The following is a 51,239-nucleotide window of genomic DNA, read 5'->3' as shown; positions in this document are numbered from 1 at the left end:
CACACACACACTTCAAATTCAAACAAACACAAAAAGCACCAGATTGACGCGGGGTGGAGCAGCCCGGTAGCTCGTCAGGCTCATAACCTGAAGGTCGTAGGTTCAAATCCTACCCCCGCAACCAAGATTTAACCCGTTAAGTCAACGACTTAACGGGTTTTTTGTTATCTAACGTTTGGTGGTAGTTGCGGCGATGGAAGCAATATAGAAGCAGGTATTGTAGCGCGCAATTTTGTAATGGAAAATGCGCAAGTTCGTAATGGAAAACAATGCGCCGCGCATTTCAAGGTATTTGCGGCTGATAAGCTAAGCCAGCTAAACCGCAGGTTTAAATTTTTCAAGAGCGTCATTCACATTTATCAATCCAATGATGCAGCGTTGTTGATCAACCTTCCATTCTGCATTAGCGCTAAAGGGCACGCGCCGAGGCTTTAGGAGTGACTTCATTAACACCGGGCGCATCACGCCGAGAATATACGCACCACCTCGCTCACGAGCGCCTATCAGACTTTTATGGATTAGTAGGTCCAGCGCCCTCCCACGCTCTATAGCAGTCAAGCTTCGTGCTGTGCAAATTCTGCTGGCCTCAATAATCCGGCTGCGGTTTGGAGGTAACTTTGAGGATTTCTCAAGCCATAGATCATAGAGCATTGTAGGTGACGCGCAGCTGATTAGTCGGCAGCAGGCGATAGCTTCGCCCTCTTTCAACACAACCACATAATCTGCCTCTGGTGTGTCGTATTGATCAAATTCCCAGCCATTGCAAATACGCACTTGCCCTTTGGATTTTTGATCATAGGCCAGCCTATTAATGAACCCCTCAGACCGAAGTTTATGCTGGGCCGCCCACGCTTGGCAGCCCGTTGCCGCCAGCCTCCAATTTGTAACAGATACGCGCATATTCCCTCCCTAATCGCAGGGAATACAGCAAGCAAAAACATCTATTGGTAGGGTGACATCAGGCGATCCCCAGACGCGTGGCCGCCGCTATAGCTGCAGCGGCATTACCCTTGGATAGCTTGGAGTATATTTTTCTGAGGTGAAAGTTCACACCATCACGCGTTATCCCAAGAGCATCGGCGATCTCATCGCCGCTTGCGCCCTGCGCCAAGTGGTGCAAAATTCTTTGTTGCTTACGAGTAATTTCTTGTAACGGGTGCGCGAATAATTCGTCATCAAATGACGCCAGCGCTTTTGCGTGAAACATGGCCGCCAAACCAATAACCTGACAAAGCCGTTACCCGGCCCGTTTTACTTTATCAACTGGGGTTCGCAAAAACACAGTTTCCTGCCCGAAGAGAGCAAAGGGGTAAGAGCAACCGCGCGAAATAAAGAAACAGGATTTCACAGATGGCGGGCGGCGATTGAGCCCAAGCATGGCGACATCGCAGTTTCGGCTGATGCTCTACAAGGCGCGGATCTGTGGATCGAACCTTTATTACGCTCCAAGATTTTTATGAGCGGACAGCTGCATGATGCCATTGTGGCGGCCTATCCAAAAATTGATTTTTGCTTTTCCAAAGCCCGTATTCTTTAATTCATTGAGTATTTTCTCGGCGCAACCTTAAGGGAAAACTGTAATTATGGCATGGTACTTACATCAAGTCCTACAAGCTTGGTCCACTCCGGACTTCACCTTTGATAATAAGCCGGCTTCATTTATTAAGGCCGTTGTTCCAGTTTACGGCTTTGGTTTCTGGTGGGACCCGGAAAACGTGCCCCGCACTGCACGGCGCACCAAAAAAAAGCGGATCCCTGATGTCTTTCAAACAGCAGGCCGCTGTGTCGCCAGCCAGCGCTTTAAAGACTTGCTGGAAGAATTCGAGCCCGGCGTGCACCAGTTCTTCCCGCTAACCCTGATTGACCATGATGGCAGCAAGGTACAGCCCGACTATTACATATTCAATTGTACCGTTGCTGTTGACAGTATTTTGCTAAAAGAAAGTGGGCTGGATTGAGGAGCAGATTGAGAACAGGTCGCTAATCTATCTTGCTTTTTGCGGGGATTAGCGGTAGAGGAGCCTTATCGCCTGCCAGCTTGCGACGCACGTCGTGAGTACTAAGGCGGCCCTTTTGGTTTCAAGTATCGCTAAAATGAAGAGGCGCATACTCGCAAAGAAACCTGGCTCGAGCGGGATAAAGCACGGGCGTGAACCGTGGTCCCATGCGTTTATTGAGGTTTCGCCTCACTCTCGTTTACGGACTTCATATTTGTAAGTGCAGCGGCGACACAACGTGTTTGTGCGCAGCCAGCGCTTTCTTTTTGCAGCCGCGTATCAACGATTGCCCCTCGCGCCGCTAGAATGCGCGCAGCAGGCCGCGCGGCGATTACATATGAGAGAAACTCTTTGAAAACTTTTGCTGAAGCCGGGCTCGCCGAGCCTATTTTGCGTGCTGTCAACGAACAGGGCTACTCTGCCCCGACGCCGATCCAGAGTGAAGTTATTCCTGTGATGCGGGCAGGGCGGGATGTGCTTGGCATTGCGCAGACCGGCACGGGCAAGACGGCGGCGTTTGTGTTGCCTTTGCTGAGTGCGTTGGCGCAGGATCGAAAAAAGCCCGAGCCACACACTTGCCGGGCGCTTATTCTGGCGCCGACGCGCGAACTTGCCTCGCAGATTGCCGAGAGTGTACGCAACTACGGAGAATTTATCGGGCCATCACTGGCGGTGATTTTCGGGGGGGTGAAGCATGGGCCGCAGCTGCGGGCGCTGGCCAAAGGTCTGGATATTGTCATTGCAACGCCGGGGCGTCTGGAAGACCATTTGGGTACGGGCGGTTTGCGGCTGGATGCGACGACAACTGTGGTGCTGGATGAAGCGGACCAGATGCTCGATCTGGGGTTTGCGCCCGCGATCCGCCGAATTATGGGAAAGGTGCCGAAGCCACGGCAGGTTGTACTGCTGTCGGCGACTATGCCGGTGCAAATCCGCAAGCTGGCAAAAGAGTTTTTGCAGGATCCTGCGGAAATCTCTGTGGCCCCAGTCTCGCGGCCGATTGAAAAAATTGACCAGTCGGTGCGCTATTTAAATTCCAGTGCCAAACGGGCAGCGCTGGAAGAGGTGTTCACAGAAAGTGCTGTGGAGCGCGCTATTGTGTTTACCCGCACCAAGCGCGGAGCGGACCGGGTGAGTGGCTATTTGGAGAAAGCTGGACTGGCCTCTGCGGCGATCCATGGCAACAAGAGCCAGCGGCAGCGGGAGCGGGCGCTCGATGCGTTTAAAAGCGGGTCGATTACCATTCTGGTGGCAACGGACATTGCTGCACGCGGTATTGATATTGACGGGGTCAGCCACGTGGTGAACTACGAGCTGCCCAATGTGCCGGAAGCTTATGTGCACCGCATTGGCCGGACAGCTCGGGCGGGTAAGAGCGGCGTTGCGGTCTCGCTATGCGATTCCACGGAACTGCCGTACCTGCGGGATATCGAAAGACTGATCGGGCGGCGCATTCCCTCTGGCGATGGAGATTTTGGCGAGGATGCTCTGTCGTTTGACCCGCTGGAGAAGCCCGCGCAACTTACTCGGCACAAGCGACCACAAAAAGGGCGGCGCCGACCATCTGCTAGAAAGGATGGTGCCGGTGGGCAAGGCGAGAGCAAAGGGGCAGGTGAGCGGCGCAAGCCGCGGCCTGCCAAAGCCGCGGCGGCAGAGCGTGGACGGGGCGAACAAAAACAACCACAGAACGCAGGTGAACGCGGTGAGCGCAAGACAGCTGGCAACGGCCCAGCAGAGCAGCGACGGGGCGGTAAGCCGAGAAGCGGACAGAAGCCCCGGGGCAACACAGGGTCCAAGGGTGCAGTACGCGGCGCAGCGCGGGGGCGCGGCGGAGCAGATGCAGCACGGAGCCGCCGGCCGAAACCTTAACTGCCAGTAGCTTTGGTAGTTTTTAAAAAAAAGGCCAAGGGGGGACGCACCTCCTTGGCTTTGTTTGTTGGGTTGTTCTTGAAGCTACTGCACCTTTTCGCCGCTTTCGATGACAGTCTTGCGGACGATTTTGGCGAAGCCCTGCGCTTCTTCAATGATCTTGGATTCATCGACGGTGAGGATTTTTCGATCCTGCATCAGCTGACGTCCGGCAACGAAGCTATGCTTGACGTTGCTGGAATAGGCGGAATAGACCAGCGCGGAGTAGGGGTTGTAGATCGGCACCATGTTTGGCGCTTTGGTGTCGATGATGATGATATCGGCCTGTTTGCCAACCTCTAGAGAACCGATCTGCTCTTCCATATGCAAGGCACGAGCGGCGCCAATTGTGGCCATTTCTACCACCTTGATGGGGGGCATGGCGGCGCGGTCTTTGTTGGCGAGTTTGTGCACTTTGGCGACCTGATTGAACTCATCCAGCGTGCTCAGAGTGTTGCCGGACATGGGGCCATCTGTGCCAAGGCCGATGCGCAGCCCTTCGTCAAACATTTTTAGAGCAGGTGATACGCCTTTGGCCGATTTAATGTTGGCGCTCATGTTGTGGGCAATGCCAACGTCGTTCGCTTTAAGCAAGGCGATGTCGGCATCATCTGCATTAATAACGTGCGCGGCAATGAGCTTGTCGTTGAGGGCGCCGATTTCATTCATGTAGGCAACTGGTGAAAGCCCGCCGGAACGCTCAGCAATTTTTTCGCTCTCGCGGTGGGATTCTGCGAGGTGAATCATTACCGGGACATCCAGCTCCTGCGAAAGCTTGGAAAGCTGCTTTAGGGTTTCAGTGGTGTTTGTGTAAGGTGCGTGCGGGGCAAAGGCGGGCGTTATGCGCGGGTGATCTTTGTATTGCTCAATGAAATTGAGGGCGTAGTTGATACCTTCCTGTGCGTTTTTCGCATCGGCCACCGGAAACTTGATCACGGTTTCACCGAGGACGGCGCGCATGCCGATAGTGTCGACGGTTTTGGCGACTTCATCTTCGAAATAGTACATGTCGGCGTAGGTGGTGACGCCGCCTTTTAGCATCTCCACATTGCCCAGATTTGCGCCTATGCGCACCATGTCGCGGGAAACCAGCTTGCCCTCTAGCGGGAAGATATAGCGATGCAGGCGGTCTGGAACATCATCGGCAAGTGAGCGAAACACGCTCATGGAGACGTGGGTGTGCGTGTTAATGAGGCCGGGCATGACGATGTCTCCCTTGGCATCAAGGGTGCGCTTTGCTGTGTAGCTTGCAACATCCGAGCCATCGGTGACCGCGATGATCCTATCGTCTTTAATGGCGACCAAGCCGTGAGGGAACTCCGCCTTTTGTGCATCCATGGTGAGGATGTGGCCGTTGGTTATAAGCGTGTCGACGGGTGTTTGCACCGCCGCATGGGAGGCAAGAGCGATTATACTGGCTGCGGTGCACAAAGGTATCGTGAGTTTCATCTTATGTTGCCTACATTTATTGCGGGTGCATTTTGTTATAGCGCAGGTCGCGTTTCGCGTGTCCTCATAGTGCATAGTGGCAAATACAGATGTGATTTAAGCCACTTATGGACCGGTGCGGTAATGGCGGGCGGGCATGCGACACAATAGCCGATGAAAACTAAAGAAATTGGGGTGTTTGCGCCGTAGGTATAGCGTGTGAATCGCTTGATGTAAGCGTTTACATGCGCTATAGCTGGAGTTGTTAGGTGATTAAGTTGCCATAGGTCTGGGAGGTCTTGATGGTTTGGCTGGCGTGTACCGTTCTGGGAGGTGCGGTTCGATGCCTGCGTTTTCGAACGTTGGCAAATCCTCCATGAAGAAATTGATTTGAATGCTGACACGCCGCTCTTTGATGAGAGCGACTGGGGAAACGCATTCTTTTATCCGCCCAACCTGAAGTGCCGTCCCGACGTGTGGGCTTGGCGCCGCGGGGTGGTATGTGCCACGGCTGTGCTGACGTGGCGAGATAGCTTATTAAGGTAAATTGCGAAAGCGCATAGATGCGCGGATGCGAGGTTTTCATGTCTTCTGCAAAACAATTAGCGGCCCGTTTTCCAAAGGGCTTTATGTTTGGTGTAGCCACCGCTGCCTATCAGATTGAAGGGGCGGCAAATGAAGGGGGGCGGAAGCCTTCCATCTGGGATGCGTTTTCCAAAATGCCCGGACGGGTGTTTGAAGGGCACACTGGCGAGGTGGCTTGTGATCACTACCACCTTTGGGAAAGTGATCTTGATTTGATTAAGGAATTGGGTGTTGAGGCCTACCGTTTGTCGATTGCTTGGCCGCGGGTCATTCCGGACGGGCGCGGCGCTGTCAATGAAGAAGGGCTGGACTTTTATGACCGGCTAATTGACGGGCTGGTGGCGCGCAATATCAAGGTGTTCCCGACTCTTTATCACTGGGATTTGCCTTTGGCGCTGGCCGGATTTGGTGGCTGGACCTGCCGCGATACGGCGGATGCGTTTGGTGAATACACCAGCGCCGTTGTCAAGCGTTTGGGGGACCGGATTGACGGGTTGGCCACGCTGAATGAGCCATGGTGCGCCTCCTATCTTTCGCATTTGATCGGCGCGCATGCACCTGGTGAAAAATCTATGGAGGCTGCAATTGCTTCTGTGCACACCTTTAATCTGGCGCATGGGACAGCGGTGCTCGCTGCGCGGGCGGAGCGTGCCGATATCCAGATGGGTGTGGTTTTGAACTCGTTCTCCACCTATGCAGCCAGTGATAGCGCGGAGGACAAGGCAGCGGTGGAGCGCTTCTACCAGTTTAACAACGGGGCTTTCCTCTCGCCCATGTTCGCGGGTAAGTATGATGAAGGGTTCCTTGCTGCACATGGTGACAAGATGGACCTGCGCGAGGGCGATCTGGAGCGCATTCACCAGCCGCTGGATTGGTGGGGTTACAACTTCTACAACCCTGAAACCGTTAAGCATGATCCGGCGCCGGATGCTGTCTATCCTGCAACAATTGGCGTGCCGTCCACCGATAGTGACGTGCGTACGGATATCGGCTGGGAAATTCGCGCAGAAGGCCTGACCGATTTCCTCGTGGATGTTTACAAGCGCTATGACATGCCGCCGGTTTACATCACCGAAAACGGAGCCGCATACAATATGGGCCCAGTTGACGGGGTAGTTGATGACCAGCCACGGCTGGAATACTACGAGAAGCATATTGGTGCGGTTGCCGATGCGCTGGACAAGGGCGTGCCACTTAAGGGGTATTTTGCCTGGAGCTTGATGGACAATTACGAGTGGGCCTTTGGGTATTCTATGCGCTTCGGTATTGTGCATGTGGACTATGAAACACAGCAGCGCACTATCAAGAAAAGTGGCTATTGGTATCAGGATCTGGTGGCAACGCACCGGGCACTGGCCGAGGTTGAGCCTGCGTAATTGGCTTGCATTTATGCCTAAATGAATATGGGGCCTGGCTGAGTAGCCGGGCCTTTTGCTTGGCCAGCTTTGGCAGCGGCTGTTGGCGCGACGTATTTACAAATTATGATCTGCGAAACTAATGGATTTGACCATAGCAAACACGGGCATGCCGGGTGAGAGCTGTAGCTCTTTGCAGGAGGCGCGGGTCAGGCGTGATTTTAGCTGTAGGGGGCCGTTTTCCAGTTTGACCTGCGCAAACGGGGTGCCTGTCAGCTCTTGAATATCGCTGATATGCATGGAGATGATATTGCGCAGGCTCACCCCTTGCGGGCGGGTGAGGGCTAAGGAGACATCGCTTGCGTGAATGATCAGGCGGCGATTGGTGCCAATGGGGCCGATCTTGCCGGGGACCTCGAAGCAGTGGCTACCTACGGCCAGTTTGGTTATTTGTGTATCTTCATCGAATGCCAGCACTGTGCCTTGTAGCAGGGAGCGGCTTTGGCTGGCGCTCATGCCGGGAAGCGGGGTGAGGCTTTGCAGTTGCTGGGCGAGAGGGCCTTGAGAAAGCACCTTGCCGCGCCGCAAGCAAACGAGCGTATCAGCCAGCCGGGTGACCTCGCCAATATCGTGGCTAACATAGACTATGGGCAGGGCAAGGCGGCGATGGAGGCTTTCCAGAAACGGCAGGATTTCTTGTTTGCTTTGGGTATCGAGGGCGCTTAGCGGTTCATCCATTAACAGGATTTGCGGCGCACTTAAAAGGGCGCGACCAATGGCAACGCGTTGGCGCTCGCCGCCTGAAAGGGCGTGGGGTGTGCGGGCGAGCAGCGGGGCGAGGCCGAGCAGCTCAATCACCTGCTGTTCCGGCAAAGCGGTGTTGGTGAGGTGCTTTGTGTAGCGGGCAGAAAAGCTAAGGTTTTGCGCGACCGAGAGATGGGGAAACAGGCTTGCCTCTTGAAATACATAGCCCACACGGCGCTGATGGGGGGCGCAAAAACTGCCGTTCTTGTTGTTTTGCCAGCATTGGCCAAAGGCGGTGATCTGGCCATTGAGCCGGTTTAGCCCGGCAAGGGCGCGCAGGATGGTGGTTTTACCGCAGCCAGAGGGTCCGAAGAGTGCGGTGATGCCTTGTTCTGGAATGCTGAGTTCTACATCTAGCGCTAGATCACCGATTTGGCCGTTTAGGCGGGCGTGAAGGGCAGGAGCGTTTTGAGCTGTGGTCATATGAAGGCGTCCGCAGTGCTAGCTGGCGTGTTTGCGCTGCGCGCGCGCATCGATTATCCGGGTGGCGAGGATAACAAGGAAGGCGAAAAGCAGCAGGCCGATGGACAGCATATGCGCTTTGCCCCATTGCAAGGTCTCGACATAATCATAAATGGCAACGGAGATAACGCGGGTTTCGCCCGGAATGTTGCCGCCAATCATGAGCACAACGCCGAATTCGCCGATTGTATGGGCAAATGCCAGCACAGCGCCGGAGACAAGGCCCGGGCGGGCAAGGGGCAGGCCAACGCGCCAGAAGCTTTGCCAAGGGCTGGCGCGCAGGGTTGCGGCGACTTCAAAGGGGCGTGGGCCGATGGCCTCAAACGCGGAGCGGATGGGCTGAACGGCAAAGGGGAGTGAGTAGATCACCGAGGCGATAACCAGCCCGGTAAAGGAAAAGGCAAGGGAGCGCAGGCCGGTGAGGCTACTGGTCCAGCCAACGGGGCCGGAGGGGCCAAGGGCGATGAGTAGATAAAAGCCAAGCACGGTGGGGGGCAGCACCAGCGGCAGGGCAACCAATGCGGCAACGACTTCTTTTAACCTGCTGGGGGAGCGGGCAAGCCACCAGGCAAGCGGGGTACCAAGCAGCAGCAGAATAAAGGTGGTGAGGCTTGCCAGTTGTAAGCTTAGCAGCACCGGTTGCCATAGTTCGCCAAGTTCTGCCATTTGGCCTCCTTTGGGCGGTGTAAGACTGTCCGTTGTTTATGGGCGCTGCGGTATCATATAGTTTTGGCTGGCGATTGTCTTGGCAGCGTCCCGGCTACAGAGGAATTCCACAAAGGCTTTTGCCGCTTCTTGCTGCTGCGAGGTGCTGATGACAACCGCCCCTTGCAAGATGGGGTCATATAGCGCGGGGGGGAGCAGCCAGTGATTTTTCGCGTTCGTTGGCAGCTGGGAAGCAGCGACAAGGCCAAGCTCCGCATTGCCTGTGGCGACGAATTGATAGGCCTGTGCGATGTTGTTGCCGCGCACCAGATGAGGTTGCCATAGTTGCCAGAGTTGCAGCGCTTGCAAGGCCTGCTTGGCGGCGCGCCCATATGGCGCGGTTTGCGGATTGGCGATGGCAAGGCGGCCACTTGGCGCATTTCGCAGGGTTTGTGCTGTGACTTTTGTTTCTGGATCGCTGGAGACGAGAGCGAGCGTTCCTTGCGCGTAGGTGCAGCTGGGGCTGCTCAGTGCGAGGCCTTGCTCAATCGCTTTTTGGGGGCGCTGGGTGTCGGCGGCAAGAAAGACATCATAGGGCGCCCCTTGGGCGATCTGGGTATAAAGTGTGCCGGTGGAGGCAAAGCTGAAGCGGATGGTGTTGCCCGTTTGAACGGTGTATTGCGCAGTTAGCCGTTTTGCCGTGCTTTGGAAATTTGAGGCAACAGCCACGCGCAGGCTTGCTGCATAGCCCTTTTGAGCGCTCAGCCCCCCTGAGATCAGAATGGCGGCGGCGAGTATGATGCGGGCAGAGGCTTGGGTCAGGATCACGGTGTATCTCTTGGCGTTTTTCAAGCTTACAGCTTCAACAGAAATCAAAAGGTATTGCAAGAGCGGGTGATTGCGCTGCGACCCTCGGGCAAAGCCGAAATCGCATCGCTTTGGATGGCCTGAATTGGCATTTGCAGGCGGCTGACTGTGCAAAAAGCAAAGTATATCAGGTGTAAACTGCATTTCTGTAGAATTTGAATTTCCCTTGGGGTGCGGTGATTAGATTCTGGTTCTGAAAGTGCGGAATAAACAGTAATGGAATCTCTTTGTCTCACGTAACTTGGCATGGTTTTGCGAATATTCTTCAAGTTTCGCAGGTATCTAGAAAAATTTTTCTATAGAGACTATCTGCAGGTCAACGCAACGAAAACACAGGACTAATGATTATGCGTAGTTTGATTGCTGCAGGTGCCCTATTGCTCGCACTGCCTGTTCAGGCCGAGACCATTCGTGTTGGTATGTCTGGTGGCTACTTTCCCTTCACCTTTGTGAAGCAGGATCAGCTGCAGGGCTTTGACGTTGATGTCATGAAAGCTGTTGGCGAAGAAACCGGTGATGATGTGGAATTCGTGACCATGAGTTTCTCCGGCCTCGTTGGTTCTTTGGAAGCGGGCCGTATTGACACCATTGCCAACCAGATCACCGTAACGCCAGCGCGTCAGGAGAAATTCACTTTCTCCCAGCCATATGTATATGACGGGGCGCAGGTTGTTGTTAAAAAGGGTAATGAAGAGACCATTAATGGCGTTGAAGCGCTGAAGGGTCGCAGCGTTGCTGTCAACCTTGGCTCTAACTTCGAGCAGTTGCTGCGCGATCTGCCTTATGCCGATGAAATTACCATTAAGACTTACGATAGTAACATTGAGCAGGAAACTGCGCTTGGCCGCGTTGATGCCTATGTGATGGATCGTATTTCTGCGGCACAGACAATTAAAGAAACCCCGCTGCCATTGGCGCTGGCTGGTAAGCCGTTCTCCCAGATCCACAATGCCTTGCCGTTCCGCAAGGATGAAGAGGGCAACAAACTGGCGGCAAAGGTTGATGCAGCTCTGACCAAGCTGAAAGAAAGCGGCAAGCTCGCCGAGATCTCCCTGAAGTGGTTTGGTGCTGATATCACCAGCGCACAATAATCGTGAGTTGAAAGCAGGCAGAGGCAATGCGCGCACTTGATTTTGACTATATGCTCGGGCTTGTTCCCGTTCTTTTGAAATACGTGCCTTTGACACTTGGGATGGCCAGTGTGTCCATGCTGCTGGCATTGGTGTTGTCCTGCCTGCTTGCTATTGTGCGTGTTTTGAAGGTGCCGGTGGTAGACCCGTTTACCGGGCTCTTCATCAGCTTCTTTCGCGGTACGCCGCTGTTGGTTCAGCTTTTCCTGTTTTACTACGGCTTGCCGCAATTGTTCCCAAGCCTGACAGCGCTTGATGGTATTTCTGCCGCTGTCATTGGCCTAACCTTGCATTTTTCCGCCTATATGGCAGAGAGCATTCGTGCAGCTATTTTGGGAGTTGATCGCAGCCAATGGGAAGCGGCGCGCTCCATCGGTATGCGCGAGGGGCAGATGATGCGGCGGATTGTGTTGCCGCAAGCGGCACGCATAGCCGCGCCAACACTGGTTAACTACTTCATTGACTTGATCAAGAGTACCTCATTGGCCTTTACGCTGGGCGTGACCGAGTTGATGGGGGCGACGCAAAAGGAAGCGGCTGGCAGCTTCCTTTATTTTGAAAGCTTTATTGTTGTGGCAGTGTTCTACTGGGTCATGGTGGAGGCATTGTCCTTGGTGCAAGGCCAGTTGGAACAGAGGCTTGGAAAGGCGGTGCAGCGATGATCCGGGTACGTGGACTTACAAAGAGTTACAACGGCCACAAGGTGCTTGATGGCATTGATCTGGATATCGAAAAAGGCGAACGTATTGTTATTATCGGTCCATCGGGAACCGGTAAGTCGACTTTGCTGCGCACCCTGAACTTTCTTGAGCAACCTGATGCGGGCACAATTGGTTTTGATGATCTGAATATTGATGTGGCCAAAGCCAAGGTGAAGGAAATCCAGCAACTGCGTTTGCATACGGCTTTTGTCTTCCAAAATTATGCTTTGTTTGCCAATAAGACGGCGCGTGAGAACATTGCCGAAGGGTTACATGTGGTGCGCGGCGTTAGCAAAAGCGAGGCGCTGGCGCGGGCTGACGCAATTCTTGGTGAAATCGGCCTTGCTGATCGCGCTGACGCCTATCCCTCGGCGTTATCGGGTGGGCAACAACAACGGGTTGGTATTGGCCGGGCCATGGCCTCACATGTGGACTTGATGTTGGTTGATGAGCCCACGTCCGCGCTTGATCCTGAATGGGTTGAGGAGGTGTTGCAGCTGATGGGCAAGGTGGCGGCGGCGCATCAAACCATGCTGATCGTGACGCATGAAATGCGGTTTGCCCGCGATATTGCCGATCGGGTGTTGTTCATGGAAGGTGGGCGGATTGTGGAGCAGGGGCCGCCTGAGAAGATTTTCACCGCGCCGGCGGATCCAAGATTGCAGCAGTTCCTGCGCAAGGTTCTGCCTGACTAAGTGTTTAAGCTGCCTTTGAAAAGCACTGTGCCTAGTGCCGAATTATTTCTCCTTTTTTGGTGGCTAGTGCTCTGCGATTCCATGGTTTTTTACAGTTTACGCTTCCAACATGGGGAAAGATTGAAAAAAAGAAAAAATGCGCTTGATCTGCCAGCGGTTAATGGCTACTAACGCGCTCAAGGACACGTGGCCGAGTGGTCGAAGGCGCTCCCCTGCTAAGGGAGTAGGCCCGGAAGGGTCTCGAGGGTTCGAATCCCTCCGTGTCCGCCATCAATTTCCAAAGCATTGAATTTAAAAAGAAATTTATCACCAAAACCCCTAACGGGTTAAGTGTTAGGGGTTCTCTCTAGCGTTTTTATTGCTTCCCCAGCCATTTTTTTACGGCTAGCCTTGCGGGTGTAGAGCGTTGGCATTTCGTCAGTGGTCCAGCCAAAAATTGCCTTCAGCTGCGAGTCTGTCGCCCCGTTTTCTGCCGCCAAAGTTGCCGCAGCTTTACGCATGCCGTGGGCGCGCCCTGGCACACCTGCCGCCGCGCAGCACTCGCCAAACCAATTCCCAAAACTTTCTTTCACATACGGCAACCCCTTAGCGGTCGTAATGAATGTCGAGCCGTGCGGGGTCGCGTCTATTGCCTCCTGCAATGCGGGGAGGATGGGGAGGTGCACTTCCACGCCATACTTTTCCGTTTTTATCGACAGGATTTTGTTCTTCACGTGCGCGGGGCCGACCCGGCAAACATCCCCACGGCGCAGACCGGTGAAGGCGAGAACCTCTAGCGCCAAACGTTCGCGCGTGCCGAGCGGCCAGCGAGCACGGTACTGCTCAATCTCCTCCGGGGTCCACGTGTGATGTCCTTCAGATTTGATTTTTAAGCGGGGTACGTCGCGCGTCGGGTTCGTGGTAACTGATGTTATTGCTTCATTTTCGATGGCCCAACGGTACATCGCCGACAGGTGTTTCAGAAAATTGTTTGCAGCCGATGGCGTGTGGGCTCGCTTATCACGCCCCCCGCGAATTGTGGAGGAGTTGATTGCGTCGAGCGGATGGTGTCCGGATTCTTCTGCGATTTTTTTGAGGAAGCTACTTTTTACGGCTCGCGTGCTGCGCTTCATCTCTCCAAATTCTGGGCTAGATACATACTGGTCGATTAACCAGCCCAGTGTCTCTGGCGCTCTTTTGGTCTTTTTCTGCGCTACTGTCGGCAGGCTAATTGCCTCGTCGTACGCCGCCATAAACTCCGGAGACCCGTACCTGCCGGGCAGTCGCACCCGCTTGCCTTTCCCCTTGCGAAAATACCAAAACACCCGCCCCCGCGCGACCTCGCGCAACACATAGGGCAGGCGCTTTCGTTGTTTTGTCATATGGAGGCGACCTTGGGCAATGGCTTGTTGTCATTGCTGTTCTCGGACGCATCGCTGCTTAGACGAATTGTCCCGTCGCTCTTTATTTCAATGGTTTTGACAGCGAGACCGCCTTTTTCTGCGCCTTTTACAGCACGCTCTATGTCTCGTTGCTTGAAAAGTGATTTGCTTGTCATTCATTGCTCCCAGTATCTGCAAAAGCCTCTGCCTGAGCAGCCTCAAACAGAGCTTTTGGGCCTATAAGCAAAGTGGTGTGCTAGGCATTGTGATGCGGGCAAGTAAAGTGCGGGCCTCTTTGCAGATCATAACCCCGCAAGCCGCGCATAAGCTCAAGCCGTCGCATCAGGTTACGCTCTTCCTTTGAGGTGACCTTTTTGCGCAGTGCTGTATCTGCTGTGCGCTCCAGCTCTTCATCCAGAACACCGCATAGGCACTCCATATACTCTGCAATACCATCGCTTTCGGAGCGCGGCTGGGTGCTTAGTGCTGAGGAAACATCAACCAGAACCCCAAGGCAGTCATAAAGGTCAACCAGCTCTTTGAGGGTCAGACTGTTCTTGTGTAAGTGAAACATAAGACACCCCCTTAAGCTGCGTTGTTTTGTTCCAAGATGTACTCAGCCCAAAGGCCCGAAATCCACTTAACGCCCTTTGCTGTAAATCGCGCTTGGTGGTAACGGTGCCCGTGATCTTCTCCTTCTTTTTCGCGAATACGGTGGAGCCTGATGTGCTCTTTATGGTACCGCCATTCCTTGGTTTTGTTGCCGTTCCTGTCTACCTTAAAGTAAATGAGGTCTTTGCTGATAAGCATCTGTTTGAACTGGCGCTCACTGGCATTGAGCATACGGCACACATCGCGAAACCCTTTAAGGCCGGACGTGTCTACATAGCGCTCGACAAAATCAACCGCTGGCTTGCTGGCCTCTATCTGTTGTTGTTGCTTTTCGTTCTGCTCAGCCAGATCAGCGGCTAAACGTAGAGCTTCTTTAAAACTTTTGGGTACTTTAAACCCTTGTGCTGCTTGCTCTTCCAGCTCCTGCCAGCGATCGATGATCGCTTTACGCAGTTTGACGTTGTAACCTGCGATCAGAGTTAGAGTTAGGTCTTTGGGCAAGAGATAGGATTTTTGGTCGCGCCCATAGCTGTCTTTTGAGATGTGCTCAAATTTGAGCCGATCTTCTGACAGGTCATCAAGCATCTTTTCTATGTCGCGAATGACATTCTTATGCTGTTTATTGCAACGCTCAGCAATTTCCTTGCTGCTCATCGTGATTTGGGTGTTGCTATTGGCAGGTACTGCAAATAAATCGGTCATATCAAAAGCCTCCTTGGTAGTGGGCATTTAAGGACCACTCACAAAGGGCTTTCGACGACCCACTGGTGAGCGGGAGGTTCGAAACCTGTACCAAGTCAGGCGGGTTTATTCCCCTTCCGGGTTTTGTATTCACCGCCCTCCCGCTCATAGCGAGATTTCGCGCTGGCAAAATCCAGACGCAAAAAAACCGCAGGTCTAACGGGTGCGGTGTCCGCTTGGCATTAAGAGGTTTCGACGCCTCAATGCGAACACTGCGCCCAGAAAAAACTTTTGTCAATCGCTTTTTGTAAGTCATGCTGCTGACCTCCGTGCTCGTACGTGCAGAATGATTGCCCGCGCTTTTTCCTCATTTGGGAATGCCATTCGGAGCCTGCAGCACAGATCCCATGGGTCTATACCAACGCGCTGCCAATAGGCCTCCTCATTCATTGAGTGTTGCTTTGTGTGCTCTGTATGAAACAGGGGTAGGCACCAGTAATCATCAGGTTTTTGCTGCCCACCACTTTGTGGTTTGGCATAGGCGAGGTTGCCCGCTCTAAGGTGCGCTGCCTGAACCCCGTCACCTTCTCGGCCACTGACAACGCAGGGCAGGGTGTGCAGCCACGAGAGGTAGCTGCGGTCCTTGACAGGGGCAGCGAGAGTATCCGCATATCCAGTCTGATGAGGTCGGAGACGAAAAGCCATCACGCCGCCTCCTTATGAAGCTCGGCGCGACGCTCAACCACGGCAGGCTCTAGCCGCGCCTTAACCATGGCAATCATGTGTTTGTAGGCGGTTGCATGTTCGTTGTCGCCGTGGGTCGCCTCAACGGCACTTTCAAACTCTGCCAGTGTTTTGGGTTCATCGTCCCCAAAACAGCCACGATTACACTCAATGTTGCCTGTTTTAGTCAGATAGGCAGTGAAAACACCATTTTCTGACCCTATCGAGGTGACGCAGATATAATCATCGAGGCGGCTGACCCGTGCATTGCTGCTGACCTGTGCATTGCCGCCGATCCATGCCTCGCCGCCGACCCATGCCTTGTCGCTGACCTGTGCATCGCCGTCGACCCGTGCATTGCCGCTGACCTGTGCATTGCCGATGACCCGTGCATCGCCGCTGACCCGTGCATCGCCGTCGACCCGTGCATTGCCGTCGACCCGTGCATCGCCGCTGACCCGTGCATCGCCGTCGACCCGTGCATTGCCGCTGACCCGTGCATTGCCGCTGACCCATGCATCGCCGTCATGCGACAGGCTGCCTTCCCTCTCGATCCAGCCACCTAAATCGCCTGCCGTGATATCGGCAAAATCTCTCAGCGCGCGAATGCGGTTCAGTGTTTTCCCGACAAATGTTTTTGTTTCGCCGGTGAGTTCATATTTTTTGGTCATCACGCAGCCTCCCTCTGTTTGAAGTCAGCCACGTTGCACTGGTGAACCTTGAATGTGGTGACACTCACCCAAGGGTTGGTATCCCAGCCAAAGCCGCGTTTTTTATTGAGGGTGTCCCATAGGTTGCGGAATTTTTTCACAGAGGTGTCGCATTCAGGGCAAGCTATTTCGGGCAACCCCAATCCCCCAGACAGTGCGCCTCTTACCCCGTTACCATCGCATGTGTGGCAATAGATTTCTTCGCCGTCATTACCTTCCAGCCACTCGGGGACGCCCTCTGCTTTTGCATCTTCCTCGGAAATATCCCGTAACAATTCCGCGCGCACATCTGTCACCTCAAGCGTGAGACGGGAATATTTGCGCGGCATGAAAATTGAGGGCTTCCATTTGCGCCCGTCGTCGTCGCCTACGGTTGCTCTGTATCTGATTTCCCCTAGCTGCGGGCATTGGCACGGGGCCTCTGAGCAGCCGCACTCGACTTCGTCGATCCGTGCCCATGTCTCGCGCACCCATAGCAGATCACCGACTGCGAACTGTGTTAGGCCGTGCATAGGGGCATCTATGACATGCGTTCTGACTAGGCTGCCTTTGAGATGCATGCGGTTATCGCGCTCAACGCCCTTCATAACCCGCCGCGTTTGCGTTTTACGCCCGCCCAGTAGAGCAAGGACCATTGGAGCAGAGAAAAGAATTGGTTTGATGGTCACTGCTTAACCTCTTGCATTTGTTAGTGCAGTTTCGGCAAGATGATGAGCCGCGGCCTTATACTCCCATCCATGACATGGGGGTGAGTAGGGGTAGGCGTTCACCATACTCTCCAATGCTTCAATCAGCGACTTACGCTGTTCGTTCAGCATTTGGATTGTGTCCTCGTTGTCTCTTATTATGCGGTTTGCTAGAGGGTCTGGTTTTTTATGTGGAGCATCACATCCTGTCGCAAAGACGGGTTTAGGCGTTCCGCCTGCTGCTTCAACTGCGTTTTGAATAAGAAGCCAAGCTTCTGAGGGCATACTTTGCCCATCATCATTTTCAAGGTTCTCAAGAGCCTCAAGCATGGCTGGGGCAGCAGCTAGCAAACGGCTATTGTTTTCTAGTTTACTCATCACGCAACCTCCACGTTTGGGAGTGGTATGGCTGGCAATTCACACCAGTATTTTAGGCGCAACGGACCCTCAGGGTGGTCTGGGTCGTCTTTGTAGGTGGTTCTCCAGTTGCCATCAATTTCTATGTCATGGTCACCGTCAATGCATATGTACGTTTTGGGGCAGAACTCCTGATAATCGCGAACTGAAAAAACATTTTCCCCTTGTATGCCCTCTGCAAATATTGCGATCTCAAGCCGATCTTCTTCTAGTGTTTCGTTCGGGATTGGGGACCCATCTGTGTACTCGCCTGTGGTAAACAGCCACCCGCCATACACAACGAGGAATTCCCGCCCATCACGTGGGGCTGTTTCCATCGGCTGCCATTGTGCTGGTTGAGGAGCGATTGGGGTCGATAGTAATATGAATGAGAAGTAATCCATAAGTTGCTGAAAGTTGTCGATCCCAACGTTAAGCATGAATTTTGAAGTGAATTCAGCAGGGTCTAGTAGCTCTTTGTTTGTGTCGCTGGGTAGTGATGCGCATAAACCCTCACCAGCTGCCCAATCACAAAATAAGGCTGCCTGATTTATGAACTTAAGAGTGTGTGGGGCGAGGTCTGGTGATTGTTGCGATGTAGTTGCATCGCTAAGAGTGACTGACCCGTCTTCAGGATTGACCATTACGGCAACAGCGTCAAACTCACAGCCGTGATTGTAAAAATCATAAGCAGCAGATGCGGCGGCTTCAATTGACAGGTAAAGCGCGGCCATTTGAAGATCATCATCACAAACATACTGCTTGTAGGCTGCTGTTTTGAAATATACCTGCTTATTCTTTTCCCGTAAATTTCTAAGCGCATACATTTTCATCACTTACCTCCCTTCAATTGGCCTATACGCACATCAAGAGCTTGCTTGCAGAGCTTGCTATAGGCTGGGTCACCAAAAGCGCGGATAGAACTTTCATGGGTCTTAAACGCGGTTTTTGCAGCGCTCTCGTTGCCCACCTTTGCAAGCCCCTCCATGATGTCCTTCAGGATTGATTTTTCATCCTCTCCCAAAGATTTGCGGTGCTCAGGGTCTAGCTGTTGCCAGATGAATTTAGCGCCTGCTGACAATGCGCTAGCGGCTTCTTGACCCTGTTTTTGAGAGTGGCCTTGAGACGTTTGCGTCTGTTGCTCTGTATGTTGCGCAACTTCATGAGCCGCTTGACTAATTTCTCCCTCTTCAATTTGCTGTTTTGCATTCGCGGTGTACTCCGCTTGGGTTTCATCTTGCGGGATTAACTCGGCTTCAATCACTTCTTGAGCGGCTGTAAAACCTTCATTTGTTGTTTTAATCTGTTGGGTTTTGCGGGCCTCCAAGCGCTGTTGGAAGCTGCTGGTTTGTGGTTCTGGCACCGCTCTGCGGTCATAGTCCTGTGCCTCTTCGGCTATAGCCAAGCCTTTGAGTACGTCCGCAAAACCATCACGCAGCGCCCATGAGCGGGCACGCATTTGCAGCATGCGGGTAGGGTACTGTTGCCATGGCCCTTTTTTACCTAACAGCTGCGCTGCTTTTGCTTCGTCCATTGAGAAAGATCGTGTTACCGGCTCAGCTTCCCCCTTGCGCTTCACTTCGCAATAGGCGGTGAGCTGGTCACCAGTGCCTTCTTTCCATTCGCGGATGCTTTCGCAAAGACCTGAGCCACGAATAAGGCCAAGAGCGCCGTCACCCCAAATGGACGGTGTGCCGTTGATGACTGCTATAGATTGCAGAGCAACCATAGGTGTCATGCCAACCTCAAGCCCCTGCATGATTGCGATTGTCGCTTTTTCAGGCGTGTCGATAGAGTTTGGGGTCATCTTGGCGGCAACAGCGGCAGAAGCGAGGCGGTAAACTTCATCAAAAGTTTCCGGCACTATGGCGGCTACAGAGCCGCCACTTTTCATTGTTGGCAAATTGGACATTAGGCAACCTCTCCTAAATCTGGCAGGTCGTTGGCTGCAACAAGGTTTTCAATTTTGCGCTCATGCCAAAGGGGCGGCGTCCAAGTCACTGGCAACGTGTGCGCGGTTGGCCACTCGTTTTTTTCTAGGCAATTTGCAAAGATATTTACTGCCCGGCGCAGCTCTCGTCGTCCTTCCGCCAGCTGGTCAGCTGACAGGCTGATAATCCGCACGGTGTAGGGCTGTGAGGTTTGCACGAAAATAAAGTCAAAAGCTTCCAGCTCAATCGCCATGACCTGCCGCATACCCTCGGCCACCAACGCAGCTTGCATGTGGTAGCCAAGGTCGGCTATGCCGTTATGTGCCTTGTCAGCGTCGCGAGTGGTTTTGAGATCAACCGCAGAGTTAGAGCCGGCGGGCAGCAGATCGGGCCGCGCTTTCAGCCAAACTCCGGTGGCATGATCCTGCCAGATTAGCGAGCGCTCAACATCGCCATCCAGCGCCCCCTGCATGACCTCTCCGCACTGTTTCAAGCCGCTGTTGGGGCAATTAACCTGCCAAGGAAGCAGACCAGCCATGCCCTGCAACGTGTGCATTTGGTCAGCTGTTAAAACGCGTTTGCCCGCTTCCAGTTGATCAGCTTTCCAGTCCTTGCAGTAGTTGGCATTGCCGTTCCATTTGGCCTCACCGCGCGCGCCGGGGTAGGTAGCAGGCTGGACAACGAAAAGCTCGCGGAAATTATCCTCTCCGAGGAAAAGTGTGTGGGCCGCTTGGCCGAGGCGAAAATGATCTTTATCCTCCTGTGGCTCTGCCAGAGGGTTTAAATAACTGGTTGCCCAATAGCTTGCGGGGCTGCCATTGCCGATTGCACGCAGACCACTTGAGCTGATTGAAGGGCCTAAGCAAATGTCTGAGTGGTATTTTTCGATAGGCAGGCCCGAGTAAAGCCCTGCGCTGGTGACCTTCATTCCATCCCAATTAATAGTTTCCATATTCATTACCCCGAAGCAGCCGCTAACCAATGGTCAGCGTGGTTGAAAAACTGGCAGGCAATGAATGTTATTGCCGCCCATTTGACGGTGGCGTTGATCGCCACCCAAAAGCCTGTGAACTGCATCAAACCTCGCTAGTAATTGATTGAAATGTTTGGGATGCTGCCTGAAGCAATTGCAATAACGATCTTCTTGGCGCGATCTTCGCCAATGGATGCAGCCTCCATTAATGCAGCGCAGGCGGCGTTATTGACGGTCTTGCGGTGCTCGATATCAGCAGCGCGGGCCTCGGCGGCTTGACGCTCTGCGCGTTCTTCAGCTAAGCGCTTTTCTTCCGCTAAACGCTGCTGCTCAATAAGCTCCTGCCTTTCGCGTTCCGCCTTTGCTTCAGCCTCCCGCTTGGCTTGTTGTGCAGCCCGCGCAGCCGCCTCCGCTTTTTCGCGCTCTATCCGTTCCGCCTCAAGCTTGCGTTGTTCTTCTGCAATCCGAGCTTCTTCAGCCTGGCGGTGGGCGAGCTGCTCTGCTTCATGCTTGGCGCGTTCTTGCGCCGCTACGCGCTCTTGTTCTTCCTTTTGGGCTCGGAGTTCAGCGAGTTCCTTGGCCTGTTGCTCGGATTGGATCGCGGCTTGCAGGTGAGCGGCTAGACTTTGCAGAACTGCTGTTTTTTTAATTTCAGCTGTTTCTGAGAACTCTTGCAGTGCAGAACGGCTCACATCAATCGCGCTGATTTGATCGATGCGACTTTGGATTTGCGCAGAGCTTTCGTTAAAGCCGACACGGCCATCTTGGATCATCCCCTCAATGATCGCCTTGTGAGAGGCAATGCGAGAGGCTTCCTGCTCTTCCCAGTCAGTTAACGGCTTGCGGCGCTGGTCGCGCTGCTGATCTAGGTAGTCGCGCAGCTGCTTGCGCTGCGCATCAATCACAGCGGCTTGTTGCTTAATCGCAGCAACCTTTTCCTTGCCTGCTCCATCAAGCGCGGTCTTGAGAGTGGAGCAGCGGCGGGCGTGGCTGGTAATGGCCTTGCGGCCTTTGTCGGTTGAAAGGTCAGCAACAAAGTTCTCGTTGTCAGCCTCGATCGCCTGCTGAAGGGAGGGGAAATTGACCTCAGGATTATCAAAGTACTGCGCGGGGTTGTCGCGCAGAGTACTTAGGTCAAGCACTGAATTTTGCGTCTTGCTGGTCGTTTGCAACATTTTGGATCTGCTCCAATTCCTGTTGGGTTTTCTCGGCCTTTTCGTAGAAGAGGGCTGCGACTTCTTTCGCGCCGGCAATCTCCCTCGAGAAATCGAGGTCTGGGTTTTCAAGTTGTATTTGTTCCAAGGCCAACGCCTTATCGCGCTGCTTGGCTGCAAGCGCATGCCACTGGGATGACGGGAAAAAACTCACTTTCCAAACCTCCTTTTGGTGGGGCTCAGGCGAGCAATAACGCTCGCCCGGTTTGCCCGGTCGTTCACATGGCTGCCTCCATTAATTGGGAGAGGCTGTTATGGTTTAGGGGTGCACAGTGATTAAGGCTCACGCTGCCTGTTGCAGCAGCGTCGCCGGGGTTTTTGAAGTGTTCTGGTTGCCTGTGAGAGCCGTTTGCAGCTCGTAATCCAGCTGGAAGCGCGCTTGCTGGATCAGTGCGTCCGCCGCAAGCGTCCAGCCCTCATTGATCGCGATGTAAACCCGATCCTGGTAGTTTAGAGTAGGGGCGTGCATAGGGTCTGGCTGTCCGGTGATATCAAGAAAAAGCTTGGGCTCGTCCTCTCCACTTGGATCGATGAGCGCTAGCCAAGACACCTCACCAGCGCTGTAAATCTCATGCAGTCCAATTGTGTGAACATGGGTCACCACCTTGAAGGGGCGGGCGATCATGCTGCCAATTTCGCGTCGCATTCGTAAGCCTCCCAAAATTGCTCATGGATGGACACCTCTGCATAGGCGGAGGCGGTTAAGGCATTCCACAGAACAGCGGCGTCTCCTTTGCTTTTCTCGTTCAACACCAAGAACTTCCCGTCCAGATCAGTGAGGCGGATTTGCTGGATAAACAGGCGCCCTGCTGAGCAGGTGCAGTTAACCAGCGCCTCGACGTCTTCGTGGAGCAGAGCCCCGCCAATGGTCAGCGGGAGATAGGCCTCGATGTCGATTTCAAAACGCATTGTGTAGCCGTTGTATTGTTGTCTGTATGGGGATAATACAAAACGGATTGATATTGTCAAATACAATTTGTATTGTAACGCTGTTTTTTCGTGTCATTTGAGAGGTGAGCTATGTCAGGCTGGATAAAACTCCATCGAAAAATTCTGGAATGGGAATGGTTCACGAGCGTCAATACGTGTCATGTTTTCGTTTATCTGCTCACGCAGGTTAACCGTGATGAGACTACGTTTCAGGGGCGCTCTGTCCCGGCGGGGGCAGGGGTATTTTCTGTTGCCAAAATAGCCGCAAATGCAGGGCTAACTCCAAAGGCTGTTCGTATCGCGCTTCAAAATCTGAAGGCGAGCGGAGACGTGGCAATTAAAACGACAAACAAATATTCAATTATTACAATAGCTAACTGGCAGGAATACCAAGGCGAGGGGCAAGCAAAGGGGCAGTCACAGGGGCAGTCACAGGGGCAACAGAACAAGAAGAGAGAAGAAAGAAGTAAGAAGAAAGAAATAGTATCTTCTAGCGAAGATACACATATGCTGTTTTGCGAAAATGAAAATTTAGGTGATCAGGTTGTCGAGGCGTTTAACGATTATTGCGCGGCGGTGAAGGAGCATAATGCCAGCTGCGAGCCCCTGTACCACCTAGCCCTGCCGACAAAACTATCTTTAAAACGCCGCAGGGCCCTCTCAGCAGCGCTTAAGCTCATTCCGAAGGGGAAGACCTTCCAAGACGTGCTAAGCGCTGTAAGTGCCTCTCCGGGGCTTCTGGGGCACAACGACAGGGGCTGGAAGATTACGATTGATAGTCTTTGCGAAAAGGAGCGTGTTCTGAAGCTCCTAGAGGGGCAGTATCGTGGCTGGGACGAGAGGCGGAAGCCAAAAAGCAATTGGGATGGCGGTGTTGATTTCATCGATCAGGCATTGAAGGATTACGGGTGAGGCTATGACGGAACTGCAAATTACACCGCTCAGAGAAAATGATTATGAAAGGTATTGCAGGGGCTTGGCGCTGCTTAGCGAGGTGCATGCGCCGGGCTTTGTGGGTAGGGCAGAGGCGGAGGTGTCCAAGGAGGATCTGGCGCATTTAATGCGGCTCTCGCGCCAGCTGTCTCGCTTAGCGACGCGTGCAGAGGTGAGCGCCGCCCTGCGCAAACTCTACAGCAATTTTGCTAGCAACAACCCCAGACTGGCGGCGGAGAATATCAGATCCTTGCAGGATTTGCTGATTGCGGACGATATTTGGCTGGGCGCGCTCAAGGAAACTGTCATGCAGTCACTGCGGGAGCTGGAGTTTATGCCGCCTGTGGCAAAGGTCTACAAAATCGCTACAAAATGCCAGAGACGATGCGTCGCTGAACGTGATTTGTTACAGGCGATCGCAAGGCAACGCGCGCTTACCACTCACCCGTTGCGATGATCTTATGCATGGCAAAAATGGCCTCAGAGGGGATGAGTTGGCGCTCCGCATTGTAGCGGCTGAAGACGCGATTATTCCCCTCGGCGCCCTCGTATTTGGCAACCATCCACATGGGGATATCGCTTTCCGGCGCCCGGAACTGGACGTTAACATACTCGCCCGGTTTCGGGATTGGCTTGGGGTTGAGAAACAGCGCTTCGCCCTCGTGATAGCGCGGCTCCATCGATAGGCCGGGCATGTAGAGCGCGTAGGCTCCAGCGATTTCAGCGAGGAAGTTCGGGCAGTTAATCTGATCTACAGGCTCATCAGGAGCCTCGATCTGTCCGTTGCGGCCTGCCTCTCCACTAAAAACTGGTACTGAGGCAGGTGTAAGCAGCTTTGCAGCTTTTGCATGATGCGTCTGGTCTGGCGCACGATCAGAGTGGACAGGCTGGGTGCCAAATGCCAGCCATGCTGGCTGCACGCCAAAAAAACGAGCGTAACGGTCTATGCTAGCGGCGCGTGGGCGGCGCGTATTGTTCTCATGGTGAATGTAGGTCGGCTCTTTTATGCCGAGCGCTGCCGCTGCTGCGCTGGCTGTTTCAAAGCCTGCGCGCTCTCGTGCAATTCTTAGTCGTTCTGCTAGCGTGCTCATAGTAGCACTATGCCCTCTCTTTCAATACATTTGGTATTGACAGGCAATAATCCTAAATGTATTAATTCTAGCCAGACAGAGGAAGGGCGACAGCCATGGATTCTAATCAGGTTAAAAATCTCAGGGAGCGCCTCGGATGGTCTCAGTCCGACATGGCGATGTTTTTGGGCGTTAAGCAGCCCACGGTTTTCCGTATGGAGCAGGGCAGCACTATTAGCGGCCCGACACTAAGGCTTTTGTGCCTCTTGCAAGCACAGGTGGAGCTGACCCACGCCGCCAAGGCGGCTTGAAGAGGGGCGGGTGGTTTCCTCCCGCCGCCTGCCTCTCTCGATTTACATATGCACGAGTTCGCAGAAAAATGCGTAAACAGCGCGGTTTTGGAATTTGGAGGCCACCTGGGGCTAATCGCTCATCCTCCCCGCGCTGTTTACATGATGAATTTAATCTTTGAGCGATGCGTTGTCGCGAGGTCACTTTTTAGAGGGTAGGACCATGAATACAGCTAGGACAAAATCTGAGCAGGTGGATCCGCGCTGGCTCTGCATGCAAGTGAAAAAGCTGATCGGAATATTTGGGGCGGAAGGTACAGGGAGCATTTTGGGGCGCTCGGCGCGTGTTGTGCGCAAAATGTACAATGTAGCCGAGGAGCAAAACCTCACCTTGCGCAATATGGTCGCCCTAGAGCGTGAGAGCGTCGAGATTGGGATGAGGCCAGTATTCTCCATAGCTCATCTGGAAGCCATGGGTTTCGACGTTGAACTATCCAAGAGAGACCCGGAAAAACCGCTATTCGGCCCGGCAACCTGTGCCACAGCGATGATCCCAACCATGTGTGACAGCATGAAAGAGATCGTCCGCAGCGCCGAGGACATGGAAATCTCACCGGCTGAGAACGAACGGATTGAGAAGAACCTCCAACAATTTGAGGAGATGGTTGCGGCTTACCGCGCCAGTTACCGCGCGGCGCAGGACATGTAGTTTTTGCGCTTTTTGTTTAACCAGCTGGCACGAGGAGGCCACCTAATGTCTAGCAACATCGTCCATATCGGCAATGGTGTCGATCAAGGGAAACTAAAATCCGCAGTTGATCGAATTCTTGAAGTTCAGGGTCAGATTGACAGCGAAAAAGCAAAGTACATGAAGCTTTGCAAAGACCTGAAAGAAGATATCAAAGATATCAAGCAGCAAGCCAAAGATGCAGGGATCCCGCCAAAGCAACTCAATGGCATTTTGAAACGCCATGAGCTTTACGGCAAATACGACGCGATCCGCACCGATATGGATGAGGACGATGCCGAGTTGCTGGACCAAATGGAACTATCGCTTGGCTGGGCTGTTGAGCCGGTTGCCAATGATAATACAGAAGCGCCCGAGGCCGCCTAGATGTTGTTGGCGCTGGACCTTGGCACCAAGGCAGGCTGGGCACGATGGGAGCCCGGCCTACCTAAGCCGATAGCCGGAACCGAAATCGTTGATGATAAAGATTTCGGGCGCAGGGCGCGGGATTGGCGCGCTTTTTTAATCCGCAAAATTGAACATTTTAGCGTCGAGAAAGTCGCTTGCGAGCAGTTTCTCACCGGCATGTCTGGCAAGAAAAGCAACTACTCTGCCGAGGTCTGGACGCCGGCCATGCACGTAATAACCCGGGAAGTTTGCGTCACCTGCAACGTCGAATTTCACTACATCCCGATGCAGACATGGCGAAAACATTTTTTAGGCCGAGGGCAAGCGCCAAGGGGCACGCGGAACTCAAGGATTTGGTTCAAAGAGCAGGCGAAGCAGCGCTGCAAGCTGCTGGGCTGGAGCGCAAAGGACGACAACGCAGCCGAGGCCCTTGGAATTCTCGATTACTTCAGAGCCGTAAATAGGCCGGCATATGCGGCTCAAACTACGGACCTATTTAGCGCGGGGGCAGAAAAATGAAGCCTTGGAAGCAGATGAACACTGAGGAGAAAATAGAAGCGCTGGTCGGCGCAAAGCGGCAGGGGCTAACTCAATCCCAATATTGCAGAGCCGCCGGTGTCTCAAACGGGGCAGTTTCTGATTACCTCAGACGGCGGGGCACCCACTATTCACGCCTGCTGTTTGATAGGGGGGAGAGCCGGAGATCGCGGCTCAAAGCGCAGCGATTAACCGCAGCGCAACCGCCTGAGCGGCTAGCATGTACCGAGGGCTATGCGTTTAAAGCCTGGTCCCTCATGAGCGCCCCTGAGAAACTCTGCCGCGCGTTAGAGGCGAGGCTAACGGGTCGGCGGATGGTGACGCTCGCGAGCCAGTGCGAAACGAACGTCTACACAGTAAGTTCTTTCCTGAAAGGCTACGGCCTACGCTGGTCAAAGATCAAGGCGAGCGACGCAGAAAGAGAAGCTTTTAACAGCCTTGCACCCGCAGTGCTTGAGGGTGTTGCTGGCCATTGGCTGGTACATAAAGGGTTATCTCCGGCTGAAGCGTGCGCACTTTACCCAAGCCTAGCCGCGCTCATCACCAGCCTGCATGATGGCAGTGAGGGCGGACAGATGGATAACGCGGCGGAGCAACTTGAAAAAGACTGCCTTTGCCACCTCGCTCTACTCAAGCTGCATCACCCGAACCTTTACCGCGACCCCGCAAAGACCAAGAACCAGATAAGTCAAGGCATCCCGCACCGCTCCAGCGTTGTGACCCATGTGCATCAGGAGGCCGCATGACAGCGCAGCAACTCCTCGCTCAGGTCCAATACCTCCTCCAGCGCACGAAACAGGCAAATGCCACGCTAGAGGAGCGCAACGAGGGATTAAGGGCTGAAAACGAAAACCTCAAGGAGCGCCTTGGCGACCTAATGGACGAGCTGCACCGGACGCGAAAAGAGGTGGGCAATGCCAGCGGAAAAAATCGAGGACACAAGCGACGCGCTCGCCCTTTGCCGGTCATTGGGCATAGTGGCGCTACCCGCCAACAGGCGGAGGAAAACTGGACCAGCCTCACCGCAGCAAACCAACAGCGCAGCGCGGATCCAGCGGATAATCAATCAGCGGGGCAGGGACCATGCTTGGGCGGTGATGTACGCACTCTCGCAGATCGAGAACAGGCCTCGGGGACTGAATTCGTGCCTCATCGGCGCAATCAGCGACCTGCTGCATAGGTATGAGGGCTGGGCAGAACGGCTAGGCGATTTTATGGACGCGCTAGACCGGATCGACCTTGAGGAATTGCAGGCTTTTGCAAAAGCCGCGCCGGGCGTGGACGGGGCCTCGCCTAAAGAGCGCATTTTGATAACAGGCTATCTACAAGTGCTGCTGTGGCCCTTGATGGAGCCACAGGAACAAGGGGTGATGTTGTGATGCTAATCTATCAAACCAATACGCACCGCTTCCTTGCGCAGCATCTCGCAATAGGGGGCCGTATCCTGTTTCTTTGCCGCCTGCTTCACGATCATCTCGTGGGACATGACCAACATGCCAATCGGAACAATCAGCAATTGGGACTGGCCAGCGAATGCTTCTGCCAACAGGGGGCGCACTTTCTCGTTGTTGATCGGTATGTCGCAGCTTTTTTCAAGAGAAAGAACACTGCCCCAGTACGCAAGATCAACCATTCGTGTGTGGAGGTCGGGCAACTCCTCAGCATGCAGCTTTGCTGGCGTGAGCGCCGTCAAAAACACCGCGCAAGCGATCGCCATAAAGCCTCGACAAGTCATAGGATTAGCTCCATTTTTCCAGCAGCGCTCGTGCCTTCAAGCTGGTCAAGCCAATGCTGCTCGGAGATAATTGAAATTGGGAAACCCTTGCTGCGGAATTCGACCCCTTTTTCTATTTTGCGGCCAAATGACGAATGGATCCAAGCATCTGTCGCGTATTCGCCAATCACCAAGTATCTGGTTTTTTGTGCGATGCCGCCAACGGTTCCACCAAGCTCCAAAGTGACCCTTTCGCAGTCCTTACGCTTGCCGGAAACAAAAACACCAGTAAATGTGAAGCGATTTCCTTCAAACTCTATATCTGGCGCAGGCTTGCATAGAGGCAGTGTTGTGGCCTTTAGAAGTTCGCCATCAGAGAAATCGTTACCTGACAATGCATTGAGGGCTTCAAAGAGATCGGCGCGCTCGTCTTCGTCGATCTGCTTATCTGCTAGGGTTTCTTGTAGGCGCTTGTACAGGGTGGCAACAAGTGGATTGTTTACGACATCGACGCTTGCGGCCAGCCATTTGCGTAAGAAAATGATCTCCGCATCTGTCAGAACTCCATCAGCCAGCATTCCTCTCGCCATGCCGATGAGTTCGGTAACCTGCCGATCCTCAAGGCGCCCCTTGCTGAAGTTATTAATCCTATCAATCTTAATAGCCATGCAATCTCACCTTTTGAGATGTGCGTGAGTTCTAAGCCCATAAAGTTAAAGAGAATTCCAAGAGGTTGTTATGCAGTCAAGACAAAGAAAACTCGCAAATAATCATAGTAAAAACAGCAAGGGTCAGCTGATCCGAGTCGTGGGGCTATTGCAACCCCTAAAGCAGTTTTTTGTAGGAGCTTGCAAATGACCACCCTCGATCTCCAATGGCAAGATTACAAGCAGCGGGCACTAGAGGTGCCCCTGCTAGAGGCTGCGCAGACTAGCGGGGCCACCTTGAAACGTTTTGGGCAGGAGCACGTTGGCCCTTGCCCTGCCTGTGGCGGAACAGATCGATTTAGCGTCAACCCCGTCAAGGGCAAATGGAATTGCCGTGGGGCCGGTGGTGGTAACTCACCCATTAATCTGGTGATGCATTGCCAGTCTGTTGATTTCAAAGCAGCCTGTGAAATTCTGACCGGAGAAAAGCCACCTTCAGGGGAAGGAACATGGGACGAGGCGGCGCAGGAGCGGGCGCAAGAGCGCAAGAGGGCTGCGGAAAAAAAGGCTCTAAGGGCGGCAGAAGAACAAGCACAAAAAGAGGCCAATACCACTGAATACGCAGCCAAGCTATGGGGGGAAGCGCAGCCGATAACCGGCACACCGGCTGAGCGCTATTTGCGTGGTCGCGGTCTTCCGCAATTGCTTTGGCCTGAAAGCCTGCGTTATCACCCCGCCTTGCGGTATCCGCAGCTGGGCAAACTGCCGGCGCTTATTTGCCGTGTTGATGACAGTTTTGGAGATCTCACCGGCATCTGGCGCATATTTATTACTCAAGAAGGCCAAAAGGCCGAAGTACCAAGCGCCAAGCTAGGACTGGGACCTGTGTCCGGTGGCGCTGTGCGACTGGGGGAGGCTGTACAAGGGGAGGTTTGCCTCGCAGAGGGCGTAGAGACGGCGCTTGCTGTCTTGGCGCTCACAGGGCGCGTGTGCTGGTCTTGCCTCTCTACATCGGGTTTGCAGAACTTTGACCCTCCCTTGGATATTGAAAGCGTGCGGATTTATGGCGATGGCGATCATCTTTACCAGCGACCAGACGGGAACTGGGCAGAGGCGCCCGGTAAAGCGGCGGCGTTAGCGGCAAAACAGCAACTACTTTCGCGCGGCATCAACGTGCCTGACGTGGTGCTACCAGCTGCTGGGACTGACTGGCTGGATGTCTACAATGCGTTCCAATGGCAGGAGGCGGCATGAGATTTCTATCCGTTTGTTCAGGCATCGAGGCGGCGTCTGTTGCGTGGGAGCCACTTGGCTGGGAAGCGGCGGCTTTTGCGGAAATAGAGCCGTTCCCAAGTGCGGTTCTTGCCCATCATTACCCAAATGTTTCCAATCTGGGCGACATGACGAAATTCAAGGAGTGGCCTGACTTTGGACCAGTTGACCTTATTTGCGGAGTAACGCCCTGCCAAGCCTTTTCAGTTGCGGGATTACGTAGGGGGCTTGCTGACCCAAGGGGAAACCTCGCTCTCACCTTCCTTGCAATCGTTGATCGATACCGGCCTCGATGGGTCCTATGGGAAAACGTCCCCGGTGTCTTGTCATCTAACGGCGGACGGGATTTTGGAGCCCTTCTCGGGGCGCTGGGGCAACTCGGGTACGGGTGGAGTTACAGGGTTCTCGATGCCCAATACTGCCGAGTGGACGGCTACCCTCGTGCCGTTCCGCAGCGGCGCCGGCGTGTGTTCCTTGTCGGATATCTTGGAGACTGGCGCCGTGCCGCAGCGGTTTTATCTGAGCCCCAAAGCGTGCTCGGGAATACTCCGCCGTGCCGACAAGCGGGAAAAAAAACTGCCCCCACGCTTAGCGCGCGCACTCAAGGCGGTGGCGGGCTAGTTCAAACTTTTGACCGCCAGTCTAGCAGCGAATACGGAGAAGAACCAATTGCTAGCACGATGTCTGCGAGAGACTATAAGTCCCCTTCAGACCTAGTTGCCCATACGCTGCTCGCAAAACCGAATAGTTCGCTTGCAGCTGATCTGGAGACGTATGTTTCGCATACGCTAAAAGGTGAGGGCTTTGATGCAAGTGAGGACGGTACCGGTCACGCAGCCGTAGCTTATGATCTAAGAGGCAGAGAGGGAGGCGCGCAGTTTGAGGGGCCTCACCAAACCGCTAATATTCGCGCTGCCTCTGGAGGAAGTAGCCGCTCTTATGTTGCTCATCCTATGGCGGTTCGCCGGCTCACGCCAACCGAATGCGAGAGGTTGATGGGGCTCCCTGACGGCTACACCCAAATCCCGTATCGCGGGAAGCTTGCCGAACTATGTCCGGACGGCCCGCGCTACAAAGCGCTTGGCAACTCCTGGGCGGTTAACGCAGCGCGGTGGGTGGGCATGCGTATTCAACTTGTTGAAGATATTCAGGCTGAACTAAATAGGCGGGCAGCATGAGGCAAGGTGATTTTCGATTATTGATTGGTGATGTGCAGGATCGTTTGCGCGATCTGCCAGACAACGCGGTTGATTGCGTCGTCGTCTCGCCGCCCTACTGGGGCCTGCGTGACTATGGGGTTGAGGGGCAACTGGGACTTGAGGCCACACTACAAGAGCACCTTGATAAGATGGTCGAAGTCTTTGAAGAGGTGAAACGCGTTCTCAAGCCGGAGGGCACGTGCTGGGTGAACTACGGGGACTGCTATGCTGCGCCTCCCTCCGGGCATAAAGCGGATAATTCAGGGCGGGTGCGAACTGGTAAAGATGACCGGACATTTACCCAAAAGCCGTTTTCTACCATTCAAGGGGTGCTGAAACCTAAGGATTTGTGCATGGTGCCCAATCGGCTAGCTATCGCGCTGCAGGAGGCCGGTTGGTGGGTGCGGGCTGAATGTATTTGGGCAAAACCAAACCCGATGCCCGAGAGTGTCCGAGACCGGCCAGCTGTTGCTCATGAGAAAATCTTTCTCCTCACCAAAACCCCACATTATTTCTACGATGCACAGGCGGTCCGGCAACATCGAACCTCTGATGAAGATGCAAATGGGTTTCGTGGCGGCTCCTACACGCAAGGCTCTCCAACCAAGCGGGAGCAAACAGGGGAACAGCGGGTTAAGGATCGAGGCGGTTTGCGGCCGCATGCGGGGTTTAATAAGAGCTGGGACAAAATGTCGAAAGCGGAGCAACAGGCAAATGGCCGAAACCTGCGCAACTATGAGCCCGCCGCGCCCGCTGTTTGGAACATGGCAACTCGCCCCTTTTCTGATGCGCATTTCGCCACCTTTCCACCTGAGCTTGTCGAACGCTGCCTGAAAGCTGGCTGCCCAAAAGGTGGCGTGGTGCTCGATCCATTTGGTGGGGCTGGAACGACGGCACTGGTGGCGCTGCGAATGGGGATGAAGGCAATTTTGATTGAGTTGAACCCTGATTATGCGGAGATCGCGCGCAAGCGGATTGAACGGGACTGGATGGGTCCTGACGAGCGCCGCCGCGACATGGCAAGAGCGGATAGCGATGCGGGGCCATTGTTTAAGGGCACTCACATTAAACAGCTTGAAGATGTGGGGGAGGAATTGGCCGCAGAAAGGCGGGCGGCATGACGGGTGGTTTAAAGCAGGTGGCGATCAACAAACTGGCGGTATTTCTCTTGGGTTTTAAGCTCATTGTTAAAGGAGTGCCCCAGATCATTCATTGTGCTTCTCGCTCTGGAAGCAAGGTGGTTCTGAAACCCATAGGCAAGGTGTTGTTTTTCGGGGCCGTAAGTATTCCTCGTTTTTTGAATATTTTCACAGAGTTCATCAATCCGAATTTTACAATCGGTAAATGTATAATGAGAGGTAAATTTATCAGCGGTAATCTTATCAAGATGCTCTTTGATTTTAAGAATGTTGTTTTCAGCTTTCCTGTAGTCTTGCTCTCTCCATTCTCTCCCCATTTGATCTTCGATGAGGTCAACTGTAGGCGTAATATAACAATTCATAAACTCGACATCGTCCGCATTCAGCAAGCGCTTAGAAAGCTTCTCATTGTAGTAACGGGCTTTTTCAAACCTGTTGTGTTTGTAAATAACCGCAACTGTGATCAAGGCGCCCGCTGCAGCAGCCCAGCCGCTTGTGTCTCCGATCCAGCCTTGGATCACCTCTATGCTAGGCGATATGGCGAGCATAAGCACCCCGATCGTGGATACCAGTCCAGCCAATGCACCAGCCAAAATTGCCTTGGCGTTTCTCTTAAAAAGCACAAGCATCTTCTTCCCCTCAATCCCGCTGAAATTCTTAGCAGAGTCGCAATCGCGCCCGCAATGGTTGTGCGTAGTCGGTGTTTCAATGGAGAGGCAGCATGAACCTGAGTGCAGTTGAGCAGCAAGTGCTTTCCGTCGCGCTGTGTAATCCGGGGCGCTTTTATGAGGCTGCGGAGCTGATTGGTGCAGATCATTTGGCAGAACCAATGTGGCGGGCTGTTTGGCAAGGCCTACAGGCCTCCGCCGCTTCAGGCGCTTTCGATTTGCCGCTCGTAGAGGCCAACAGCCCCTATGAAGGGCAGGAAGACCTGCTTGGGCGCATGTTTGCACTGGCAGCGGCAGGGGGCAGCATCCAGACACCAGTCATCGAACTGGTGCAGCCACTGATAGAGCGGCGCAACAGCCAGCTCATCAGCGAGACCTTGCAAAAAGGGCTGGCCATGCTTGGCAAGCAAACAGACAGCAGGGCAACAGCAGAGGCACTTATTGACGAGCTGCAAAGCATAGCAGCTGAGGCCAGCAAAGCGCGCCCTGTACGGCTGGGGGAGCTGGCAAATGATGCCTTCGCAAGAGCAAATGCACCAGATCAGGAGCGCGGGGCGGTGCTTTCAACCGGGATCGCGGCCCTTGATAAGCTGCTGGGCGGCGGACTTGCAGCGGGGGAGCTGACAGTTCTGGGGGCAGAAGGTGCGGCGGGGAAAACCGCACTTTCGCTGCAACTGGGGCTGCATATTGCAGGCGCGTTTGGCGCGGTTGATTTTCAAAGCATGGAGATGACAGGGCAGCAGGTGGTTGAGCGCTGGCTTGCGGGGCAAACAGGGGTCTCCTCTAGCCACATCCGGCAGGGCGGCTTAGGGGCTGAGGCACTGGAAAAGCTGTATCTGGCAGGGCAAGGGGCGCAGGAGCTGCCTTTCTATGTCACCTCTACCAAGACCAGCATTGAGGAGCTGTTTAATCGCGGCAAGGCCAATAAGAGCCGCTATGGCACCAAGTTGATGATTGTGGATAGCATCAAGGCGACGCAGGTCAAAGATACGCGCCTAAACGCCGATATTGCCCGGCGCTGCGGCCATGTGGTTTCAGAACTGAAAGAGCTGGCAAAGGAGCTGGATTTGCCTGTGCTGGCAATTGGCCATGCTGTGCGCAGCGATAACCCGCCGCTGCAACGTCTGACAAGACGCGGGCTCTATGGCGGCTCAAATATGGAGGACGCGCCGGACAATGTGCTGATCCTGCACCGACCAGAGCCCATATTAGAGCGGAACCGGCCGGAAGATGGCAGCGAGGACTACATGCGCTGGTTGAGCGACTGTGCGACATGGAAGGGGCGGGCACAGATCCACGCGGACAAAGTGCGCATGGGTAAAAGCGGCGAGAAGATCGAGCTGTTTTTCGATGGCCCAACCACGACCTTCAAGGAAGATCGGAGCCATGAAGAGGGGATGATGTTTTAAAAATAAAGGTATTCAGTACCACTTTTTCCTTGACAAAAGGGTACAAGGTACCTATATTTAACTTGTGAAGAGGGCGGAATACCCCGCCCTCAACAACCAGAAAGGAGTAAGGAAATGGATTATGACTTGGCCAGCTTAATCCTGCAGTCGCTTGTAGCGATTGTTTTGATTATCAATGTTATCCGACACTGGTAATCAAACTGCTGGGGGTTACGGTCCCCAGCACCTTACTCCTTAAAGGTGATAATAGAGGCGCAATGATGAAACCTCAACGCAAAAACGCTTTGATCCTTCTGGCACTCTTCGCGGCTTTTGTGGCTGCTTATTACCTGCCGGAATTACTTAAATAGGAATACAGCAATGACCCCCGAGAGCTTTAAAAACTGGCGTAAAGAAAGCGGCTTTAAAAGCAGAACGCAGGCTGCTGAGGCCCTCGGGGTTTCGCCAGAGACCATCAGGCTTTACGAGACTGGCACGAGGCGGGACGACCCATCGCGCAAAGTAGAAATTCCCCTGCATATTGCGCTTGCATGCGCAGCGATTACGGCTGGGCTGGATCCGGCCCCTTGAAACCTTGAGGGCACTTATGACACCACTACAGATCACAGAAGCTGTTATCCTCGATCGCCTCATCGAAGCGCAGGTTGTGATGCGTTATCAGCGGGTGCGTGGGGTAAGGCCGGGCCAGCCTGCAACATTCTGGCCCGAGACAACACCAAGTGAGGCAGAGCAATGGGAGGCAGCTCTTAATGCCTGCGCTAAAAAACTCACTGAGGGGGAAAAGAAGCTGCGTAACCAGCCAAGGCCCGACGCGGCGGCCATTGCGCGCATGGAAGAAACGTGGGGCTGGATGGCGGCGGTAAAGCGGCCCGAAGCCCGTAAGGCATTGGCGGTCATGACGTTTTGCTATGCCTATAAGTTGAGCCTAAGTAAGTTCATTAGTCAAATGGGTATTGCGCGGCAAACCTGCTACAATAGGGTTAATATTGCACTTGAAGATATAATGATAAGTCTATGTAAAGATAGGGTTTATCCTTCCCTAGCTAGTGAAATTCTGGTTGGACAATACCGGCCTAAATCGGGTAGTTATTCTGATAGAATGAGGAAACTTGCGGCTTAGGGGGGGGATACTGCTTTAGCGGCCTTGATAGCGCCATCTAGCTCGCTCGCAAGCTTAGTAAATTCATTAGAATTAAAGAGTCTTTCTAGATGCTCTTTTTCCTTGTCTTTACTAGGAAGTGTCTGCCTACAAATATGAAATTTATACTGACGCTCTAGCATATCCCTGCCACTAATCCTCAGGTCCAGCGGTGTAGCATTGTGCAACAACTGGTGCAGCAGCTGAATTAATAACTCGCAGTGGACAGCTTCAATGAGCTCCTGCTCAGGGTTGAATTCCGGGAAATAGCATTTAACCGAATATATATTGAGGGATCTCCAGTATATCGTCGGAAAAATACTTGTAATCTGCGCAATTAGGTTTGAAACAGCAGCTGCGTCAGGAGAAGGAAATTTTGCGTACTCACAAAGGGCTTCAATAGACGTTTTGGGATACTCAATTCTCTCATAATTTCTTTGACCATAGATATACCAAATATAACGGTCTTCTATTGTGTAAAGGCAGCTCAGTAGCAAATTGATGTCATGGGGGAGCTTACTTAAAATGAAATTTCTTTGTTGGTCTTGTATTGTACGAAACTGTCGCTCTCCTGAGCTGATCGTCCTATACCCCAGAATTGCAAGTGTTAATGTAGCTACTGCAGATAATACCTGAGCAAAAGTTGCCATTGAGACTTCAAAACTCTCAATGCTAAAGAAATTTTTTGTCAAAACCCCGAAGGTCAACAGTACTGTGGACATCCCTAGCAGCGCCAATGCACAGAAGAACAACACAAAAAGCCAGTAAATCAACTTAACAGGCGCGGGACTGTTTTTATATTCTTTAAGCATATTTCCCCTTTGCGTTAAGGCAAGGGGAAGGGAGGTGTGAACCTTCTAACCTCGGGCTAAAGTTTGACGACACCAGCCCGACCGACACCAAACAACTTAATGCCGCCCCTACCGTAACTACTCACGCATAAGTTGAGCAGGGGACTGTTATGGACTGAGAATCTGCTTGGAGTCAAAGCGCTGTAATGAGAAGCCTTGCCTGTTGTTTCTTCAGTGGTCTTCTTGGTAATTATGTATATAGAAAAAAGTTAAAGTAGTAAATTGTATTCAATCATATAAGTAGATGTAGTGGAAGTGCTTAAAAGCACACGCGTGGAAGATGCTTAATAATAGATAACTATAAGTAAAGGTGAATAGCTTTGCGTGATATGCATGGCTATTTTAAGACTTTACTATTTTATCTATTACTTGAGAGGGTCTTTTAGTGAAACCTGAAATACTACTTGCTGCGCCTTTAGCCGCAGTTTCGTTGGTTTCTGCAAATGCAGCGGATTTGCCTGTTGTTGCCGAGCCTGTTGATTATGTTCAAGCTTGTGATGCGTTTGGTGCCGGGTTCTTTAAGCTTCCGGGCAAGGACACTTGCATTAAAGTTGGCGGACGCATTCGTGCAACCGCAACAACTGGTAATCTTTCCAACAGCGGCGAGGGGAAGAACTACAAATACAAGAGCCGAGGCTCTTTGTTCTTGAGTTCGATGACGGAAACCGAATTTGGTTTAATCAAAACCTTTGTCGAAGTTAGAGGAGAGCACAATCAGGCTGCGAAAAGTTGGGTTGGGTTTCAAGATACCTACGTTCAGATCGGCTTTGGCAATGGCCAGTTCACAGCTGGGTACACGGACTCGAAATTCAACGGATTTGTCGGTTTTTCTGAAATTGGCGTTGTCGGGCAAAATTGGTACGATAAAGATGTCCTACAGGCTTCTTACACTCAGTCGTTCGGTAGTGGGCTTAGTGCATCGCTTTCATTGGAAGACTCTAATAAAGCAGGTGGTGCGGATAATAAGGTAGACTTGGTCGCCGCGTTAGAAGCGAACCAGGGCTGGGGCTTTGCCAAGGTTGCTGGTGTTGCTCATCAGAATAAGAACAGCAAAACCGGCTATGCCGTTATTGGTGAGCTTGAATTCGATTTGGCAGAAGTGGCGCCTGGGTTTAAGGTTGGTCTTGGGGCAGCTTACGCGAAAGATGCCGTTGAATATGTCGGCGTCAACAGTAAGGAACTCGCTAAATTTACCGCTGGTGTAGACGAAACCCAGTACCACCAGATGGCTAGGGCGGCGTTTGAGGACATGCCTCAAATCTACAACAAAGAGGCCATCGACGCACTTCGGCTGCTTAATGTGCGCGTCATGGGGCCAGGCAAGCCAATTAAGACACGCCACATAGCAATCGGTGCGGCAACGGAAGCAGAAAAAAAGGCAGCGGAATTGCTGCATATTGATAATAATCATGTGTCAATGAATAGTAATCGCGTTATCAAAGGTTTTGTAAGAGCCCTTGGGCCAAGCGGGGTTTACAACACTGACAGACTACGTGACTATCTTACTATCCTTCGGCTAGCTGATGAATTGGTCGCTGTGTCAAATAAAGCGGCTGCAAACATCAATTCTGCGAAAGCCTATCAATTGTCAGGTGGGGTTAAATTTGCTCTGACTGATGACGTTAGCTTTGCCTTAGATGGATCATACCTAAAGCTAACCCATAGCGGGACAAACACCCAGAAGTACTATGGGGCTAATCCTATACCATATGGTTATGATTTCGATCAGAAAAAGTATGGAGTTAATGGCTCGCTTTCATACGCACCCGTTGATGGCTTGGTTCTGGCGCTTGATGCAGGGTGGGAGAGAACAGACTCTACCGTTAAAGGTCGAATTGATGTGCTCAAAATGGCCTACAAGACCAATACGAAGACCGACAATATAAAGGTCGGGGCGCGAGTCCAGTACACATTTTGATGCTTTGACCTTGTAGTAATACTAATACCCAACGATGGCCCGCCGGAGATCCCCGGCGGGTTTTTTTGTGGAACCGGTTTAATGGCACACATCAAACTCAGCATTGACGATAACAAGCTCACCGAGTTCTGGAAAGTGGCAGAGCGGCTGGGAAGTAAGGCGGAGGCTGAGCGAGCCTATCGGGCAGCTATCAACCGCACCGGCACACGGCTACGCAACGCTGTCATAAAAACACTGCCCAAACAAACAGGGCTAGAGAAGAAAACCATCAAAAAGGCTCTGGGCAAGGCAAAGAGAGCATACGCCAGTCACAACGGGAAAAGCGCACGGCTCGAATACACCCTAATAACAAATGGCGGCTACATCAGCCTACGGCACTTCAAAGCCAAAGAATACAAGTGGGGCGGAGTAGGGGCAAAGCCCCGTGGACGATTAGAGAAGCACCCGCAAGCGTGGATAAAAGGCGGGCGTTTCCCGAACCGTAAAGACATGCCGCAATTCAAAGGCGCCGTATTCCAAGCAAGGACAAGCGGGAAACGCTGGTGGGGACACTCAGGCTTTCGCAAGGTACGCTCAGACGTTCGTATCCCTGAAGAGATGACTATTGGGGAGAGCGCCAAAGCATTTGAACGCGAGAGCAGTTCCCTCAAGCGAGAGGTAGAGTTTGAGGTGAGGAAACGGCTGCTTAAACGGTAGCGGCGCTCACAACCAACTCATGCGCCTTGCATGGCTTTGGGTTAAACTTGCTCACCGGATGCGGCGTGCATACCGCCCCCATTCAGGTACCTTTCTCAAGGAAATCAATGGGTTGCGGTCGCTTAGCCCGTTTAATGGCCAGATTTAATTTCAGAAACTCAGTTTTTGCTTGCTTAGTTTTGGCGCAAAGGCGCTCTAAAAAATCTAACAAAAACAGAGTGTTACAGGGTCGGCTTTTTGGCTGGCGGGCAAAATTGCTCATGTTCGTAGGAGGCATGAATGCCGAAGACGGCAACGGGCAAGATTTTGAACCAAAAAGAGCTGTCGGAGACGTTCGGGGTTACCCCTCAGACCATCCGAAATTGGGTGAAAAGGGGCTGTCCTGTGCACTTGGATGAAGGGCGCGGGAAGGCAACTCAATTCAATTCCGCTCAGGTGTTCGCTTGGCGCGAGCGTTGTTTGCAGGCTGCGCTAGAGGAGCAGGTGCCTGAAAAAGATCGTGTCCGGATACGGCGCGATGCAGCGGCAGCGGACCTTGCTGAGATCGAGGTTGAGAAGCAGCGGGGAGCTTTGGTGCCTATAGATATGGTGGTGGGCGAAGTCGCGAAGGAATACGCGATGATCCGTGCGAACTTCTTGGCAATGTCGGGTGAGATTGCTGATGAGCTGGAAATGCAAGAGCTGCCATTTATCGAAGAAAAACTATCGTTAAAAATTGGAGAAATCCTGAATGCACTGGCATTTGACAGCAAGGCAGAGCCTTAAGCGGGCACTGGTAAAGGCGCGGCATGACGGGCTCAAGCCCCCGCCACAACTGGACCTCGTCCAGTGGGCGGATACGCACCGGTTTCTACCAAGGGAAAATTCAGCCAATCCGGGGCGCTGGAAAACCTCCCGCGTACCCGTTGCTATTGGACCAATGCGGGCGGTGACAGAGGCTGGAACTACGAAAATTAGCGTGATGGCCTGTACGCAGCTGATGAAAACCGAGTTTTTGAACAACACCGCACTTTACCATATCCATCAGGATCCGGCGTCTATCCTGTTTATCCAGCCCACGCAGAAGCTGGCGGCGAACTTCTCTAAAGAGCGGTTTCAGCCCGCCGTAAGCGGGGCGCCGGTGATAGCAGCGCTTGTGCCCGCGCCAAAAGCGAGGGGCTCTGAGAACACAATTGAGCACAAAGCGTTTCCGGGCGGGGCTATTGATTTTGTCGGCGCGAACTCTCCGGTTGATCTGGCATCGCGCCCCAAGCGAATAACACTGGCCGATGAGGTTGATCTATACCCAGCCGATGCAGGAGGGATGGGCGACCCGCTGGCGCTGGGAGAGGAGCGCTCGTCCTCGTTCAAGTCCCGGCGCTTGAATGTGCGCGCCTGTTCGCCCTCAAGTGAAGAAACATCGGTGATTTACCGCGAGTATCTGGCGAGCGACCAGCGCAAGTGTTTTGTCAAATGCCCGCACTGCGAGACAGAGCAAGTGCTCTATTGGTCACGCGAAACCATCCAGTGGGACAAGGACGAGAACGGCAACCACTTGCCACATACAGCGCGCTACTACTGCACTGGGTGTGGTACTGGGTGGAGTGAGGCTGAGCGTAAGAAGGCCATCGCGGCCATTGCGCAAGAGTCGCATGCGGGGTGGAAACAAACAAAACCATTCGTGTGCTGCGGTAAAACCCACCGTCCGCTTGAATGGAGTGATAGCGAGAACTGGGATGAGCGGGGGCGCTCCCATTGCCCGGACTGTGGCAAGCAGTCACCCTATGACGGGCATGCGGGGTTTCAGGTTTCAAAGCTGTACTCGTCGCGCCAATCATTACCGGATGTGGTGCGTGAATATCTGGTCAGCTACAACCGCCCGACGCTATACCGGAAATTCGTCAACACAGCGCTGGCCGAGGTGGTGAAGGAGGCGAAATTCTCCATGAGCGCCGAGGCGCTTGAGGAGCGGGTTGAGAACTACAGTGCGGAGGCACTTCCTGCCGGCGTCAGGCTATTGGTTGCGGGGGCGGATACGCAGGACGACCGTTTGGAAATGACCGTCATTGGCTATGGCAACGACGAGGAACAGTGGGTGATCGAGCACATTGTGCTTGATGGTGACACTTCTAGGAAACGGGTGTGGGATGACTTTGACGATGCGCTTCGGCGAACATACACAACTGAAGATGGGCGCGCCTTACGCATTAGGGCAGCGGCGATCGACAGCCAGGGACACAGGGCAGCTATTGTTTACGCCTTTTGCGCTAAGCGGAAATATCGCCGTATTTACGCAACCAAAGGGATGAGCAATCGCAGCGGGGCGCGGCAGATTTGGCCAAAAACACCAAGCCGCACCAAGAACAGCGGGCAGCATCTTTACATCGTCGGCGTCGATACTGCCAAGGATTTAATCTCAGCCCAGCTCAAAAACAAACCGGATGTAGACGGCGCGCCATCCCCCAACACCATCCACTTTCCAGCAGAAGGGCTTTCAGCTGATTACTTTTCGCAGCTCACGGCTGAGCACGCCATCGCCAAGGACGTCGGTGGGCGCAAGGTGCGGCTATGGGAGCTGAAGAAAGAGGGGGCACGCAACGAGGCTCTCGACTGCATGGTGTATGCCAGCGCAGCGCGACATTCGTTGCCAAACCGGCTGCGCAGCAAGAGCAATATTGCCAAGCCCGCGGGCCGCAAACCATCAGGCGAATTGGTGCGTCATGTGCGCAAGCCGCCCAAGACAGGGGGGCATAATCGATTTCGGAGCAGATTTAAATGACAAAAGCCAAAGCCCGCATCAGTGCAAACAAAGCTGCGGCGCCTGCACGATTGAAACGGGCGCAAATGCGTTACTTACGCGGTGATGCCAGCGGTGTCCTTGCGCAGCGCGTGGTAAGCAATCGCGCAGGCTCGGAGGATGTGCGCACATCTGCTTTGCGGGCCTCCGCCTTGGCAACGGATTTTCTACATAACAGCGGCTGGATCGCTGGCGCCTGCGATCAGGTAATCACTGATACAATCGGCGAGGGGCTGCGGATTAACTACAAGCCCGACCTGTCAAAGTTTGAATACAGTGACAAGGAGGCGCGAGAGTTTGCGCAGGAAGTGGAGCGCAAGTTTCGCGCCTATGCTGAAAATCCTAAAGAGGTCGATTTGGCAGGCGAAAAGACCCTTGCCGAAATGGATGATGGCGTTTGCCGCTACTTCCTGAGCAAGGGCGAGGCCTTTGGTGTTTTCAGCTACTTAGGGGCACGGGAACGGCAGCGCTACGGCATTGAAAGCGGGACTAAAGTAACGCTTGTTTCGCCGCGGCTTTTGAAGTGGGAAACGAACAAACTCATAGGCCTGCAGGACGGGATTTTTAAGGATCAGAACGGGCGGCACACAGGTTATCGTTTCATGCGCGAGGATAGTGAAGGGCTTTACGGCCTGAGCGATCATGACATACCTGCGCACAATCGTGCGGGGCTTTGCAATGTTGTGCAGCTGCTGGACCGCTCGGAAAATCCTGATGCCTCGCGGGGTGTGCCGCTGCTAACCGCTGTGCTTAACAATCTGGGCTATCAGGAGCAATTGGGTAATGCCACGCTTGCAACAGCGCTTTCGCAGGCAATTATGGCGGCAACGGTAAAAAGCCCAGATGCTTCGCGAGAAGTGTTCGAGGCGTTTCAGGTTCTTGATGACGACGAAGAGCTGGCAAATGGTCTGAAGGATCTCTGGACTGCGCGGCTTGAGCAGCTGGCGGGAAGTGAGATCAATCTATCCTCTGGCGTACGGGTCAACCATTTAGCGCCGGGGGAAGAGTTTGAGCTGCATTCGAGCAAAACGCCTAATCCGCACTATGTCGCGTTTTTTCAGAACCTCTTGCGCGAAGTTGCGCGGCGCATCGGGGTTACCGCATCCAACATGACCATGGATCACAAGGGCGAGACCTATTCCAGCGTGCGCATGGCCTATGCCTCGATCTGGCCGATTGTAAAGCGCCGTCGCAACCGGGTCGTGGCACCGCTGACCAAGACCGTGTTCGCCAACTGGCTGGATGAGCAAATCGGGCGCGGACTGATCGCGTTTCGCGGCGGCTATGAGGCTTTTCGTGCAAACCGTACCTACCTAAGCCAAGTGGAAGTGCTCGGGCCTGCGGCACCATCGGCAGATGATGAGAAAGCGGAGCGGGCGCGCAAACTACGGCTGCAAAACGGGGTCACCAGCCTGCGGCGCGAGTGCTCTCGTGAAGGGCTGGATTATGACTTGCTGCTGCAAGAGCGGATTGAAGAGCGCGACCAACTGGTTGAGGCCGATCTCCCCGTTCCGTTTGAGCCAGCAAAGGGCGGCGATGGCGGCCCCAATGGTGGAGCCGTACAAGGGGAGAGAGACGCTAAGAAAAGCTAGGATTACTTTTTAGTTTTTCTAGGAAAGGTATAATATCTGGATAGCAATCTGAGTCGACAAAATTTAATTCTTCAATCATCACACATTCATTTGCGCTACCATGGTGTGCGACATAGTAAACAAGAAGCGTGATTTCCCAGTCGAATAAGGAGCTTCTAAGATCTTCTGCCTGTTTTAACTTGGAGTATTCATCAAGTTCTATGGATGCTTCGCTGCTAATATCCTTGAGGTAAGTAATAATTATTTGGCATAATGGCTTAAGGTATGCGACGTTTTCCGTCTGATCTTTGCGGATTAAGGCAAACACAGCCTTCTCAATAGCGACGAAACCACGCGGCTCGTCATTTCCGGAAACGCTTGGAATATAAAAATCGCTGCGAAATGAGTTTATTTGCGAGAGAGTAGTAGTTAATCGTCGCGCCTTCTTCGTTTCTTGCAGCTCTTGCGTCTGTTGTTCAAGAATCCTCTGGGTGTCCGCGCGTTCGGCTTTTACTATGGCCAGCTCTTGCCGCTGCAAGATGATCGCTATTGCAAGGCCGATGAACGCTAGTCCTGAGAATAAGGCGTTCACAGCCCCAAAGCTGTCGCCAAATGTTCCGCGTTCTGCAGGGGTGCTTGATGGTTGAGAAAAGAAAATACTCCCTAGCTGAGAGAAATCTAAATAGCCAAGCCGGGCAAATTGGAAGTTAGCTAGCCAAGCCGCAATAGCGCCTCCAATGATAACAATCAGTAAAAGCCAAACCAGACTTGCCCGAAGTACTTTTAAGAACGCCATTACAAAACTCCTAATTGAATGGCCGCAGGCTACACCCAATCCTTAAACCTGAAAAGAGGGCGCATGAGCGAGAAAGACTGGTGCCTTGAGGCTGAGCGCCTGCGGGCAATTTATGAAGAAGTGCGCGATGGCAACAAAATCACAGAGAGCCGGTTTGGCGAGGATTACACCCGCTATCAAAACGCCAGCTTAAGCACGATCCGCGCAGATTTAAACGAGGCGGAGCAGCGCTGTGAGATGCGGCAAAATAAAGGCAAGCGGCGGCGTTATGCAGCCCGCCTCCGAGCACGGAGATACTGATAAATGAACATTTACCGAGACGGGCAACTATACCTCTACGGCTTTGTAGGGGATAGCTTTTGGGAGAGCGGCTTTACCTCTACCCAAGTGATTGAGGCGCTTGCTGAACATGGCCGTGAAGAAGATTTAACCGTGCGCATGGATTCAGGCGGCGGCTATGCCATGGAGGGGCTAAGCATTTACAACGCACTCTCGGCCCATAAGGGCAAGGTCACTGTGCAGGTGGACGCCATGAGCGCCTCTGCGGCATCCCTCATTGCCATGGCCGCTGATGAGGTGGTGATGATGCCAGGTTCTTTGATGATGATCCATGACCCGGCAGGGATCACATGGGGGACGGCTGAGGACCATGAAGACACCGCTAACCTGTTGAATTTGCAAGCTGAGGAATTTGCTGGAATTTACGCCGCAGCCTCGGAAAAATCGGTTGATGATGTGCGCGAGCTGATGAAAGCCGAAACGTGGATGAACGGCAAAAAGGCTGTTGATGAAGGCTTTGCTACATCATCGAAGGACGGCAAGAGCCGAACCACCGCTTGTAGCCCCTTTAATTTCACCATGTATGCAAATGCGCCCAAGCGCTTAATGCAAATGGCGCAGCGCAAAAACTGGACCAATGAACCGGGGCCTCAGGCCTCACAACCCCTTGATACAGAGGATAGCGAAATGAAGCCTGAAGAGCTGGAAAAGATCAAAATGGAAGCCAAGGAAGCGGGTGTGAAAGAGGGCGCTGCCGCTTTCATGAAGCTGCATAAAGAGGTTATGGCTTTGCCAGAAGCTATAGCGCAGCCAAAGCTGGCTGAGCACCTGATGGAGCAGGGCCTTGAATTTGATGCGATTAAAGCAACGCTCGAAACGCTAGAAAAACAAACAGATAGCGAAGCCACGGCGGATAATAACCAGAGCGCGGACGAAGCCTACACCCAAATGCGTCAAGCAGGAGCAGGCTTGGGCGGCACGTCCGCTCCGCAAAAGCCGCGTATGAGCCGCGGGGATGTCTTCGAGGCCCGGCGCAAGCTGATGCGGGCCGCCTAATTTCCGTAACACCTTCACCTAAACCGACGGGTCGCGATAAGCGGCCTTTTTTAATGGGAAAATTCACATGACGAAGACAATGCGTGCGCGTGATCTGTCCTTTTTGCTTTCTGAAGCATCCGGTAATCGCTCTCGCGAAACCGTGACTTTGAGCGGTAGTGATGGCCTGATTGCAGCCGGAACAGTGCTGGGCAAAATGACCGCCTCGGGCAAATATAAGCCAGCCACAGCTGCGGGCAATGACGGCGCTGAGAAGGGCGCTGCTGTGCTCTGTTATGCCGTCGATCCGGGCGGACAAGACGCAGAAGTGGTGGTCATTGCCCGTGACGCAGAGGTGAAAGAGCCGCTTTTGGTGTTCCACACCTCGGTCAACACTGGCGCCGAGATAACAGCGAAACGGGATGAGCTGGCAGAAGCCGGCATCATCACGCGCTAATCCATCCATTTTCAGATGTTAGGAAAAAACGAATGCCTGATGATATTTACATGTCTGACCCGTTTAGTGTTGAGAACCTCACGATCGCGCTGAACGAAAACCCAACGCCTCCGGGGCAGATTGGCGCCTCAGGCCTGTTTGAGGAAGAAAGCCTCTCAGAGACTTACGTGAGCATTGAGCGTCAACAGGATGATCTGGCGCTGGTTGGCTCTAGCGCGCGCGGTGGCCCCGGTGAGACGACTGGCGACGAGCGCCGTGATGCGTTTAACATCAACATCCCGCACTTCCAGCGAGATGATTTGGTGAGCGCGGATAGCGTGCAGAATGTGCGTGAATTCGGCACTCAAAACACCCCGGAATCCGTGCAGGCTCGCATTGTGAAGAAAGCGCAAAAGCACGCGCGTGATCTTGACAACACGCTTGAACACCAGCGCTCGGGCGCCATTGCCGGGATTGTGACGGATAAGAACGGGCTGGAGCATGCGAACCTTTACCAGCAGTTTGGTTACGCCACCCCCGACGCTGTCCAGTTTGATAAAACGGACAAGACTAAGCTGTTGGGCAAGGTATTTGATGAGCTGACGTTCTCGATTGAGGACGATCTGGACCGCGCATACAATCGCTTCCATGCGTTCACCGGCAATGAGTTCCATACTTGGCTCTGGAACCATGACCAAGTGCGCGAGACGTTCCTTAATACCAATTCGGCAGGCCAGTTGCGCCAAGCAACGCCGGATGTATTCCAGTTCGGAGGCTTTACCTTTGAACGCTACAAAATGGGCAAGAATGCGCGTAAGGCCAATGGCGGGTCCTCCTACATCGCCTCAAATCAAGCGCGTGTAGTTCCGTTTGGTGTGCAGGATATGTTTAAAACCTGTTTTGGCCCTGCCGATTACGTGGAAACCGTGAATACTCTGGCCCTACCATTGTATCTAAAGCAGTTCCCGACGCCGAACGGCAAAGGGCGGCATATCGAGGTGCAGATGAACGCGATTTCGCTCTGTACCCGTCCGCAGGCCCTGCGCAAACTGACACTGGTCTAGGGGGCGCTCATGAGTAAAACAATTGCAATCATGCACCCCGGCGGGCTGCTTCTACCCGGCGAGGTGTTGGGCGAGGAAGAAGTAGTCCAGATAGATGGGGGCACACCGGTTGAGGTGCCTCGCTCATACGGCGAACACCTGATCGAGGACGGGCTAGCGTTTGAGGTTGAGGACGAGTCTGACCCCGAACATGAGCCAGACGGCGAGCAAGCCACTTGGACGAAGGAAGACCTAGAGGCCTTTGAGCGTGACGAGCTTGTCACGATCGCTGAAACGTTCGAATACGAGCCGCCAGCGAACATCAAGGCTGAAACCTTAATCAAGAAAATTCTTGAACTGCAAAGCTAACAGAGGGCGCGGGGAAACCCGCGCTCTCCCGCTATTGATGGGGGCAAAATGCAGCCTGAAACACGCAAGCACCTAGAACAGGCCGCAGCTGATAATACTCGGCGGTGGGGCGAGCTGGTTGAGCTCAAGTTTCTTAGCGAGGGCCGTGCCGACGGGACGCGTCAGAACCAGACTGTGCTTGCCGTTATTAAAGAGGCGGGCTCCAAGCGCACGAGCGCTACAGGAGGGCGCTCTGATAAATGGCAGGGGCGCATTCAAAAAACACCGATGCAAGCCTACATCGCAAAGAGCCTTTACCTTGAGGGGCCTCTCATTTTCAAGGGTGACAAACTTCGCGCTGTCGAGCGTGAGGGGAAGCCTTTTTTTGAAGTGGCTGCGGCCAACTACGATAACCCGATACGTATTATTTTGGAGCTGGCCAGCGCATGAGTATCACCCGAATTGCTTTGCGCTACTGTCTCGTTGAGGCCCTTAAAGGGGCAACCGAGGCAGGCGATAATGTCGAGGACAGCGCTATTGGAGCGCTAAACGTGGACGAGGGCGGCATCACTACGAATAAAGAGGCGCCGTTTATATCGATCTACACCGACGAAGCCGAAACGTCTTTTAGCGATGGCGGTTTGCAGCTGCTAGGCAGCGCTAAAACGGATGTAATCATTGAATGGGGCATATCCTCTGCAATGACGGAAACGGACCCTGAGACTGGGCAAGATACGTCAGTAACCGGCATCCCGCAAACCGACGACAATATGGAATTTACGCTAGACCTGATGGGGCGGCAGATCTGCGATGCCTTGCTGCCTAACTCGTCAAAATATGCAGAATATTTCCAGTTGCTTACGCAAAAAGCGGAGAACATGAAGCGCGAGCGCATCGCTTCGGATACAGACGGCCTGCGCTTGGCTGCGCATCGTATTGTACTCGGGCTTGAGCTGCTTGGCGATCCGGTTGCAGGTGACCTGTCTTTGCCTAATCCTTACCCTGAATTACTGGCGGATATGGCCGCTAATGCAGGGAACGACGCGTCTGTGAAAGCGCGGCTAATCCTCCAACTGCTTGGGGGCGCGGTGGATGATGCACGGCGCTACCAGTTAGAAAACGGGCGCTCTGATGCTGAGCTGACCGCGATAGGGCTCTAGCGTGATGGATGAGTATATCGAAGAGCTGGCCGATACAATCGCCGGATTGCGGGCAGACATCGAGGAATTGCGCACCAAGCTTGCGCAAATGATACAGGTAGGGCCGGTTGCTGAGATCGATAGTGAGAAGGGCTACCGGGTGCAGCTGGGTTTGCAGGAGGACGGCAGTCCGTTTTTATCGCCTTGGTTGCCGCATCCTGAGACCGGAAAAACATCCATCCCGCTGAAAATGGGCCAGCCGGTTGGGGTACTGTCCCCCAACGCAGACCCGCGCCAGGCCCTGCTTTTGCGCGGCGGCTATGGCGGCGACAACACCAGCCAAAACGACGACATGCAGGCCAATGTTTTCAAAGACGCTGGCGTGACAGTCTCAGTTAAAGGCGGGCGCTTGCAGATTGAGGCGGAGCAGGCGGTTTTAATCAAAATTGGCGGAGTGACACACGAAATCAGCGCTCAGGGCGCTGCAACCAACGGCGGGCGCATTGAGCATGACGGGAAAAACGTTGGTTCGACGCACGTGCACAGCGGCATTTTCCCCGGGAAAGCGGACACGCAAGGCCCGCACTAGGAGCTTACACATGACCAAGAAAAGCTATGCACTGCGCGATGAAAGCGCGGTGATTAATGGCGCACGCGCAAACAAAAGCGCTCAGATGACGCCAACAGAGGCTGAGTACTACCTAGCCTGCGGTCTGGTTAACGAGCCGCAGACAAAACGCAAGCCAGAGCCCAAATCACAGCCCGCAAAAGAGCCTTCCTAATGGCGGGGATTGATATGCGGACCCGCAAGCCCATCGGGTCGCTAGAAAGCGCTTTGCAGGGGGTTGAGGTGATCTTCTCGACTGAGCGCTTTTCGCGGGTCATGCGACGCTTTTTTGGAGCGGGGTTGCCCCAGCTATTGGGGCGACGGCTATCACCCAAGTTATTTGCCGCCTTCTCTCAATTGGCGGTGGTTGCAATAGGCCATTGGGAGCCGCGTTTCAAAGTGCGCCGGGCCACAATTAAACCGGACGTCGAGGGAGCAAGACGCGGGGAAATCACTTTGATGATTGAGGCAGACTTTCGCCCCCGCGCCCACTTGGCCCCGCCGGATTACCGCGTTGAACGAACAGTTAATTTCGGCCTGACCCTCAGCGATGAGGGGGCAGCAGCACAGCAACTATAGAGAGCGATTGAATGTCAAAGATGCCGCCACCCAATTTGATTGATAGCGTTGATTACGAAACCGCTCTGGCGGAGATGGTCGCAAGCCTTAAAGCTCGGTTTCAGGGTGCTGGTATCGCGTTTGATGTTGAGGCGCTGGAGACTGATCCTGCGGTGATAATCGCACAGGAGTTTGCATATCGCCTTACCCTGTTTGAACAGCGGCTCAACGAGCGCTTTGTGAGCTATCTGATCGACTATTCCAGCGGAGCCACGCTTGACCAGCTAGCGGCATTTTACGATGTGAAGCGCGTGACGGGCGAGGGGGACGAACGGCTGCAAAAACGCACAAGGCTCGCTATTGCTGGGCGTAGTGCAGGCGGTCCCGCAGAGCGCTATAAATCAATCGCTTTCAACGCCTCAAGTGATGTGAGAGACGTTAAAATTTACTCGGACCCGCACGGAATTGATCCGTCCATTCATGTGGCCGTGCTCTCTACAGCTACCGGGGGTTATGCCAGCGATGATCTGCTTCTGAGCGTCGAGAATGCGCTGCAAGCCAAGCGGGTGACCAGTGACCGTTTTCATGTAGCCTCGGCGGTGCGTAAAACAGTCGATGTGGCGCTTGATATCTGGCTGACACCGGACGCGAGCGAGAGCGCGCTAGAAGGGCTTGGGGATGCGCTGCGAGGCTGGTGGGAAAATCAGGATTTGCTTGGGCTGGACCTTAATCATTCCGACATAATCACCGCCGTTAAAACCATTGGTTCGGGGGCAATCAGTAATGTGAAAGTTGTTTCGCCACAAGGCGATACCGAGGCATGGCCTGCTGAGGCGCTGGCGCTTGGCTTGATCGATGTGCGTTTTAAAGGGCGGGGGCGATAATGAGCGATTTGTTGCCGGGTAATGCCACCCCATGGATGCGCGAGACAGCTGCCGCAGGCGCCGCCGCGCTTACGTCTACCGAGCCTTATCTTGAACAGCTAGGCCAGAAATTCCACAATCCCAGCCCGTCACTGGTTCCCTACCTGATCTGCGAGGCGGGGCTTGGGATCCTCTCGCCCTATGTGCCGAACCTCTACGAGCTCTATTTTGATGGCATCCGCTGGCAGCGACTGCGCGGTGATATCCGTGCCGTACATATGGGGCTTGGCTTTATCGGCTATGAGGGCCGGATGGAATGGGCACCAAGCCGCCGCAGGCGCTGGCATAATGACCAGCTGGAACTGGCGCGCCTACCGG

General features: G+C 53.6%; 65 protein-coding genes, 2 tRNA genes and 1 pseudogene. 41 read left to right on the top strand and 27 right to left on the bottom strand.

Going from position 1 to position 51,239, the window contains the following annotated elements; translation table 11 throughout:
- Nucleotides 1–47: 47 nt before the first annotated feature.
- Nucleotides 48–124 (top strand) — tRNA-Met (locus AYK82_RS17395).
- A gap of 191 nt (nucleotides 125–315) precedes the next feature.
- On the opposite strand, the gene AYK82_RS17390 is transcribed toward AYK82_RS17395, so the two are convergent.
- Both AYK82_RS17390 and AYK82_RS17385 read right to left on the bottom strand, forming a co-directional pair.
- Nucleotides 316–900 carry an acyl-homoserine-lactone synthase gene (locus AYK82_RS17390; RefSeq protein WP_068319014.1) on the bottom strand — a complete coding sequence of 195 codons (585 nt, stop codon included), beginning with the start codon at nucleotides 898–900 and terminating at the stop codon, nucleotides 316–318.
- Nucleotides 901–958: 58 nt separating this feature from the next.
- Nucleotides 959–1,207, bottom strand: a complete 249-nt coding sequence (locus AYK82_RS17385; RefSeq protein WP_068319012.1) for a LuxR C-terminal-related transcriptional regulator — start codon at nucleotides 1,205–1,207, stop codon at nucleotides 959–961.
- On the opposite strand from AYK82_RS17385, the gene AYK82_RS17380 reads away from it, so the two are divergent.
- The 3 genes from AYK82_RS17380 to AYK82_RS17370 all read left to right on the top strand — a co-directional run bounded on the left by AYK82_RS17380 (nucleotide 1,199) and on the right by AYK82_RS17370 (nucleotide 3,866).
- A complete protein-coding gene (locus tag AYK82_RS17380; RefSeq protein ID WP_068319010.1) occupies nucleotides 1,199–1,537 on the top strand; it encodes a hypothetical protein in 339 nt (112 codons plus the stop codon). The genes AYK82_RS17385 and AYK82_RS17380 overlap by 9 nt on opposite strands.
- 46 nt (nucleotides 1,538–1,583) lie before the next feature.
- Nucleotides 1,584–1,958, top strand: coding sequence for an imm11 family protein (locus AYK82_RS17375; RefSeq protein WP_068319009.1), 375 nt, complete (start codon nucleotides 1,584–1,586; stop codon nucleotides 1,956–1,958).
- Nucleotides 1,959–2,348: 390 nt separating this feature from the next.
- Nucleotides 2,349–3,866, top strand: coding sequence for a DEAD/DEAH box helicase (locus AYK82_RS17370; protein WP_068319020.1), 1,518 nt, complete (start codon nucleotides 2,349–2,351; stop codon nucleotides 3,864–3,866).
- A gap of 84 nt (nucleotides 3,867–3,950) precedes the next feature.
- On the opposite strand, the gene AYK82_RS17365 is transcribed toward AYK82_RS17370, so the two are convergent.
- Nucleotides 3,951–5,354 (bottom strand): amidohydrolase, encoded by a 1,404-nt coding sequence (locus tag AYK82_RS17365; RefSeq protein ID WP_082734027.1) that lies wholly within the window; start codon nucleotides 5,352–5,354, stop codon nucleotides 3,951–3,953.
- A gap of 563 nt (nucleotides 5,355–5,917) precedes the next feature.
- On the opposite strand from AYK82_RS17365, the gene AYK82_RS17360 reads away from it, so the two are divergent.
- Nucleotides 5,918–7,294 carry a GH1 family beta-glucosidase gene (locus AYK82_RS17360; RefSeq protein ID WP_068319007.1) on the top strand — a complete coding sequence of 459 codons (1,377 nt, stop codon included), beginning with the start codon at nucleotides 5,918–5,920 and terminating at the stop codon, nucleotides 7,292–7,294.
- A 96-nt stretch (nucleotides 7,295–7,390) separates the two neighbouring features.
- Here AYK82_RS17360 and modC read toward each other — a convergent pair whose 3' ends face one another.
- The 3 genes from modC to modA are packed head-to-tail and all read right to left on the bottom strand — an operon-like array spanning nucleotide 7,391 to nucleotide 10,012.
- Nucleotides 7,391–8,500, bottom strand: coding sequence for a molybdenum ABC transporter ATP-binding protein (modC, locus tag AYK82_RS17355; RefSeq protein ID WP_068319005.1), 1,110 nt, complete (start codon nucleotides 8,498–8,500; stop codon nucleotides 7,391–7,393).
- Between the two features lie 18 nt (nucleotides 8,501–8,518).
- Entirely contained in the window at nucleotides 8,519–9,205 is a 687-nt protein-coding gene (modB, locus tag AYK82_RS17350; protein WP_068319004.1) for a molybdate ABC transporter permease subunit, read from the bottom strand.
- Nucleotides 9,206–9,241: 36 nt separating this feature from the next.
- The gene (gene modA / locus AYK82_RS17345) at nucleotides 9,242–10,012 is read right to left on the bottom strand and encodes a molybdate ABC transporter substrate-binding protein (RefSeq protein ID WP_244265792.1); all 771 of its coding nucleotides are present in this window, start codon (nucleotides 10,010–10,012) and stop codon (nucleotides 9,242–9,244) included.
- Between the two features lie 386 nt (nucleotides 10,013–10,398).
- On the opposite strand from modA, the gene AYK82_RS17340 reads away from it, so the two are divergent.
- From AYK82_RS17340 to AYK82_RS17325, 4 genes are all read left to right on the top strand, one after another.
- The gene (locus AYK82_RS17340; RefSeq protein WP_244265791.1) at nucleotides 10,399–11,142 is read left to right on the top strand and encodes an amino acid ABC transporter substrate-binding protein; all 744 of its coding nucleotides are present in this window, start codon (nucleotides 10,399–10,401) and stop codon (nucleotides 11,140–11,142) included.
- 26 nt (nucleotides 11,143–11,168) lie between these two features.
- Nucleotides 11,169–11,843: an amino acid ABC transporter permease gene (locus tag AYK82_RS17335; protein ID WP_068319000.1), complete on the top strand. Its 675-nt coding sequence runs from the start codon at nucleotides 11,169–11,171 to the stop codon at nucleotides 11,841–11,843.
- Nucleotides 11,840–12,577, top strand: coding sequence for an amino acid ABC transporter ATP-binding protein (locus AYK82_RS17330; RefSeq protein ID WP_068318998.1), 738 nt, complete (start codon nucleotides 11,840–11,842; stop codon nucleotides 12,575–12,577). The genes AYK82_RS17335 and AYK82_RS17330 overlap by 4 nt, the downstream gene beginning before the upstream one ends.
- Before the next feature lie 180 nt (nucleotides 12,578–12,757).
- A tRNA-Ser gene (locus tag AYK82_RS17325) sits at nucleotides 12,758–12,847 on the top strand.
- A gap of 56 nt (nucleotides 12,848–12,903) precedes the next feature.
- Here AYK82_RS17325 and AYK82_RS17320 read toward each other — a convergent pair.
- From AYK82_RS17320 to AYK82_RS17250, 15 genes are all read right to left on the bottom strand, one after another.
- Nucleotides 12,904–13,938, bottom strand: coding sequence for a tyrosine-type recombinase/integrase (locus AYK82_RS17320; protein ID WP_068318996.1), 1,035 nt, complete (start codon nucleotides 13,936–13,938; stop codon nucleotides 12,904–12,906).
- Nucleotides 13,935–14,114: a hypothetical protein gene (locus AYK82_RS17315; protein WP_068318994.1), complete on the bottom strand. Its 180-nt coding sequence runs from the start codon at nucleotides 14,112–14,114 to the stop codon at nucleotides 13,935–13,937. Before AYK82_RS17315 ends, AYK82_RS17320 begins: the two co-directional genes overlap by 4 nt.
- Nucleotides 14,115–14,194: 80 nt before the next feature.
- Nucleotides 14,195–14,512 carry a hypothetical protein gene (locus AYK82_RS17310; RefSeq protein ID WP_068318992.1) on the bottom strand — a complete coding sequence of 106 codons (318 nt, stop codon included), beginning with the start codon at nucleotides 14,510–14,512 and terminating at the stop codon, nucleotides 14,195–14,197.
- Nucleotides 14,513–14,523: 11 nt separating this feature from the next.
- The gene (locus AYK82_RS17305) at nucleotides 14,524–15,252 is read right to left on the bottom strand and encodes a Rha family transcriptional regulator (RefSeq protein ID WP_068318990.1); all 729 of its coding nucleotides are present in this window, start codon (nucleotides 15,250–15,252) and stop codon (nucleotides 14,524–14,526) included.
- A gap of 291 nt (nucleotides 15,253–15,543) precedes the next feature.
- Nucleotides 15,544–15,936: a hypothetical protein gene (locus AYK82_RS17300; RefSeq protein ID WP_068318988.1), complete on the bottom strand. Its 393-nt coding sequence runs from the start codon at nucleotides 15,934–15,936 to the stop codon at nucleotides 15,544–15,546.
- Nucleotides 15,936–16,625 (bottom strand): bactofilin family protein, encoded by a 690-nt coding sequence (locus tag AYK82_RS17295; protein WP_068318985.1) that lies wholly within the window; start codon nucleotides 16,623–16,625, stop codon nucleotides 15,936–15,938. Before AYK82_RS17295 ends, AYK82_RS17300 begins: the two co-directional genes overlap by 1 nt.
- A complete protein-coding gene (locus AYK82_RS17290; RefSeq protein WP_068318983.1) occupies nucleotides 16,625–17,332 on the bottom strand; it encodes an ASCH domain-containing protein in 708 nt (235 codons plus the stop codon). The genes AYK82_RS17295 and AYK82_RS17290 overlap by 1 nt, the downstream gene beginning before the upstream one ends.
- A 3-nt stretch (nucleotides 17,333–17,335) precedes the next feature.
- Nucleotides 17,336–17,728 carry a hypothetical protein gene (locus AYK82_RS17285; RefSeq protein WP_068318981.1) on the bottom strand — a complete coding sequence of 131 codons (393 nt, stop codon included), beginning with the start codon at nucleotides 17,726–17,728 and terminating at the stop codon, nucleotides 17,336–17,338.
- Nucleotides 17,728–18,579 carry a hypothetical protein gene (locus AYK82_RS17280; RefSeq protein ID WP_068318979.1) on the bottom strand — a complete coding sequence of 284 codons (852 nt, stop codon included), beginning with the start codon at nucleotides 18,577–18,579 and terminating at the stop codon, nucleotides 17,728–17,730. Before AYK82_RS17280 ends, AYK82_RS17285 begins: the two co-directional genes overlap by 1 nt.
- A complete protein-coding gene (locus tag AYK82_RS17275; RefSeq protein WP_068318977.1) occupies nucleotides 18,579–19,658 on the bottom strand; it encodes a recombinase RecT in 1,080 nt (359 codons plus the stop codon). Before AYK82_RS17275 ends, AYK82_RS17280 begins: the two co-directional genes overlap by 1 nt.
- Nucleotides 19,658–20,629 (bottom strand): PD-(D/E)XK nuclease-like domain-containing protein, encoded by a 972-nt coding sequence (locus tag AYK82_RS17270; RefSeq protein WP_172795273.1) that lies wholly within the window; start codon nucleotides 20,627–20,629, stop codon nucleotides 19,658–19,660. The genes AYK82_RS17275 and AYK82_RS17270 overlap by 1 nt, the downstream gene beginning before the upstream one ends.
- A gap of 134 nt (nucleotides 20,630–20,763) precedes the next feature.
- Nucleotides 20,764–21,825 carry a coiled-coil domain-containing protein gene (locus tag AYK82_RS17265; protein WP_156453420.1) on the bottom strand — a complete coding sequence of 354 codons (1,062 nt, stop codon included), beginning with the start codon at nucleotides 21,823–21,825 and terminating at the stop codon, nucleotides 20,764–20,766.
- Nucleotides 21,785–22,018: a hypothetical protein gene (locus tag AYK82_RS17260; protein ID WP_068318971.1), complete on the bottom strand. Its 234-nt coding sequence runs from the start codon at nucleotides 22,016–22,018 to the stop codon at nucleotides 21,785–21,787. Before AYK82_RS17260 ends, AYK82_RS17265 begins: the two co-directional genes overlap by 41 nt.
- 129 nt (nucleotides 22,019–22,147) lie before the next feature.
- Nucleotides 22,148–22,510, bottom strand: coding sequence for a hypothetical protein (locus AYK82_RS17255; protein WP_068318969.1), 363 nt, complete (start codon nucleotides 22,508–22,510; stop codon nucleotides 22,148–22,150).
- Nucleotides 22,486–22,773 carry a hypothetical protein gene (locus AYK82_RS17250; RefSeq protein ID WP_068318967.1) on the bottom strand — a complete coding sequence of 96 codons (288 nt, stop codon included), beginning with the start codon at nucleotides 22,771–22,773 and terminating at the stop codon, nucleotides 22,486–22,488. The genes AYK82_RS17255 and AYK82_RS17250 overlap by 25 nt, the downstream gene beginning before the upstream one ends.
- Nucleotides 22,774–22,884: 111 nt before the next feature.
- On the opposite strand from AYK82_RS17250, the gene AYK82_RS17245 reads away from it, so the two are divergent.
- Nucleotides 22,885–23,706 (top strand): hypothetical protein, encoded by an 822-nt coding sequence (locus AYK82_RS17245; protein ID WP_068318965.1) that lies wholly within the window; start codon nucleotides 22,885–22,887, stop codon nucleotides 23,704–23,706.
- A 4-nt stretch (nucleotides 23,707–23,710) separates the two neighbouring features.
- Complete coding sequence (locus AYK82_RS17240; protein WP_068318962.1) at nucleotides 23,711–24,184, top strand: hypothetical protein; 474 nt, start codon at nucleotides 23,711–23,713, stop codon at nucleotides 24,182–24,184.
- On the opposite strand, the gene AYK82_RS17235 is transcribed toward AYK82_RS17240, so the two are convergent.
- The gene (locus AYK82_RS17235) at nucleotides 24,162–24,818 is read right to left on the bottom strand and encodes a LexA family transcriptional regulator (RefSeq protein ID WP_068318959.1); all 657 of its coding nucleotides are present in this window, start codon (nucleotides 24,816–24,818) and stop codon (nucleotides 24,162–24,164) included. The two genes, AYK82_RS17240 and AYK82_RS17235, sit on opposite strands and share 23 nt — an antisense overlap.
- 95 nt (nucleotides 24,819–24,913) lie before the next feature.
- Here AYK82_RS17235 and AYK82_RS17230 point away from each other — a divergent pair, with 95 nt between their 5' ends.
- The 7 genes from AYK82_RS17230 (at nucleotide 24,914) to AYK82_RS18070 (ending at nucleotide 28,138) form a co-directional block, all read left to right on the top strand.
- On the top strand, nucleotides 24,914–25,108 hold the full coding sequence (locus AYK82_RS17230) for a helix-turn-helix domain-containing protein (protein WP_068318957.1): 195 nt from the start codon (nucleotides 24,914–24,916) through the stop codon (nucleotides 25,106–25,108).
- A 202-nt stretch (nucleotides 25,109–25,310) separates the two neighbouring features.
- Nucleotides 25,311–25,796 (top strand): hypothetical protein, encoded by a 486-nt coding sequence (locus tag AYK82_RS17225; RefSeq protein ID WP_068318956.1) that lies wholly within the window; start codon nucleotides 25,311–25,313, stop codon nucleotides 25,794–25,796.
- A 45-nt stretch (nucleotides 25,797–25,841) separates the two neighbouring features.
- Nucleotides 25,842–26,201 carry a hypothetical protein gene (locus AYK82_RS17220; protein ID WP_068318954.1) on the top strand — a complete coding sequence of 120 codons (360 nt, stop codon included), beginning with the start codon at nucleotides 25,842–25,844 and terminating at the stop codon, nucleotides 26,199–26,201.
- Nucleotides 26,202–26,741, top strand: a complete 540-nt coding sequence (locus AYK82_RS17215) for a hypothetical protein (protein ID WP_068318950.1) — start codon at nucleotides 26,202–26,204, stop codon at nucleotides 26,739–26,741.
- Nucleotides 26,738–27,505 carry a hypothetical protein gene (locus AYK82_RS17210; protein ID WP_068318947.1) on the top strand — a complete coding sequence of 256 codons (768 nt, stop codon included), beginning with the start codon at nucleotides 26,738–26,740 and terminating at the stop codon, nucleotides 27,503–27,505. Before AYK82_RS17215 ends, AYK82_RS17210 begins: the two co-directional genes overlap by 4 nt.
- Nucleotides 27,502–27,939, top strand: coding sequence for a hypothetical protein (locus AYK82_RS17205; protein WP_068318945.1), 438 nt, complete (start codon nucleotides 27,502–27,504; stop codon nucleotides 27,937–27,939). The genes AYK82_RS17210 and AYK82_RS17205 overlap by 4 nt, the downstream gene beginning before the upstream one ends.
- 34 nt (nucleotides 27,940–27,973) lie before the next feature.
- Nucleotides 27,974–28,138: a hypothetical protein gene (locus AYK82_RS18070; RefSeq protein ID WP_156453419.1), complete on the top strand. Its 165-nt coding sequence runs from the start codon at nucleotides 27,974–27,976 to the stop codon at nucleotides 28,136–28,138.
- Nucleotides 28,139–28,140: 2 nt separating this feature from the next.
- On the opposite strand, the gene AYK82_RS17200 is transcribed toward AYK82_RS18070, so the two are convergent.
- Both AYK82_RS17200 and AYK82_RS17195 read right to left on the bottom strand, forming a co-directional pair.
- The gene (locus AYK82_RS17200) at nucleotides 28,141–28,494 is read right to left on the bottom strand and encodes a hypothetical protein (RefSeq protein WP_156453418.1); all 354 of its coding nucleotides are present in this window, start codon (nucleotides 28,492–28,494) and stop codon (nucleotides 28,141–28,143) included.
- Nucleotides 28,491–29,141 (bottom strand): BRCT domain-containing protein, encoded by a 651-nt coding sequence (locus tag AYK82_RS17195; protein WP_068318941.1) that lies wholly within the window; start codon nucleotides 29,139–29,141, stop codon nucleotides 28,491–28,493. Before AYK82_RS17195 ends, AYK82_RS17200 begins: the two co-directional genes overlap by 4 nt.
- Nucleotides 29,142–29,327: 186 nt before the next feature.
- On the opposite strand from AYK82_RS17195, the gene AYK82_RS17190 reads away from it, so the two are divergent.
- The 3 genes from AYK82_RS17190 to AYK82_RS17180 are packed head-to-tail and all read left to right on the top strand — an operon-like array spanning nucleotide 29,328 to nucleotide 32,712.
- Nucleotides 29,328–30,374 (top strand): DUF7146 domain-containing protein, encoded by a 1,047-nt coding sequence (locus AYK82_RS17190; protein ID WP_068318939.1) that lies wholly within the window; start codon nucleotides 29,328–29,330, stop codon nucleotides 30,372–30,374.
- Complete coding sequence (locus tag AYK82_RS17185) at nucleotides 30,371–31,570, top strand: DNA cytosine methyltransferase (RefSeq protein ID WP_068318937.1); 1,200 nt, start codon at nucleotides 30,371–30,373, stop codon at nucleotides 31,568–31,570. Before AYK82_RS17190 ends, AYK82_RS17185 begins: the two co-directional genes overlap by 4 nt.
- Nucleotides 31,567–32,712, top strand: a complete 1,146-nt coding sequence (locus AYK82_RS17180; RefSeq protein ID WP_082734024.1) for a DNA-methyltransferase — start codon at nucleotides 31,567–31,569, stop codon at nucleotides 32,710–32,712. The genes AYK82_RS17185 and AYK82_RS17180 overlap by 4 nt, the downstream gene beginning before the upstream one ends.
- 8 nt (nucleotides 32,713–32,720) lie before the next feature.
- On the opposite strand, the gene AYK82_RS17175 is transcribed toward AYK82_RS17180, so the two are convergent.
- Complete coding sequence (locus tag AYK82_RS17175) at nucleotides 32,721–33,359, bottom strand: hypothetical protein (protein WP_068318936.1); 639 nt, start codon at nucleotides 33,357–33,359, stop codon at nucleotides 32,721–32,723.
- Nucleotides 33,360–33,451: 92 nt separating this feature from the next.
- Between AYK82_RS17175 and AYK82_RS17170 the strand changes: the two genes are divergently transcribed.
- The 3 genes from AYK82_RS17170 to AYK82_RS17160 all read left to right on the top strand — a co-directional run bounded on the left by AYK82_RS17170 (nucleotide 33,452) and on the right by AYK82_RS17160 (nucleotide 35,927).
- Nucleotides 33,452–34,807 (top strand): DnaB-like helicase C-terminal domain-containing protein, encoded by a 1,356-nt coding sequence (locus AYK82_RS17170; RefSeq protein WP_068318934.1) that lies wholly within the window; start codon nucleotides 33,452–33,454, stop codon nucleotides 34,805–34,807.
- A gap of 360 nt (nucleotides 34,808–35,167) precedes the next feature.
- Complete coding sequence (locus AYK82_RS17165; protein ID WP_068318932.1) at nucleotides 35,168–35,377, top strand: helix-turn-helix domain-containing protein; 210 nt, start codon at nucleotides 35,168–35,170, stop codon at nucleotides 35,375–35,377.
- Between the two features lie 16 nt (nucleotides 35,378–35,393).
- Entirely contained in the window at nucleotides 35,394–35,927 is a 534-nt protein-coding gene (locus tag AYK82_RS17160; RefSeq protein ID WP_068318931.1) for a DUF6362 family protein, read from the top strand.
- On the opposite strand, the gene AYK82_RS17155 is transcribed toward AYK82_RS17160, so the two are convergent.
- Complete coding sequence (locus AYK82_RS17155; RefSeq protein WP_068318929.1) at nucleotides 35,924–36,757, bottom strand: hypothetical protein; 834 nt, start codon at nucleotides 36,755–36,757, stop codon at nucleotides 35,924–35,926. The two genes, AYK82_RS17160 and AYK82_RS17155, sit on opposite strands and share 4 nt — an antisense overlap.
- Before the next feature lie 493 nt (nucleotides 36,758–37,250).
- Between AYK82_RS17155 and AYK82_RS17150 the strand changes: the two genes are divergently transcribed.
- The 5 genes from AYK82_RS17150 to AYK82_RS17125 all read left to right on the top strand — a co-directional run bounded on the left by AYK82_RS17150 (nucleotide 37,251) and on the right by AYK82_RS17125 (nucleotide 43,778).
- Entirely contained in the window at nucleotides 37,251–38,714 is a 1,464-nt protein-coding gene (locus tag AYK82_RS17150; RefSeq protein ID WP_172795272.1) for a porin, read from the top strand.
- A gap of 81 nt (nucleotides 38,715–38,795) precedes the next feature.
- Nucleotides 38,796–39,410, top strand: a complete 615-nt coding sequence (locus tag AYK82_RS17145) for a hypothetical protein (protein WP_068318925.1) — start codon at nucleotides 38,796–38,798, stop codon at nucleotides 39,408–39,410.
- A 279-nt stretch (nucleotides 39,411–39,689) separates the two neighbouring features.
- Nucleotides 39,690–40,175: a terminase small subunit gene (locus AYK82_RS17135; protein WP_068318921.1), complete on the top strand. Its 486-nt coding sequence runs from the start codon at nucleotides 39,690–39,692 to the stop codon at nucleotides 40,173–40,175.
- The gene (locus tag AYK82_RS17130) at nucleotides 40,141–42,168 is read left to right on the top strand and encodes a phage terminase large subunit family protein (RefSeq protein WP_082734023.1); all 2,028 of its coding nucleotides are present in this window, start codon (nucleotides 40,141–40,143) and stop codon (nucleotides 42,166–42,168) included. Before AYK82_RS17135 ends, AYK82_RS17130 begins: the two co-directional genes overlap by 35 nt.
- On the top strand, nucleotides 42,165–43,778 hold the full coding sequence (locus tag AYK82_RS17125) for a phage portal protein (protein ID WP_068318917.1): 1,614 nt from the start codon (nucleotides 42,165–42,167) through the stop codon (nucleotides 43,776–43,778). Before AYK82_RS17130 ends, AYK82_RS17125 begins: the two co-directional genes overlap by 4 nt.
- Here the strand turns inward: AYK82_RS17125 and AYK82_RS17120 are convergent.
- On the bottom strand, nucleotides 43,765–44,553 hold the full coding sequence (locus AYK82_RS17120; RefSeq protein ID WP_068318915.1) for a hypothetical protein: 789 nt from the start codon (nucleotides 44,551–44,553) through the stop codon (nucleotides 43,765–43,767). The genes AYK82_RS17125 and AYK82_RS17120 overlap by 14 nt on opposite strands.
- A gap of 63 nt (nucleotides 44,554–44,616) precedes the next feature.
- On the opposite strand from AYK82_RS17120, the gene AYK82_RS17115 reads away from it, so the two are divergent.
- The 12 genes and pseudogenes from AYK82_RS17115 to AYK82_RS17060 form a co-directional block, all read left to right on the top strand.
- The gene (locus AYK82_RS17115; protein WP_082734028.1) at nucleotides 44,617–44,853 is read left to right on the top strand and encodes a hypothetical protein; all 237 of its coding nucleotides are present in this window, start codon (nucleotides 44,617–44,619) and stop codon (nucleotides 44,851–44,853) included.
- Between the two features lie 3 nt (nucleotides 44,854–44,856).
- On the top strand, nucleotides 44,857–45,888 hold the full coding sequence (locus AYK82_RS17110; protein WP_068318912.1) for a head maturation protease, ClpP-related: 1,032 nt from the start codon (nucleotides 44,857–44,859) through the stop codon (nucleotides 45,886–45,888).
- Nucleotides 45,889–45,955: 67 nt separating this feature from the next.
- A complete protein-coding gene (locus tag AYK82_RS17105) occupies nucleotides 45,956–46,324 on the top strand; it encodes a head decoration protein (RefSeq protein ID WP_068318910.1) in 369 nt (122 codons plus the stop codon).
- A 32-nt stretch (nucleotides 46,325–46,356) separates the two neighbouring features.
- Nucleotides 46,357–47,367 (top strand): major capsid protein, encoded by a 1,011-nt coding sequence (locus tag AYK82_RS17100; protein WP_068318909.1) that lies wholly within the window; start codon nucleotides 46,357–46,359, stop codon nucleotides 47,365–47,367.
- Nucleotides 47,368–47,376: 9 nt separating this feature from the next.
- The gene (locus AYK82_RS17095; protein ID WP_068318907.1) at nucleotides 47,377–47,715 is read left to right on the top strand and encodes a hypothetical protein; all 339 of its coding nucleotides are present in this window, start codon (nucleotides 47,377–47,379) and stop codon (nucleotides 47,713–47,715) included.
- A gap of 48 nt (nucleotides 47,716–47,763) precedes the next feature.
- Nucleotides 47,764–48,144 carry a hypothetical protein gene (locus AYK82_RS17090; protein ID WP_068318905.1) on the top strand — a complete coding sequence of 127 codons (381 nt, stop codon included), beginning with the start codon at nucleotides 47,764–47,766 and terminating at the stop codon, nucleotides 48,142–48,144.
- The gene (locus AYK82_RS17085) at nucleotides 48,141–48,854 is read left to right on the top strand and encodes a hypothetical protein (RefSeq protein ID WP_068318904.1); all 714 of its coding nucleotides are present in this window, start codon (nucleotides 48,141–48,143) and stop codon (nucleotides 48,852–48,854) included. The genes AYK82_RS17090 and AYK82_RS17085 overlap by 4 nt, the downstream gene beginning before the upstream one ends.
- Before the next feature lie 4 nt (nucleotides 48,855–48,858).
- The gene (locus AYK82_RS17080) at nucleotides 48,859–49,422 is read left to right on the top strand and encodes a phage baseplate assembly protein V (protein ID WP_068318902.1); all 564 of its coding nucleotides are present in this window, start codon (nucleotides 48,859–48,861) and stop codon (nucleotides 49,420–49,422) included.
- 10 nt (nucleotides 49,423–49,432) lie between these two features.
- Entirely contained in the window at nucleotides 49,433–49,615 is a 183-nt protein-coding gene (locus AYK82_RS17075) for a hypothetical protein (RefSeq protein WP_068318900.1), read from the top strand.
- Complete coding sequence (locus AYK82_RS17070; RefSeq protein ID WP_068318897.1) at nucleotides 49,615–50,019, top strand: GPW/gp25 family protein; 405 nt, start codon at nucleotides 49,615–49,617, stop codon at nucleotides 50,017–50,019. Before AYK82_RS17075 ends, AYK82_RS17070 begins: the two co-directional genes overlap by 1 nt.
- An 11-nt stretch (nucleotides 50,020–50,030) precedes the next feature.
- The gene (locus AYK82_RS17065) at nucleotides 50,031–50,882 is read left to right on the top strand and encodes a baseplate J/gp47 family protein (RefSeq protein WP_068318895.1); all 852 of its coding nucleotides are present in this window, start codon (nucleotides 50,031–50,033) and stop codon (nucleotides 50,880–50,882) included.
- Nucleotides 50,882–51,239 (top strand): annotated as a pseudogene (locus AYK82_RS17060) (hypothetical protein); the annotation flags it as partial. The gene AYK82_RS17065 and the pseudogene AYK82_RS17060, both read left to right, overlap by 1 nt.

Origin of the sequence: Polycladidibacter hongkongensis (genome assembly GCF_001561995.1) — a bacterium.
In the GTDB taxonomy this organism is placed as follows: Bacteria; Pseudomonadota; Alphaproteobacteria; order Rhizobiales; family Stappiaceae; genus Pseudovibrio; species Pseudovibrio hongkongensis.
Note: the sequence above shows the minus strand (reverse complement) of the source record. Positions and strands in the feature narration are given on the sequence as shown.

Coding starts and splice junctions, on each gene's coding strand:
- AYK82_RS17390 (WP_068319014.1), bottom strand. CDS start 900: ATGCGCGTATCTGTTACAAATTGGAGGCTGGCGGCAACGGGCTGCCAA.
- AYK82_RS17385 (WP_068319012.1), bottom strand. CDS start 1,207: ATGTTTCACGCAAAAGCGCTGGCGTCATTTGATGACGAATTATTCGCG.
- AYK82_RS17375 (WP_068319009.1), top strand. CDS start 1,584: ATGGCATGGTACTTACATCAAGTCCTACAAGCTTGGTCCACTCCGGAC.
- AYK82_RS17365 (WP_082734027.1), bottom strand. CDS start 5,354: ATGAAACTCACGATACCTTTGTGCACCGCAGCCAGTATAATCGCTCTT.
- AYK82_RS17360 (WP_068319007.1), top strand. CDS start 5,918: ATGTCTTCTGCAAAACAATTAGCGGCCCGTTTTCCAAAGGGCTTTATG.
- modC (WP_068319005.1), bottom strand. CDS start 8,500: ATGACCACAGCTCAAAACGCTCCTGCCCTTCACGCCCGCCTAAACGGC.
- modB (WP_068319004.1), bottom strand. CDS start 9,205: ATGGCAGAACTTGGCGAACTATGGCAACCGGTGCTGCTAAGCTTACAA.
- AYK82_RS17340 (WP_244265791.1), top strand. CDS start 10,399: ATGCGTAGTTTGATTGCTGCAGGTGCCCTATTGCTCGCACTGCCTGTT.
- AYK82_RS17335 (WP_068319000.1), top strand. CDS start 11,169: ATGCGCGCACTTGATTTTGACTATATGCTCGGGCTTGTTCCCGTTCTT.
- AYK82_RS17330 (WP_068318998.1), top strand. CDS start 11,840: ATGATCCGGGTACGTGGACTTACAAAGAGTTACAACGGCCACAAGGTG.
- AYK82_RS17320 (WP_068318996.1), bottom strand. CDS start 13,938: ATGACAAAACAACGAAAGCGCCTGCCCTATGTGTTGCGCGAGGTCGCG.
- AYK82_RS17315 (WP_068318994.1), bottom strand. CDS start 14,114: ATGACAAGCAAATCACTTTTCAAGCAACGAGACATAGAGCGTGCTGTA.
- AYK82_RS17310 (WP_068318992.1), bottom strand. CDS start 14,512: ATGTTTCACTTACACAAGAACAGTCTGACCCTCAAAGAGCTGGTTGAC.
- AYK82_RS17305 (WP_068318990.1), bottom strand. CDS start 15,252: ATGACCGATTTATTTGCAGTACCTGCCAATAGCAACACCCAAATCACG.
- AYK82_RS17300 (WP_068318988.1), bottom strand. CDS start 15,936: ATGGCTTTTCGTCTCCGACCTCATCAGACTGGATATGCGGATACTCTC.
- AYK82_RS17295 (WP_068318985.1), bottom strand. CDS start 16,625: ATGACCAAAAAATATGAACTCACCGGCGAAACAAAAACATTTGTCGGG.
- AYK82_RS17285 (WP_068318981.1), bottom strand. CDS start 17,728: ATGAGTAAACTAGAAAACAATAGCCGTTTGCTAGCTGCTGCCCCAGCC.
- AYK82_RS17280 (WP_068318979.1), bottom strand. CDS start 18,579: ATGAAAATGTATGCGCTTAGAAATTTACGGGAAAAGAATAAGCAGGTA.
- AYK82_RS17275 (WP_068318977.1), bottom strand. CDS start 19,658: ATGTCCAATTTGCCAACAATGAAAAGTGGCGGCTCTGTAGCCGCCATA.
- AYK82_RS17270 (WP_172795273.1), bottom strand. CDS start 20,629: ATGGAAACTATTAATTGGGATGGAATGAAGGTCACCAGCGCAGGGCTT.
- AYK82_RS17265 (WP_156453420.1), bottom strand. CDS start 21,825: ATGTTGCAAACGACCAGCAAGACGCAAAATTCAGTGCTTGACCTAAGT.
- AYK82_RS17255 (WP_068318969.1), bottom strand. CDS start 22,510: ATGCGACGCGAAATTGGCAGCATGATCGCCCGCCCCTTCAAGGTGGTG.
- AYK82_RS17250 (WP_068318967.1), bottom strand. CDS start 22,773: ATGCGTTTTGAAATCGACATCGAGGCCTATCTCCCGCTGACCATTGGC.
- AYK82_RS17245 (WP_068318965.1), top strand. CDS start 22,885: ATGTCAGGCTGGATAAAACTCCATCGAAAAATTCTGGAATGGGAATGG.
- AYK82_RS17240 (WP_068318962.1), top strand. CDS start 23,711: ATGACGGAACTGCAAATTACACCGCTCAGAGAAAATGATTATGAAAGG.
- AYK82_RS17235 (WP_068318959.1), bottom strand. CDS start 24,818: ATGAGCACGCTAGCAGAACGACTAAGAATTGCACGAGAGCGCGCAGGC.
- AYK82_RS17230 (WP_068318957.1), top strand. CDS start 24,914: ATGGATTCTAATCAGGTTAAAAATCTCAGGGAGCGCCTCGGATGGTCT.
- AYK82_RS17225 (WP_068318956.1), top strand. CDS start 25,311: ATGAATACAGCTAGGACAAAATCTGAGCAGGTGGATCCGCGCTGGCTC.
- AYK82_RS17220 (WP_068318954.1), top strand. CDS start 25,842: ATGTCTAGCAACATCGTCCATATCGGCAATGGTGTCGATCAAGGGAAA.
- AYK82_RS17215 (WP_068318950.1), top strand. CDS start 26,202: ATGTTGTTGGCGCTGGACCTTGGCACCAAGGCAGGCTGGGCACGATGG.
- AYK82_RS17210 (WP_068318947.1), top strand. CDS start 26,738: ATGAAGCCTTGGAAGCAGATGAACACTGAGGAGAAAATAGAAGCGCTG.
- AYK82_RS17205 (WP_068318945.1), top strand. CDS start 27,502: ATGACAGCGCAGCAACTCCTCGCTCAGGTCCAATACCTCCTCCAGCGC.
- AYK82_RS18070 (WP_156453419.1), top strand. CDS start 27,974: ATGGACGCGCTAGACCGGATCGACCTTGAGGAATTGCAGGCTTTTGCA.
- AYK82_RS17200 (WP_156453418.1), bottom strand. CDS start 28,494: ATGACTTGTCGAGGCTTTATGGCGATCGCTTGCGCGGTGTTTTTGACG.
- AYK82_RS17195 (WP_068318941.1), bottom strand. CDS start 29,141: ATGGCTATTAAGATTGATAGGATTAATAACTTCAGCAAGGGGCGCCTT.
- AYK82_RS17190 (WP_068318939.1), top strand. CDS start 29,328: ATGACCACCCTCGATCTCCAATGGCAAGATTACAAGCAGCGGGCACTA.
- AYK82_RS17185 (WP_068318937.1), top strand. CDS start 30,371: ATGAGATTTCTATCCGTTTGTTCAGGCATCGAGGCGGCGTCTGTTGCG.
- AYK82_RS17180 (WP_082734024.1), top strand. CDS start 31,567: ATGAGGCAAGGTGATTTTCGATTATTGATTGGTGATGTGCAGGATCGT.
- AYK82_RS17175 (WP_068318936.1), bottom strand. CDS start 33,359: ATGCTTGTGCTTTTTAAGAGAAACGCCAAGGCAATTTTGGCTGGTGCA.
- AYK82_RS17170 (WP_068318934.1), top strand. CDS start 33,452: ATGAACCTGAGTGCAGTTGAGCAGCAAGTGCTTTCCGTCGCGCTGTGT.
- AYK82_RS17165 (WP_068318932.1), top strand. CDS start 35,168: ATGACCCCCGAGAGCTTTAAAAACTGGCGTAAAGAAAGCGGCTTTAAA.
- AYK82_RS17160 (WP_068318931.1), top strand. CDS start 35,394: ATGACACCACTACAGATCACAGAAGCTGTTATCCTCGATCGCCTCATC.
- AYK82_RS17155 (WP_068318929.1), bottom strand. CDS start 36,757: ATGCTTAAAGAATATAAAAACAGTCCCGCGCCTGTTAAGTTGATTTAC.
- AYK82_RS17145 (WP_068318925.1), top strand. CDS start 38,796: ATGGCACACATCAAACTCAGCATTGACGATAACAAGCTCACCGAGTTC.
- AYK82_RS17135 (WP_068318921.1), top strand. CDS start 39,690: ATGCCGAAGACGGCAACGGGCAAGATTTTGAACCAAAAAGAGCTGTCG.
- AYK82_RS17130 (WP_082734023.1), top strand. CDS start 40,141: ATGCACTGGCATTTGACAGCAAGGCAGAGCCTTAAGCGGGCACTGGTA.
- AYK82_RS17125 (WP_068318917.1), top strand. CDS start 42,165: ATGACAAAAGCCAAAGCCCGCATCAGTGCAAACAAAGCTGCGGCGCCT.
- AYK82_RS17120 (WP_068318915.1), bottom strand. CDS start 44,553: ATGGCGTTCTTAAAAGTACTTCGGGCAAGTCTGGTTTGGCTTTTACTG.
- AYK82_RS17115 (WP_082734028.1), top strand. CDS start 44,617: ATGAGCGAGAAAGACTGGTGCCTTGAGGCTGAGCGCCTGCGGGCAATT.
- AYK82_RS17110 (WP_068318912.1), top strand. CDS start 44,857: ATGAACATTTACCGAGACGGGCAACTATACCTCTACGGCTTTGTAGGG.
- AYK82_RS17105 (WP_068318910.1), top strand. CDS start 45,956: ATGACGAAGACAATGCGTGCGCGTGATCTGTCCTTTTTGCTTTCTGAA.
- AYK82_RS17100 (WP_068318909.1), top strand. CDS start 46,357: ATGCCTGATGATATTTACATGTCTGACCCGTTTAGTGTTGAGAACCTC.
- AYK82_RS17095 (WP_068318907.1), top strand. CDS start 47,377: ATGAGTAAAACAATTGCAATCATGCACCCCGGCGGGCTGCTTCTACCC.
- AYK82_RS17090 (WP_068318905.1), top strand. CDS start 47,764: ATGCAGCCTGAAACACGCAAGCACCTAGAACAGGCCGCAGCTGATAAT.
- AYK82_RS17085 (WP_068318904.1), top strand. CDS start 48,141: ATGAGTATCACCCGAATTGCTTTGCGCTACTGTCTCGTTGAGGCCCTT.
- AYK82_RS17080 (WP_068318902.1), top strand. CDS start 48,859: ATGGATGAGTATATCGAAGAGCTGGCCGATACAATCGCCGGATTGCGG.
- AYK82_RS17075 (WP_068318900.1), top strand. CDS start 49,433: ATGACCAAGAAAAGCTATGCACTGCGCGATGAAAGCGCGGTGATTAAT.
- AYK82_RS17070 (WP_068318897.1), top strand. CDS start 49,615: ATGGCGGGGATTGATATGCGGACCCGCAAGCCCATCGGGTCGCTAGAA.
- AYK82_RS17065 (WP_068318895.1), top strand. CDS start 50,031: ATGTCAAAGATGCCGCCACCCAATTTGATTGATAGCGTTGATTACGAA.